The organism is Mucilaginibacter sp. SG564 (assembly GCF_013149275.1).
Taxonomy (GTDB): Bacteria; Bacteroidota; Bacteroidia; order Sphingobacteriales; family Sphingobacteriaceae; genus Mucilaginibacter.
This window is the reverse complement of sequence record NZ_JABGNA010000006.1, coordinates 346,028-403,698: the sequence shown is the minus strand read 5'-3', so window position 1 is coordinate 403,698 and position 57,671 is coordinate 346,028. Positions and strand designations below refer to the sequence as shown.

58 protein-coding genes (1 of these 58 cut by a window edge) are annotated in these 57,671 nt (G+C 43.3%); 27 read left to right on the top strand and 31 right to left on the bottom strand.

Annotation, left to right across the window (positions count from 1 at the left end):
- Positions 1–222 precede the first annotated feature (222 nt).
- From rpsB to FHW89_RS16235, 4 genes are all read right to left on the bottom strand, one after another.
- Positions 223–1,083 (bottom strand): 30S ribosomal protein S2, encoded by an 861-nt coding sequence (gene rpsB, locus FHW89_RS16250; protein ID WP_172336104.1) that lies wholly within the window; start codon positions 1,081–1,083, stop codon positions 223–225.
- 18 nt (positions 1,084–1,101) lie between these two features.
- Entirely contained in the window at positions 1,102–1,488 is a 387-nt protein-coding gene (gene rpsI, locus FHW89_RS16245; RefSeq protein WP_076371737.1) for a 30S ribosomal protein S9, read from the bottom strand.
- Between the two features lie 26 nt (positions 1,489–1,514).
- Entirely contained in the window at positions 1,515–1,952 is a 438-nt protein-coding gene (rplM, locus tag FHW89_RS16240; RefSeq protein ID WP_166092725.1) for a 50S ribosomal protein L13, read from the bottom strand.
- A 328-nt stretch (positions 1,953–2,280) separates the two neighbouring features.
- Entirely contained in the window at positions 2,281–2,595 is a 315-nt protein-coding gene (locus tag FHW89_RS16235) for a hypothetical protein (protein ID WP_172336103.1), read from the bottom strand.
- A 54-nt stretch (positions 2,596–2,649) separates the two neighbouring features.
- On the opposite strand from FHW89_RS16235, the gene FHW89_RS16230 reads away from it, so the two are divergent.
- The 4 genes from FHW89_RS16230 (at position 2,650) to FHW89_RS16215 (ending at position 6,240) form a co-directional block, all read left to right on the top strand.
- On the top strand, positions 2,650–3,507 hold the full coding sequence (locus tag FHW89_RS16230) for a chromate resistance protein ChrB domain-containing protein (protein WP_172336102.1): 858 nt from the start codon (positions 2,650–2,652) through the stop codon (positions 3,505–3,507).
- Between the two features lie 63 nt (positions 3,508–3,570).
- A complete protein-coding gene (locus tag FHW89_RS16225) occupies positions 3,571–4,560 on the top strand; it encodes a DUF1259 domain-containing protein (protein ID WP_172336101.1) in 990 nt (329 codons plus the stop codon).
- Positions 4,560–5,735, top strand: a complete 1,176-nt coding sequence (locus FHW89_RS16220; protein WP_172336100.1) for a chromate transporter — start codon at positions 4,560–4,562, stop codon at positions 5,733–5,735. Before FHW89_RS16225 ends, FHW89_RS16220 begins: the two co-directional genes overlap by 1 nt.
- 1 nt (position 5,736) lies before the next feature.
- On the top strand, positions 5,737–6,240 hold the full coding sequence (locus FHW89_RS16215) for a hypothetical protein (protein WP_172336099.1): 504 nt from the start codon (positions 5,737–5,739) through the stop codon (positions 6,238–6,240).
- A gap of 227 nt (positions 6,241–6,467) precedes the next feature.
- Here the strand turns inward: FHW89_RS16215 and FHW89_RS16210 are convergent, their stop codons facing one another.
- Genes FHW89_RS16210 through FHW89_RS16200 form a run of 3 tightly spaced genes read right to left on the bottom strand, consistent with a single transcriptional unit; the run spans position 6,468 to position 8,954 of the window.
- Positions 6,468–7,241 (bottom strand): ABC transporter permease, encoded by a 774-nt coding sequence (locus FHW89_RS16210; RefSeq protein WP_172336098.1) that lies wholly within the window; start codon positions 7,239–7,241, stop codon positions 6,468–6,470.
- A 1-nt stretch (position 7,242) separates the two neighbouring features.
- On the bottom strand, positions 7,243–8,004 hold the full coding sequence (locus FHW89_RS16205; RefSeq protein ID WP_172336097.1) for an ABC transporter ATP-binding protein: 762 nt from the start codon (positions 8,002–8,004) through the stop codon (positions 7,243–7,245).
- Between the two features lie 11 nt (positions 8,005–8,015).
- Positions 8,016–8,954 (bottom strand): pentapeptide repeat-containing protein, encoded by a 939-nt coding sequence (locus FHW89_RS16200; protein WP_172336096.1) that lies wholly within the window; start codon positions 8,952–8,954, stop codon positions 8,016–8,018.
- Positions 8,955–9,571: 617 nt separating this feature from the next.
- On the opposite strand from FHW89_RS16200, the gene FHW89_RS16195 reads away from it, so the two are divergent.
- On the top strand, positions 9,572–10,858 hold the full coding sequence (locus tag FHW89_RS16195; protein WP_172336095.1) for a BamA/TamA family outer membrane protein: 1,287 nt from the start codon (positions 9,572–9,574) through the stop codon (positions 10,856–10,858).
- 104 nt (positions 10,859–10,962) lie between these two features.
- On the opposite strand, the gene FHW89_RS16190 is transcribed toward FHW89_RS16195, so the two are convergent.
- Entirely contained in the window at positions 10,963–11,373 is a 411-nt protein-coding gene (locus FHW89_RS16190) for a hypothetical protein (RefSeq protein WP_172336094.1), read from the bottom strand.
- Positions 11,374–11,688: 315 nt separating this feature from the next.
- On the opposite strand from FHW89_RS16190, the gene FHW89_RS16185 reads away from it, so the two are divergent.
- Positions 11,689–11,826, top strand: a complete 138-nt coding sequence (locus tag FHW89_RS16185) for a hypothetical protein (protein WP_172336093.1) — start codon at positions 11,689–11,691, stop codon at positions 11,824–11,826.
- A 66-nt stretch (positions 11,827–11,892) separates the two neighbouring features.
- On the opposite strand, the gene FHW89_RS16180 is transcribed toward FHW89_RS16185, so the two are convergent.
- Entirely contained in the window at positions 11,893–13,884 is a 1,992-nt protein-coding gene (locus FHW89_RS16180; RefSeq protein ID WP_172336092.1) for a M56 family metallopeptidase, read from the bottom strand.
- A gap of 2 nt (positions 13,885–13,886) precedes the next feature.
- Positions 13,887–14,258 (bottom strand): BlaI/MecI/CopY family transcriptional regulator, encoded by a 372-nt coding sequence (locus tag FHW89_RS16175; protein ID WP_076371720.1) that lies wholly within the window; start codon positions 14,256–14,258, stop codon positions 13,887–13,889.
- Between the two features lie 256 nt (positions 14,259–14,514).
- Between FHW89_RS16175 and FHW89_RS16170 the strand changes: the two genes are divergently transcribed.
- Positions 14,515–15,918 carry an MBL fold metallo-hydrolase RNA specificity domain-containing protein gene (locus FHW89_RS16170; RefSeq protein ID WP_172336091.1) on the top strand — a complete coding sequence of 468 codons (1,404 nt, stop codon included), beginning with the start codon at positions 14,515–14,517 and terminating at the stop codon, positions 15,916–15,918.
- Between the two features lie 108 nt (positions 15,919–16,026).
- Here FHW89_RS16170 and FHW89_RS16165 read toward each other — a convergent pair whose 3' ends face one another.
- The gene (locus tag FHW89_RS16165) at positions 16,027–17,589 is read right to left on the bottom strand and encodes a M20/M25/M40 family metallo-hydrolase (protein WP_172336090.1); all 1,563 of its coding nucleotides are present in this window, start codon (positions 17,587–17,589) and stop codon (positions 16,027–16,029) included.
- A 378-nt stretch (positions 17,590–17,967) separates the two neighbouring features.
- Here FHW89_RS16165 and FHW89_RS16160 point away from each other — a divergent pair, with 378 nt between their 5' ends.
- Positions 17,968–18,579 (top strand): hypothetical protein, encoded by a 612-nt coding sequence (locus FHW89_RS16160; RefSeq protein ID WP_172336089.1) that lies wholly within the window; start codon positions 17,968–17,970, stop codon positions 18,577–18,579.
- A 23-nt stretch (positions 18,580–18,602) separates the two neighbouring features.
- On the opposite strand, the gene FHW89_RS16155 is transcribed toward FHW89_RS16160, so the two are convergent.
- The 3 genes from FHW89_RS16155 to FHW89_RS16145 all read right to left on the bottom strand — a co-directional run bounded on the left by FHW89_RS16155 (position 18,603) and on the right by FHW89_RS16145 (position 21,852).
- Positions 18,603–19,295: a response regulator transcription factor gene (locus FHW89_RS16155; RefSeq protein ID WP_172336088.1), complete on the bottom strand. Its 693-nt coding sequence runs from the start codon at positions 19,293–19,295 to the stop codon at positions 18,603–18,605.
- A 122-nt stretch (positions 19,296–19,417) separates the two neighbouring features.
- Positions 19,418–21,226 carry a sensor histidine kinase KdpD gene (locus FHW89_RS16150; RefSeq protein ID WP_172336087.1) on the bottom strand — a complete coding sequence of 603 codons (1,809 nt, stop codon included), beginning with the start codon at positions 21,224–21,226 and terminating at the stop codon, positions 19,418–19,420.
- A gap of 257 nt (positions 21,227–21,483) precedes the next feature.
- Positions 21,484–21,852 carry a DUF3127 domain-containing protein gene (locus tag FHW89_RS16145; protein WP_166092703.1) on the bottom strand — a complete coding sequence of 123 codons (369 nt, stop codon included), beginning with the start codon at positions 21,850–21,852 and terminating at the stop codon, positions 21,484–21,486.
- Positions 21,853–21,942: 90 nt separating this feature from the next.
- Here FHW89_RS16145 and FHW89_RS16140 point away from each other — a divergent pair, with 90 nt between their 5' ends.
- The 5 genes from FHW89_RS16140 (at position 21,943) to FHW89_RS16120 (ending at position 26,283) form a co-directional block, all read left to right on the top strand.
- Positions 21,943–23,115: a class I SAM-dependent RNA methyltransferase gene (locus FHW89_RS16140; RefSeq protein ID WP_172336086.1), complete on the top strand. Its 1,173-nt coding sequence runs from the start codon at positions 21,943–21,945 to the stop codon at positions 23,113–23,115.
- Positions 23,116–23,613, top strand: coding sequence for a hypothetical protein (locus FHW89_RS16135; RefSeq protein ID WP_172336085.1), 498 nt, complete (start codon positions 23,116–23,118; stop codon positions 23,611–23,613).
- 218 nt (positions 23,614–23,831) lie between these two features.
- On the top strand, positions 23,832–24,071 hold the full coding sequence (locus FHW89_RS16130) for a helix-turn-helix domain-containing protein (RefSeq protein ID WP_172336084.1): 240 nt from the start codon (positions 23,832–23,834) through the stop codon (positions 24,069–24,071).
- 121 nt (positions 24,072–24,192) lie between these two features.
- A complete protein-coding gene (locus FHW89_RS16125; RefSeq protein ID WP_172336083.1) occupies positions 24,193–24,846 on the top strand; it encodes an HD domain-containing protein in 654 nt (217 codons plus the stop codon).
- A 126-nt stretch (positions 24,847–24,972) separates the two neighbouring features.
- Positions 24,973–26,283, top strand: a complete 1,311-nt coding sequence (locus tag FHW89_RS16120; RefSeq protein ID WP_172336082.1) for a carbohydrate porin — start codon at positions 24,973–24,975, stop codon at positions 26,281–26,283.
- Positions 26,284–26,286: 3 nt separating this feature from the next.
- Here the strand turns inward: FHW89_RS16120 and FHW89_RS16115 are convergent, their stop codons facing one another.
- Positions 26,287–27,171, bottom strand: a complete 885-nt coding sequence (locus tag FHW89_RS16115) for a UbiA family prenyltransferase (RefSeq protein WP_172336081.1) — start codon at positions 27,169–27,171, stop codon at positions 26,287–26,289.
- 154 nt (positions 27,172–27,325) lie between these two features.
- Between FHW89_RS16115 and FHW89_RS16110 the strand changes: the two genes are divergently transcribed.
- From FHW89_RS16110 to FHW89_RS16075, 8 genes are all read left to right on the top strand, one after another.
- Positions 27,326–27,865: a YceI family protein gene (locus FHW89_RS16110; RefSeq protein ID WP_172336080.1), complete on the top strand. Its 540-nt coding sequence runs from the start codon at positions 27,326–27,328 to the stop codon at positions 27,863–27,865.
- 97 nt (positions 27,866–27,962) lie between these two features.
- Positions 27,963–29,072 carry a type III polyketide synthase gene (locus tag FHW89_RS16105; protein ID WP_172336079.1) on the top strand — a complete coding sequence of 370 codons (1,110 nt, stop codon included), beginning with the start codon at positions 27,963–27,965 and terminating at the stop codon, positions 29,070–29,072.
- Positions 29,073–29,075: 3 nt separating this feature from the next.
- Entirely contained in the window at positions 29,076–30,200 is a 1,125-nt protein-coding gene (locus FHW89_RS16100; protein ID WP_172336078.1) for an NAD(P)/FAD-dependent oxidoreductase, read from the top strand.
- A gap of 18 nt (positions 30,201–30,218) precedes the next feature.
- Positions 30,219–30,917, top strand: a complete 699-nt coding sequence (locus FHW89_RS16095) for a methyltransferase domain-containing protein (protein ID WP_172336077.1) — start codon at positions 30,219–30,221, stop codon at positions 30,915–30,917.
- Positions 30,918–30,926: 9 nt separating this feature from the next.
- Positions 30,927–31,991, top strand: coding sequence for a cell wall metabolism sensor histidine kinase WalK (locus FHW89_RS16090; protein WP_172336076.1), 1,065 nt, complete (start codon positions 30,927–30,929; stop codon positions 31,989–31,991).
- 47 nt (positions 31,992–32,038) lie between these two features.
- Positions 32,039–32,689: a DUF47 domain-containing protein gene (locus FHW89_RS16085; protein WP_172336075.1), complete on the top strand. Its 651-nt coding sequence runs from the start codon at positions 32,039–32,041 to the stop codon at positions 32,687–32,689.
- 20 nt (positions 32,690–32,709) lie between these two features.
- Positions 32,710–33,720 (top strand): inorganic phosphate transporter, encoded by a 1,011-nt coding sequence (locus FHW89_RS16080; protein ID WP_172336074.1) that lies wholly within the window; start codon positions 32,710–32,712, stop codon positions 33,718–33,720.
- Between the two features lie 42 nt (positions 33,721–33,762).
- Positions 33,763–34,494, top strand: coding sequence for a DUF4197 domain-containing protein (locus tag FHW89_RS16075; protein ID WP_172336073.1), 732 nt, complete (start codon positions 33,763–33,765; stop codon positions 34,492–34,494).
- Between the two features lie 184 nt (positions 34,495–34,678).
- On the opposite strand, the gene FHW89_RS29165 is transcribed toward FHW89_RS16075, so the two are convergent.
- On the bottom strand, positions 34,679–36,064 hold the full coding sequence (locus tag FHW89_RS29165; RefSeq protein ID WP_172336072.1) for a carboxypeptidase-like regulatory domain-containing protein: 1,386 nt from the start codon (positions 36,062–36,064) through the stop codon (positions 34,679–34,681).
- Entirely contained in the window at positions 36,054–36,626 is a 573-nt protein-coding gene (locus FHW89_RS16065) for an RNA polymerase sigma factor (RefSeq protein ID WP_172336071.1), read from the bottom strand. The genes FHW89_RS29165 and FHW89_RS16065 overlap by 11 nt, the downstream gene beginning before the upstream one ends.
- A gap of 170 nt (positions 36,627–36,796) precedes the next feature.
- Between FHW89_RS16065 and FHW89_RS16060 the strand changes: the two genes are divergently transcribed.
- The 3 genes from FHW89_RS16060 to FHW89_RS16050 all read left to right on the top strand — a co-directional run bounded on the left by FHW89_RS16060 (position 36,797) and on the right by FHW89_RS16050 (position 40,294).
- Complete coding sequence (locus FHW89_RS16060) at positions 36,797–38,737, top strand: VWA domain-containing protein (RefSeq protein ID WP_172336070.1); 1,941 nt, start codon at positions 36,797–36,799, stop codon at positions 38,735–38,737.
- A gap of 152 nt (positions 38,738–38,889) precedes the next feature.
- Positions 38,890–39,450: a helix-turn-helix domain-containing protein gene (locus FHW89_RS16055; RefSeq protein ID WP_371742460.1), complete on the top strand. Its 561-nt coding sequence runs from the start codon at positions 38,890–38,892 to the stop codon at positions 39,448–39,450.
- A gap of 106 nt (positions 39,451–39,556) precedes the next feature.
- Positions 39,557–40,294, top strand: coding sequence for a heavy-metal-associated domain-containing protein (locus FHW89_RS16050; RefSeq protein WP_172336069.1), 738 nt, complete (start codon positions 39,557–39,559; stop codon positions 40,292–40,294).
- Positions 40,295–40,618: 324 nt separating this feature from the next.
- On the opposite strand, the gene FHW89_RS16045 is transcribed toward FHW89_RS16050, so the two are convergent.
- Entirely contained in the window at positions 40,619–41,020 is a 402-nt protein-coding gene (locus FHW89_RS16045; protein ID WP_172336068.1) for an EthD family reductase, read from the bottom strand.
- Positions 41,021–41,341: 321 nt separating this feature from the next.
- On the opposite strand from FHW89_RS16045, the gene FHW89_RS16040 reads away from it, so the two are divergent.
- The gene (locus FHW89_RS16040; protein WP_172336067.1) at positions 41,342–42,232 is read left to right on the top strand and encodes a PfkB family carbohydrate kinase; all 891 of its coding nucleotides are present in this window, start codon (positions 41,342–41,344) and stop codon (positions 42,230–42,232) included.
- 111 nt (positions 42,233–42,343) lie between these two features.
- On the opposite strand, the gene FHW89_RS16035 is transcribed toward FHW89_RS16040, so the two are convergent.
- The 9 genes from FHW89_RS16035 to FHW89_RS28990 all read right to left on the bottom strand — a co-directional run bounded on the left by FHW89_RS16035 (position 42,344) and on the right by FHW89_RS28990 (position 51,435).
- Positions 42,344–43,093, bottom strand: coding sequence for a tetratricopeptide repeat protein (locus FHW89_RS16035; protein ID WP_253952247.1), 750 nt, complete (start codon positions 43,091–43,093; stop codon positions 42,344–42,346).
- 145 nt (positions 43,094–43,238) lie between these two features.
- The gene (locus tag FHW89_RS16030) at positions 43,239–45,068 is read right to left on the bottom strand and encodes a BatD family protein (protein ID WP_172336066.1); all 1,830 of its coding nucleotides are present in this window, start codon (positions 45,066–45,068) and stop codon (positions 43,239–43,241) included.
- Positions 45,069–45,176: 108 nt separating this feature from the next.
- Positions 45,177–45,941 (bottom strand): tetratricopeptide repeat protein, encoded by a 765-nt coding sequence (locus tag FHW89_RS16025; RefSeq protein WP_172336065.1) that lies wholly within the window; start codon positions 45,939–45,941, stop codon positions 45,177–45,179.
- Entirely contained in the window at positions 45,938–46,978 is a 1,041-nt protein-coding gene (locus FHW89_RS16020; RefSeq protein ID WP_172336064.1) for a VWA domain-containing protein, read from the bottom strand. Before FHW89_RS16020 ends, FHW89_RS16025 begins: the two co-directional genes overlap by 4 nt.
- A 118-nt stretch (positions 46,979–47,096) precedes the next feature.
- Positions 47,097–48,098 (bottom strand): VWA domain-containing protein, encoded by a 1,002-nt coding sequence (locus tag FHW89_RS16015; RefSeq protein ID WP_172336063.1) that lies wholly within the window; start codon positions 48,096–48,098, stop codon positions 47,097–47,099.
- Positions 48,095–49,075 (bottom strand): BatD family protein, encoded by a 981-nt coding sequence (locus FHW89_RS16010; RefSeq protein ID WP_216650589.1) that lies wholly within the window; start codon positions 49,073–49,075, stop codon positions 48,095–48,097. The genes FHW89_RS16015 and FHW89_RS16010 overlap by 4 nt, the downstream gene beginning before the upstream one ends.
- On the bottom strand, positions 49,072–49,953 hold the full coding sequence (locus tag FHW89_RS16005) for a DUF58 domain-containing protein (protein ID WP_172336062.1): 882 nt from the start codon (positions 49,951–49,953) through the stop codon (positions 49,072–49,074). Before FHW89_RS16005 ends, FHW89_RS16010 begins: the two co-directional genes overlap by 4 nt.
- Before the next feature lie 157 nt (positions 49,954–50,110).
- On the bottom strand, positions 50,111–51,070 hold the full coding sequence (locus FHW89_RS16000) for an AAA family ATPase (protein WP_371742462.1): 960 nt from the start codon (positions 51,068–51,070) through the stop codon (positions 50,111–50,113).
- Positions 51,071–51,300: 230 nt separating this feature from the next.
- Positions 51,301–51,435, bottom strand: coding sequence for a hypothetical protein (locus FHW89_RS28990; protein WP_256367802.1), 135 nt, complete (start codon positions 51,433–51,435; stop codon positions 51,301–51,303).
- Here FHW89_RS28990 and FHW89_RS15995 point away from each other — a divergent pair.
- Positions 51,434–52,477, top strand: a complete 1,044-nt coding sequence (locus FHW89_RS15995; protein WP_172336060.1) for a hypothetical protein — start codon at positions 51,434–51,436, stop codon at positions 52,475–52,477. The two genes, FHW89_RS28990 and FHW89_RS15995, sit on opposite strands and share 2 nt — an antisense overlap.
- A gap of 154 nt (positions 52,478–52,631) precedes the next feature.
- On the opposite strand, the gene FHW89_RS15990 is transcribed toward FHW89_RS15995, so the two are convergent.
- Complete coding sequence (locus tag FHW89_RS15990; RefSeq protein ID WP_172336059.1) at positions 52,632–53,483, bottom strand: DUF4198 domain-containing protein; 852 nt, start codon at positions 53,481–53,483, stop codon at positions 52,632–52,634.
- 59 nt (positions 53,484–53,542) lie between these two features.
- On the opposite strand from FHW89_RS15990, the gene FHW89_RS15985 reads away from it, so the two are divergent.
- The gene (locus FHW89_RS15985) at positions 53,543–55,522 is read left to right on the top strand and encodes a thiamine pyrophosphate-dependent enzyme (protein ID WP_172336058.1); all 1,980 of its coding nucleotides are present in this window, start codon (positions 53,543–53,545) and stop codon (positions 55,520–55,522) included.
- A 232-nt stretch (positions 55,523–55,754) separates the two neighbouring features.
- On the opposite strand, the gene gldD is transcribed toward FHW89_RS15985, so the two are convergent.
- The 3 genes in view from gldD to FHW89_RS15970 are tightly spaced (each overlapping or abutting the next) and all read right to left on the bottom strand, a layout consistent with a single transcriptional unit that may run on beyond the window.
- Entirely contained in the window at positions 55,755–56,345 is a 591-nt protein-coding gene (gene gldD / locus FHW89_RS15980; protein ID WP_172336057.1) for a gliding motility lipoprotein GldD, read from the bottom strand.
- A complete protein-coding gene (locus FHW89_RS15975; RefSeq protein WP_172336056.1) occupies positions 56,329–57,012 on the bottom strand; it encodes an aspartate/glutamate racemase family protein in 684 nt (227 codons plus the stop codon). Before FHW89_RS15975 ends, gldD begins: the two co-directional genes overlap by 17 nt.
- A protein-coding gene (locus FHW89_RS15970; protein WP_172336055.1) for a shikimate dehydrogenase crosses the window boundary here: on the bottom strand, positions 57,009–57,671 show its 3' portion. The gene runs 138 nt beyond the window's last position; only the last 663 of its 801 coding nucleotides appear in the window; its start codon lies beyond the right edge, outside the window; the stop codon is at positions 57,009–57,011. Before FHW89_RS15970 ends, FHW89_RS15975 begins: the two co-directional genes overlap by 4 nt.

Below are 57,671 nucleotides of genomic sequence, written 5' to 3'. Positions count from 1 at the left end.
TTTTTTGAATTTTAAGTTTTATGTTATCGGTTGTGAGTTTAGGCTCAAAATTAGTTGGCCTGTATAACCTGCAACTATTTTTAATATTAAAACTATGGACTGTAAATTGCAATTACAAGCATAAACTTATAATCCCGCAGCCCATAAAAGTTAAAAGTCGTAAGTATGAAGTCCAAAGTCTAAATACTTCAGACTCGCGACTTCGTACTTACGACTTCAATATTACTCTTCTGTTTCGGCAGCAGGAGCTTCGGTATCGGCATCAGCCACAACGTCTGCTACTTCAGCAGTTTTGCGTGCTCTTTTACCACCTTCAGCTCTGTCAGCTACTTCAGGAGCATCAGCTTTTGATTTAGCAGCTGCTGCTTCTTTTTCTGCTTCGTCTTCTTTTTCGCGTTTGCGCTCATCTAAACCTTCTTCGATAGCTTTGATGATAATGCTGGTGATCAATGAAATTGATTTGGTAGCATCATCATTCGCCGGGATCGGGAAGTCGATGTTTGAAGGATCAGAGTTGGTATCCACCATAGCAAATGTAGGGATGTTCAACTTTAATGCCTCAGAAACCGCGATGTGCTCTTTCTTAACGTCGATCAGGAATAATGCAGCAGGTAAACGGTTCAGATCAGAGATACCACCTAAAAGGGTTTCCAATTTGATACGCTCACGCTGAATCATCAGACGCTCTTTTTTAGAAAGGTTGCTGTAAGTACCGTCTTTAGTCAATTTATCGATGTTTGACATCTTTTTGATCGACTTACGTACGGTTGCAAAGTTAGTTAACATACCACCTAACCAACGCTCGGTGATGTATGGCATGTTTACGCTTTTTGCATAATCGGCAACGATATCTTTCGCTTGTTTCTTTGTAGCTACGAATAATACCTTACGGCCTGATTTTACAATTTGTTTTATAGCTGCAGCAGCTTCTTCAACCTTAGTTAAGGTTTTATTTAAATCGATAATGTGGATACCGTTGCGCTCCATGAAAATGTACTGTGACATTTTCGGATCCCATTTGCGGGTAAGGTGACCAAAGTGTACACCTGCATCCAGTAAATCCTGATATGTTGTTCTTGCCATTTTGTTGTCCTCCTTTGATTAACGTTTACTGAATTGGAATCTCTTACGTGCTTTCTTACGACCTGGTTTTTTACGCTCAACCATACGGTCGTCACGGGTCATAATACCTTTAGCGCGTAGTGAAGGTTTCTTTTCAGGATCAAGTTCAACAATGGCTTTCGCAATAGCTAAACGAACGGCTTCTGCCTGTCCTTTAATACCACCACCTGCAACATTTACTTTAACATCAAATTTTCCGGTTGAACCAGAAACCTCAGTGCTCTGAGTAACGATGTATTGTAATGGCAATGTTGGGAAGTACTCTTTGTAATCTTTACCGTTTACGATGATCGCACCATTTCCTTCTGAAAGGTAGATGCGGGCAACGGCTGTTTTTCTTCTGCCTGAAGTGTTAGTTGTTGGCATTTTTTTTCTCCTTTAAAAATAAAAAGTTAAATGGTTGTTGGGTTTTGTGCTGCATGAGGATGCTCAGAACCTGCATATACATACAGATTACCAAATAATGCTTTACCCAAACGATTTTTAGGTAACATACCACGCACCGCTTTTTCAATTACGCGTGTTGGATGTTTTGCCATTAACTCCTTAGGAGAAATGAAACGCTGACCACCTGGATAACCAGTGTAAGAAACATATTGCTTAGCGCTTAATTTGTTTCCGGTCAACTTTACCTTGTCTGCATTGATAACTATTACATTATCACCGCAGTCTACGTTCGGGGTGAAATCTGGCTTGGTTTTTCCACGAATGATCATTGCGATCTTTGTAGACAAGCGCCCCAAAATCTCGCCTTGTGCGTCAACAACAACCCATTGTTTGTTAACGGTTTTTTTGTTGGCTGAGACAGTTTTGTAACTTAACGTATTCACTTGCTTTAAATTAAATTGTTTAAACGTTTATTATACCCCGCATTTTCGGGACTGCAAAGATACAGCTATTTATGTTATTAACAAATGGTTTTGAGGAAAATATTGCAATGGAAATTAATGTATTGTCTGAACCTTGATCAACTCCGTTGAGGGCTACTCCGTTTTTAGCGGTGGGCGTATGGGGATGACTAACTTTTTCTGAAGATTGTATATTTACTATAGCATATTATTTTCAAGAGATCCTAATCTACAAAAAGAATACAAATAAATCGAAAATCCGAAATCCCAAATGAAAATATTGGCGCTGCCTGCGGCCCGGGCTATCTGCTCATACTGCACAGGCATTAGTCACCGGCCGGCATAGCAAGTTTTTGCTGAAGCGCAGGGCGATGTGCGAACGCAGTGGGGTAAAATAATTGCAGCCCTGGTTCTGCCCGATTTGCAGGGCAAAGGCCTGTAAGCGCAAGGAAGCATTTCTGCTGAAGCCTTTTTGGTTACTTTTGTGGCTACATACGGCGAAGCCTTCTTGAGTACCAAAAAAACAAACCACAACGAAAAACGTGACTGGCCCTCCCGCGGCCAAGAGCGGGTATACGCTTAGTAAAGCCGCCCTGTACAGCATAGAGATTGCTTCGTTCCTCACTTTTGGTAAGACGCTAAATATTCTTGATTACATTTATCGCTAATATTGTAATAAATGAAATGGATCACCCGTGAACGCCCGAAGATCGACCGCATCGCCTGTCCCTGGCTGATCAGGCGCTTTATTGACGCCGAAGCAGAGATCATTTTTGTGCCGTTTGACCAAGTATTGCTAAAGGCCAATGAGTTGGGCGCAACTCCTTTTGACCTCCCTCATGTGGAATACACCCATTACGAAGATCAATGTACTTTCGACTACTTTATTAAAAAGCACCAGCTTAAAGACGCGGCATTAAACAGGATAGCCGCTATTGTTAGGGGCGCGGATACTGACCGCCATGATTTTGCACCGCAATCTGCCGGGCTGGAAGCGATCTTTTCTGGTTTAGCTTACAATATTAAGAACGACCAGGAACTGCTGGAATTGGGGATGACCATTTATGATGGCTTGTACAGCTGGGCCAAACACCTGCACCAACTAAAACATACACAGGCAGGTCCGGTTGAGCAAATGCTGCTCGAAGTATTTAATAAGTATATCAAACAAAGCAAGTCTAAAAAAGCACCTGAATGGGCAAAAGAACTAAAAGAGATGATTCAGGATCAACTGGATACCAATATGACCCTGAGTCTGCAACAGCTATCTGATGAATTGGAGATCAACCCTGCCTACTTGTCCCGTGAGTTCTCCAAATATTTTAATAACCTTTCCTTTGGCGATTATATCCGTAAGCTGCGCATTGACAAAGCCAAAAGCTTAATGGATACCACTCATTATTCACTCACAGAGATTGCGTACCTCACCGGTTTTTCCGATCAGAGCCATTTTACCCGGATATTTAAAAAGCAGACCGGCGAAAACCCTTCCGTTTACAAAAGGAATAGTGGTAAAAGTAAAAAGGATACCAAATAGTCAAATCCATACAATTTAAAGATTTACCAAGTAGGTAGTATTGCATTTTAACCAATACACCTCATGGAAACAAACCAATACACCCGCAGGCAAGCTTTACAGGCCACCGCGGTTTTAGGAACAGCTTTACTATTGCCTGTTAGTTATGTTAATGCAGTTACGCCGCCACCGGGTAAAACCCCGCCTTTAACGGCCGATGAGATAGCAGCTGTTGATGCCGCTTTAGGCAAGAAAGGGAGCTATAAAGATACCGAGCAGGTTTATACCACACCATTGCCACGCAACGACCTCAAGATGAAGATCAAAGGTGAACCGATACCTATTCCCTTTGGTTTCGGCGGCTGGGTATCGTTCAAGAAAACCGCCGACGGCAAATCGGCGATGGTGATGAGCGACACGGTATTGCAAATGGAAGAAGTTAACCCGCTGATTTCTGCTGCCCATGCTAACGGTTTAGAGATAGCCGCTATCCATAACCACTTTTTTTACGAAGAACCACGCATCTTTTATATGCACATCCATGGCATCGGTACAGTAGCCGAGCTAGCGAAAAAGTACGCCGATACGATCAGGGATAGTAAATTATTCCCGGCTAACCAGCCCGCGCCAACTGCACCAGCTACCATTACCGGCAAAGAGAACTTTGACCTGCCGGCATTGGATGCCATTGTCAGGTACACGGGAACCGTAAACGGCCCCACTTACAAGTATACCATTGGCAGGGCCGACCTGAAGATTATGGCGATGGGTGTGGAAATGACCACCAACATCGGGTTGAACAGTTGGGCATCCTTTGCGGGCAGGCAGGATGATGCGCACATCGCGGGGGATATAGCCATGCTGCAAGGCGAAGTGAACAGCGTGATCAAAACACTGCGGGCGCATAACCTCGAAGTGGTAGCCGTGCATAATCACATGCTGGGCGATGATCCCCACATGATCTTCCTGCATTATTATGGCCGTGGTAATGCCACTACACTGGCACAGGGCTTTAGGGCGGCATTAGATGTGCTGGGCAAAAAAGATGGTGATATGGACAACATGAAGATGTAATGAAAGAACAGGCCATTAAACCGGGATATTCCTTATGGGATATTACTATTTATTTCCTGAAGCTGGGTACCTGGGGATTCGGCGGGCCGGTAGCTTTAGTTGGCTATATGCACCGTGATCTGGTAGAAGACAAAGGCTGGCTAACCGAAGAAGAATATAAAGAAGGATTAGCATTAGCGCAATTGGCGCCTGGCCCCTTAGCCGCGCAATTGGGCATTTATATCGGTTTTGTACATCATCGGCTGATCGGTGCCACATTAACCGGGCTGGCTTTTGTATTGCCATCCTTTATTATGGTTGTCTTATTAGGGATGGCTTACCAGTTGTATGGTGGTTTAGCCTGGATGCAGGCAGTTTTCTATGGCGTAGGGGCGGCTGTAATTGGTATTATTACCATGAGTGCCTATAAGCTAACCATTAAGTCCATCAGTAAATTTGAACCTGTGGCGATGAAATCTAAATGGCTGTTATGGTTATTTTATGTGACCGGAATAGCCGTTACGGCCATTACGGAACGCGAGGAGATCCTTTTATTCCTGGCTTGTGGTATTTTATATATGGCTATCAAAGCACCACCACAGTGGCTTAAAAAGCCCTCTGTTCTGCCGGTAGGCATATTGGTCGGTACGGGCTTCTGGAAATACGACGGCAAAAACTTGCAAGAGATCGCCTGGTTCTTCGCTAAAGCGGGGGCATTTGTTTTTGGCAGCGGCCTGGCTATTGTGCCTTTCCTGCATGGTGGCGTGGTCAAAGAGTTTGGCTGGCTGAACGAACACCAGTTTATAGACGCGGTTGCTGTGGCCATGATCACGCCGGGGCCGGTGGTAATTACTGTCGGCTTTATCGGCTATTTGGTGGCCGGGTTTCCAGGCGCCTGTGTGGCCGCTTTAGCTACATTTTTACCCTGCTATTTATTTACAGTTGCCCTTGCACCTTCATTTAAGAAGATTGCGAAGAATACCAGCATCAAAGCTTTTGTAGATGGTATCACGGCTGCCGTGATCGGCGCTTTGGTCGGCTCAGTTATTGTTATCGGCTTGCGTTCTATCATAGATATTCCAACCGCATTGATTGGCTTAGCTGCCGTTTTAGCCCTCATCTATATCAAAAAACTACAGGAACCTTATATCATCGGGCTCGCCGCGATCATCGGCATCCTGATCAAAACACTTTAATATGCCAAAACGCCTTACCACAACCTTATTATTATTGCTTTTTTTTAGAATGGGTTTCGCCCAGCAGCTCAACACTTATCCAAAAGTAACAGGTTATTTTAGTATCCTCAATCCAGTTGGCAGCTGGACAAAAAATGGGTTTTCCAGTAACTTCGGGAATGTTTATACCATAGGTTTTCCCTTTGGCGTCAATATTTTAAAGAGCGATCATTTCGGTGTCAGCTTTGAAGTTGCTCCAGCTATCCGCACGGAAAAGAATATATCAAAGGTGAACACTGTACTATTCCATCCTGGCGCCATGTTCCGTTTTAGGCATGGGTTTACCTTTATCGGACGAATGGCCTTTGAAACCAATGGGCGCTTTGGGATAACGCCCGTATTTAACCAGATTATTAAAAAGGGTAAGGTTGCCAGCTTTTTTATTTCCGTTCCGTTTCCGGTAAGGTTCGGCAATGATCAGCCAACATCAATCGGTACGGGATTACAATTGGGCGTTTCTTTTTAACTTTATTATCCAAGCTCGACACGGCGTTGGTTATTCTCCCTAAATTTTTGTATATCTATATAAATCAGCAGCCCGGTTAGCGTTGAATAAGCTATCCGGGCTGTTTTGTTATGAGTAAAGCTAATCTCAAAGTTGCTATTTCAGGAGAGATAGGTGTGGTTTAGGATGACATGTTAAAAAATTCATTCCCAGGATATTCCTTGTAATCCTACCGGCAAAAATAATCTTCACAACCGTTTTCTATAAACACGCATCGCAAAGAGATAAGCACAAAACATAATTGTAATGCACCATGCCAGGGCTACCCATATCTGGTTGCCTACCGGCTGATTATAAAGCAGTGCGCGGATGGTTTCAACTATTGGTGTCACCGGCTGGTGCTCGGCAAAGGCCTTAACACCCGCTGGCATCGATGTGGTGGGTACAAATGCAGAACTGATTAATGGCAGGAAATGGATAGGATAGGCGATTACTCCTGCACCATCCACCGATTTTGCGGATAGCCCGGCAATCGCCGCGATCCAGGTTAGCGTTAGTGTAAACAGAGCCAGTATTCCGGCTATAGCAAGCCACGATAGAAAACCTGCTGATGAACGAAACCCCATTAAAAGCGCTACGAGAATGATCACCACAAGCGAGATCGCATTGGATACAAGCGAGGTGAGCATGTGCCCCCACAGTGGAGCCGACCGTGCTATCGGCATGGAGTGAAAGCGCTCGAATATGCCCCGTTGCTTATCCAAAAACAGGCGGTAAGATACATAGCCTGCACTGTTTGCAATGGCAACCAGCAGTATGCCGGGCAACAGGTAATTCACATATTTATCCGTACCGGTTTTAATAGCACCACCTAATACGTAAACGAACAAAAGCATCATGGCGATAGGCATAATGGTAACCGTGATGATGGTGTCCAGGCTACGGAAAACATGACGCATAGAGCGGATGAGCATAACGCCCATGTCTATAAAAAAGTAGTTCTTCATCTTAATTGTTTCCATTTTATTTATCCTCCTTTTTATTACCAATGATTTTAAGAAATATGTCTTCCAGTGTCGGCTGTTTTTCAATGTATTCAACCTTTGCCGGTGGAAAAAGCTTTTTCAATTCGGCAAGGGTGCCACTTACAATAATCTCACCCTCGTGAAGAATGGCAATCCGGCTGGCAAGCTGTTCTGCCTCCTCCAAATATTGCGTAGTGAGGAATACCGTTGTACCACTGCCGGCCAGTTCCTTAATAATTTTCCAGACTTCAATACGTCCCTCGGGGTCAAGACCGGTGGTTGGCTCATCCAGGAAAATAATTTGTGGGTTCCCAATTAAACTCATGGCGATATCGAGCCTGCGGCGCATACCGCCAGAATAAGTGGAAGCCCTCCGATCAGCCGCATCACTTAAACCGAAACGTTGCAGCAGATCATCAGTTACCTCGCGCGGCTGGCTTAGATGTCGTAACCGGGCAATCATGACCAGGTTTTCCCGGCCGGTCAAAACTTCATCCACCGCGGCGAATTGCCCTGTCAGGCTGATCGATTGCCGCACGTTGGCGGGCATTGAAGCTACATCAAATCCATTTACGGTAACCTGCCCGCCATCTTTCTTCAGCAGTGTGGTTAGGATCTTAACAATGGTGGTTTTTCCTGCACCGTTGGTGCCAAGCAAGGCAAAAATATTGCCCTTTTCCACCTCAAAATCTACATTTTTCAGGACATGGAGCTGCCTATAGGACTTTTGCAGCCCTTTCACTCGAATTGCATTCTGCATATGATTCTCTTTTAAATAAATGTGACTTTTGACAGATCAGCCCCCAGCCCTTTGAGTGTGGCGTAGGTCAATTTATCCATCATTGCATCGTCGAAACGGATGGTTTTTATTGCACGGTAATATCTGTTGGTGAGTGCGTATGGCGACCGAAACGACACACAATTTAACGTCGCGCCATTAAAACTGACGTCGGTTAACGCGGAATTGTGGAATTTAACACCGGTAAAAACTTGTTTATCAAAACACAACCCGCTTAAATCGGAGTAATTAAAATCTACCCCATCAAAAACACAATTTTCGAATATTGTTTGCCTCAGGTCTGTCTTGGTTAACTTTACATCAATCAATTTAGCATTGCTAAATTTCGCACCGGTTAATGCCGATCTGCTGAATTCTGTTCGCACCAGGATAGCCTTGTTAAAGCGAGCCTCCGTAAGGTCGCTTACAGATAATGTACAAACCGTCAGATTCGCCTCTTCAAAATTGGCTGCACGTATATCGCTACCGCTAAACGAGCTGCCGGTCAAATCAGCTTTTGTAAAGTCAGAACCACGCAGCGCGCTCCCATTAAATTTGCTTTTATGCGCTTTAACACCCGCAAAGTCACTCTTTACTAAATCGCTCCCACTAAAATTTGTCAGCAATTGTAGTTCCCCAGGGTCTGATGGGTCAGCTATCTCTTGTTTTGTTTGATCTACATCACCGTTAGCGGCTACCTTATAAAGTCTTACATCTTCTGGAGGTTGCTGATTTTCTGAAAAATAGTTAAGATCAACGCCCAGGATTTTTGCCAGTTGATTTAGAGTTATAACATCTGGCAGCGACTCTCCGCGTTCCCATTTGCCAACCGCTTGCGCACTTACAAATACATGTGCGGCAAGGCCGGCTTGCGACATGTTGATTTTCTTTCGTGCCACTGCAATTTTGTTACCTATCATTTTTGTGTCCATATACTAATCTTTTGTTTTAGTCTTTCGACATAGCAAAGGTAATCAGCATCTTAGCCAGATTTTGCACAAATCCAGATCATATTAGTTGTAAACCCGCTACTTATGGTTGCTTTTCAGCAACCATAAGTAGTATATAACGCATTCAAATGTTTCGGCTTACAAATTGAACAAAATCACACCGAATACCTTACTTATTGGACATCGAAACAAGTTTGGCATAAGATTGGCCATTCTCCCAAAATTTTCGTATCTTTATATCAATACCGGCCCGGTTAGCGTTCTACAAGCTAACCGGGCTGTTTTGTTAAGATCAAAACAAGGCCCCAAATTAGCCAATGCCAACACAGCTCATTGATAATCAGAAAATTAATACTTTTTAAAGTTTCAAAAACACGCAAAAATCATGTTGGAATTTTGTTAAAAAATGTTAAAATCGATGTTTTTAAAACATTTATTGAGGCAAAACAGGCCGTTTTTGGTCAAAATTTGTTAAAATTCAAGGTTTAAAAAGTTTTAACGGCTACTGTTTCTTAAAATTTAACAATCAATTATCGGGGTAGTATTTAAATCGTAACCAGATAATTCTATATTAGCTCAACTCTAAATAATTAAACTGATTGACCCCGTCTGTTTACCGCTATGCGCTTATGTTATGCCTGCTGCTCCTGAGCGCGAACATCCTGTTGGCGCAAAAGAGTACTGTCACAGTCGATTCACTGGAAAACCAGCGGGATGCCAATGGCATTTTGAGTTCATTCTTCAGTGGTAAGCCCTCCAAAGTAGATACCGGTAAAAAAAAGAAGCCATCCACCTGGTCGGTATTACCATCAGCAGCCTATAATCCCAGCGTGGGTTTTGCTATAGGGGCTATTACATCGGGCGGCAAGTATTTTGGCAACCCCGAAAATACTACCATGTCGGTAATTAACGCGGGGGCATATATCTCTACCAATAAGCTCTCTACGTTTGAGTTCAAGCACAACGCGTTCTCGTCCGAAAACAGGTGGAACCTGCAGGGGGTGATGCAAATTGGTAAAACTATAGCAAAAGATAATGGCCTGGGTACTGGCCGCCGCAGCTTTGGCGAGGGCGATTTTCATATGGGCGGCCAGCATTACGAAAACAATCCCGATGAATACCCCGTGCGGTATACCTATATCAAGATCAATGAGCGCATATACCGCAAACTGGCCAACCATATTTATGCGGGAGCGGGGCTCAGTTTTAACTTTTACAGTCATATTGACGACGACCGAAAAAACATCCCGATAACAGCCACCCATAACTTTCGGTACAGTATTAAAAACGGCTATTCGCCGGACGCTTATGCGGCCAATGGTGTATTGGTAAACTTTCAGTTTAATAACCGCGATCAGCCCAACCGGCCATTCCGGGGTATTTATGCCGATATTATTTTAAAAGAAAATGAAACCTGGCTCGGCAGCGATCGTAAAGCCCTGCAACTTAGGGTTGAATTCAGGAAATACTGGAGCCTGTCTGACAGTAACCCCGAGAAAGTTTTGGCTTTCTGGCATTGGGCCAATTACCTGCTTAGCGGCTCCCTCCCTTACCTTGATCTGCCTGGTACGGGCAGCGATGCTTATGGCCGTATCGGAAGGGCATTTATTATTGGCCGCTTTAAAGGCATGTCTTTTGTGTATAATGAAGCCGAATACCGCTTCCCGATAACCACCAACAAACTCCTAAGCGGTGTTACTTTTGTCAATATCGAATCGGCCAATAATCAGCGTAATATTAAATTGCTCCGATACTGGGAACCAGGAGCAGGGGTAGGGCTACGTTTGCTGTTCAACAAATATACCCGCTCTAACCTCTGTATTGATTATGGCCGGGGCAGCTATGGCTCGAGCGGCTTCTTTTTGGGGCTAAATGAAGTATTTTAATATAAAGGCCCCAAACAGGGCCATCAATTTTACGATACAGATACCTGGTAAAACAAAAGAGGCGCAAAATTTGCGCCTCTTTTGGGGAATATTTTAGCTATTGCTTAGTCTTGGTAAAGTGTAGCCAAACCGCCATCATGATGATGAACCGGTGGAGTTGTAAATCTTGAGCCTTTGGTAAATGCACCAAAAATCACCAGTAAGCCACCCATAATAACCTGTGGCCAAAATGTTATGTGAGCATAATCATATATCCATGGTGAACAAAACAGGAATGAGCCACCAAATACATCCAGGAAAAAATGCATCTGTAAAGGGAATTGTTTGATAAAACCAAACTGGTGGTTGCTAAAAATAGCCATGATCAATTGGAACCATCCTAAGATCATAGGTAACAATAAAGCAGCTCCTATTTTATGACCTCCAAAACCAAATAACCATGGCGAAGTCAATAATACTATAGCGATCACGTAGTTAAAAGTCGCATAAAGTGTTGGTGAAATAAAACTTTTCATTTTAAACGAATTGTATAATTTATCTGTATAAATATATGTGTATCAAAAATCGTGTCAAAGCTAAACAATTATACAGGCATTTGGTACTAAAATGTGCATAATATAAAAAGCTATAATCAATTTAAATAAGCTACCTTTAACTGGTTGCCCTAAAAACGCTCAAAGATATACCGTTTTTAAATTAATGCAATCATTTTCTTCTCTAAACCGGACATCAACTGAATTGATCCGGAAAATACCAACGTGAACAGCACTTAATAACAGATGTAAATATCAGCATCCTGTTATAACTAAACATTAAAAAAATATAAAGCTATGAGCAAAGACAAGCAAGCCGTTAAGGAAAAAAAGAAGCCCGCAGCCGAGGGCAGCAAAAAAGCACCATCGGAATACCAATCTGGTAAAAAGGATGCTGTGAAACCAATAGTTGAGGCAGGTAAAAAGAAAAAGTAACCCACTTAAACACAAAAGCCTTTCATATTCAACTATGAAAGGCTTTTGCTTTTGGTTTAGGCTTTATCAATTATTTTTCGGCTGTTCGGATTTATCTTTCTGCTTTTTTAAAGTGACCAGGATGACTCCGTTTGCACCTCTTTTTCCATAAAGTGATGTGGCAGTTGCATCTTTTAATACAGCTACACTTTCGATGGTGCTAGGAATTATGTACTCCATATCAGATTTATCAACCACTTTGCCATCTAATACATATAAAGGATCAGCCTGCAGGACATTCTTGTCACGAAAAGTAATAACTAAAGGATTGCTAAGTGTTTTATTTGTGCTTTGAGCAATAATATTAACTTCATTTTTATTCTGAATTACTCCTGTTGCTCCCAATTTATCCGACCCCGGCTTGCCCGATTTATCATTGTCTAAGGTAAAACTGATCGGAACAGAATACTGAACCCGTACGGCCCTGCCGTTTTGTATACCCGGTTTCCATTTAGGTGATATGTCCAATACCCGTACCGCTTCTGCATCTATAGCTTCGCTAAGGCCACGGGTAACTTTGATATTTGATAGCGAACCGTCAGCCTCAACAATAAAGGTGGCAATAACCCGACCTTTGATGCCTTTTTCACGATCGGCCTTAGGATATTTGACATTATCCCCCAGGAATTTCCCAAAAGCCTCCAGGCCACCCGGAAATTCGGGTACTTGTTCAACGGAAGTAAACACCTGCCCGGTTTGGTCGCTTTTGGGCTTATCATCAGATACTAAAGCAAAACTGATAGGAACAGAATACTGAACCCTTACCTTTTTGCCTTTTTCAATACCAGGAATCCACTTAGGTGAATTTTTCAGTACCCTAAGCGCCTCGGCATCTATCGTTTTACTAACGCCTCTTGTTACTTTTAATCCGGATAGGGCGCCATCTTTTTCGACCACAAAAGTTATAATAACCCTGCCTTGTACATTGTTTTCACGATCAACTTTAGGATATTTGATGGCCTTACCTAAGTATGCACCAAATTTTTCAAGTCCTCCCGGAAACTCGGGCACTTTTTCAACCGAGGTATATACCTGGTTCTTTTTCCGGACGGTATCTATCTCAATTTCGCGAGCAACATGCGCGCTTTCCTTCTTTTCTAAGGCTTTATCTTCACGCAAAACATCCGCTAAAAGCACAGGCGCGGCCGGCGTGGTAAATAATTGGTGAGCGCTTCTATTGATAACGGAAACCGGTTTGCTATTGTTGATGGTTGCTGATGATAAAATAAGCATCAGTATAAACAAAGGAGCAGAAAGACCGTATTTAATGAGCGATATACGTTGTGATTTATTTTTTTGTAACATGATAATACGCTGTTTTAATAAACTGTGATTAAAAAATGGATTAACCAGCTGATGTGCCGGCGATTCAAATGTTTGGCTCAGCAGTAATAAGGCGTATTCGGCTTTGTTGGTGCCAGCTTGTACAGCCTGCCTGTCGGCAATGTATTCATGAATGTGTTTAATAGCAAAACGGTACATATATACTACCGGATTAAACCAGTTAACAATCATAACCAGTTCAATCAGCATTACATCGGCCGAGTGCCATTGCTGCGCATGAACCTGCTCATGAGCCTCAATGATGGTGTTATTTGAACTCGCTTCATCCAGCCGTACCATACCAAAAAAAGAGTAAGCGGCAGTTGCCTGCGGTTGGTTGATCACCCTTTTTAATTTGATAAGCTGCCAGATGAGCCTTACCGATAAAAACAAAATACCAGCGCCATATAAAACGGCCAGTATCTGACCAATACTAATATGACTGGCGGCAACAGGTTTAAAACTGTAAATGATTACCGGACTGCTGTATATCGTATATTTTACCTGTTGCGTGATGAACAGATTTTGCACCCAATCTGCCTGGATCATTGGTATAAAGAACGATAGTAACGCGGCCGTTACCAGGTAGATGCGGTTAAGCTGAAAAAAGGTCTCTTTCCGCAACAGTAAAACATAAAATACATAAAACAATACCAGGTAAATATTTACCAGTAATAAATATTGCCACCAGCTCATAACTATTGGTCTTTAAGTTTTTCAATCAGTTTCATAATGGCATCAGCCTCCTTCAGGTCTATTTTTTCCTTTTTTACAAAAAAGGATAACATCCGGTTCACCGAGTTATCAAAGTAGCCACTTAATAACTTATCGGCAGCAAAGTTCTGGTACTGATCTTTGCTTACTATGGGATGATACTGATGGCTTTTACCAAATGCCTCGTGCCCTACAAAACCTTTTGTTTCCAATATCCTGATAATGGTAGACACCGTATTATAAGCGGGTTTGGGTTCGGGCAGTTGATCGATCACATCTTTTACATACCCTTTTTCCAATTGCCATAATACCTGCATAATTTGTTCTTCGGCGCGCGTTAATTCTTTAATTTCCATAGTACATTGTGTAAATTTTCTTGATGCATTAACCAACACTGCATCAAATTATCCAATTGGTTAATCTAAGTTAGATACTATAAACGAAAATAACAACTAAAGTTTTAGTTTTTATTTTTCATCAGAGTAAATTGTTTTTTTAAGGTGATGAAGCTATCATGAGTCGTTTTATACATTCCGGTTGCAGAGCTTTAGCTCATGATGGTTTTATCCGCTTTATTGTGCATCTTCGTTAGTAATTTCATACCTATTATAAATGAATATAACTTTTCATGGCGCCGCCCGTAACGTTACCGGTAGCAAGCACCTGATCCGGCTTAAGGACGAAACATCCATTTTATTGGATTGCGGTATGTTCCAGGGTATGGGTGAGCATTCTGAAGACCTTAATGAACATTTTGGATTCAACCCTAAAAAGGTCGATTACCTGATACTCTCACATGCGCATATTGATCATTGTGGGCTGATCCCACGCCTGGTAGCCGAAGGTTTTGATGGCCCCATCTTTTGTACATCGGCAACAATGGATCTGGCCAGGATACTGTTGCTTGATTCGGCTCATATACAAATGCAGGATGTAGCCTATAGTAATAAGCACCGTGCCCGGAAAGGTCAGCCGCTATTAGAGCCGTTGTATACAGATGAGCAGGCGATGGCAGCCCTGCGTTTGTTTAAAATTGTAGAGTATCATGAAGAGTACGAAATAACTCCTCGGGTAAAACTCACCTTTACGGATGCCGGGCATATTTTGGGCAGTGCCGCAGTTCATTTATCTATACTGGAAGATGGCAAGATCACTCATATTACCTTTAGCGGCGATGTTGGCCGTTATGACGATTTGCTGTTGAATGACCCGGAAACATTTGAACAGGCCGATTATATTTTGCTGGAATCTACCTATGGCGACTCGCTTCATAAAGAACAGGGGCCGATTGAAGATGCTTTACTGGATATTATCAGACAAACCTGCGAGATCAAAAAAGGGAAAGTGATCATTCCGGCATTTAGTGTTGGTCGTACCCAGGAATTATTGTATGCCTTAAATGCACTGGAACTACGAGGTGTGTTACCCGATGTAAATTATTATGTAGATAGCCCGCTATCACAAAAAGCAACCGAGGTGCTTATGAACCACCCCGAAGTATATAACAAGGGTGTTAAGGAAGTTCTGAAAGTAGATGCCAATCCTTTTGGGTTTAAGGGCCTACGGTTTGTACAATCGACCGAAGAATCAAAAGCATTGAATAACGACCAGCGCCCCTGTGTTATCATCTCCTCATCGGGCATGGCCGAGGCTGGCCGGGTAAAACACCACATTAAAAACAATATCAATAGCTATAAAAACACTATCTTGATGGTAGGCTACTGCGAACCGAACTCCCTGGGCGGACACTTACTCAATGGCGACCATGAAGTACATATTTACGGTGAATTATATGAGGTAAAAGCCGAGGTAAGGTCGATCAAATCTATGAGCGCCCACGGCGATTATGACGACCTGCTCCATTTTCTGGCTTGCCAGGACGCCGAAAAAGTTAAAAAGATATTTCTGGTACATGGCGAGTATGAAGTGCAGCAGCACTTTAGTACCAAACTAAAAGAGGCGGGATTTAAGAATGTTGAGATCCCTTACCAGCACTTGAAAGTAGAACTGGAATAGTGCAAATAATCCAAATTGTAATTCTGAGCGGAGCGAAGAATCTATCCGCTACCAGATCATGGGGAAGATTAGATTCTTCGCTCCGCTCAGAATGACAAAATTTATATTTTAATTAGCTGGCTGCACTTTCGGCAATACTTTTCTCGGTATCATTTCGGTACGCTCCGAAGTGTTATATACAAAAGACGCAACAATAGTAGCAGCTTGTTTCAGATCGTCTTCGATCAACCTGTCATAAGTATCCTGGTTGCTGTGGTGCGTACGTGAACCATAGTCAATAGCATCCTGGATGAACTGAAATCCGGGAATACCTACGGCATCAAACGAAAGGTGATCCGTTCCACCGGTGTTTCGGATAGTTAGGGTTGTAGCACCAAGGTCTTTAAAAGGCTCAAGCCAGGTTTTAAATATTGGCCCGGCTGCTGAGTCGCCCTGCAGGTAGATGCCCCGTATTTTTCCCGTACCATTGTCCAGGTTATAGTAAGCCGATAATTTGGCCTGTTCTGGTTTCAATTGCATCGTTTTAGGATCGCCAAAGTGGTTCAGTACATATCCGCGTGAACCAAACAAACCTTGTTCTTCCGAGCTCCACAATGCTATGCGTATAGTTCGCTTTGGTTTAAAATTGATGGCTTTTAAAATACGCATAGTTTCCATCATTACCGCGCTGCCTGCCGCGTTATCTGTAGCGCCGGTAGCTGCATGCCATGAATCCAGGTGACCACCTATCATGACCACTTGTTCTTTTAATTTTTTATCGGTACCCGGAATTTCGGCTACCACATCATAACCCTGCAGGTCGTCGGTTAAAAACTGGGTTTTGATATCAGCTTCCAGCTCAACTTTCTGACCTGCCTTTGCCAGGCGTAAAATACGCTGATAATCTTCACTGCTGGTTTCCAGCTCGGGTGATACAGCTTTCGCGGTATCGGCATATGACGCGCCATTGGTGGTAAATACGGTACCATCGGTGCCACGCGCCTGGCTTAGTATCAGCGCGGCTTTCTGGTCATGTATAAATGTTCTTAAAGTAGTCTGGAACGCTCGTAGCTTACGCATAGCGGCAAATTGCGCCGAGTTGGCATCGGGTTGCCTGCGCCCGGCGGCTGGCTGCGCGGTAGCATTGGCCATTTCGGCAAGCTCCTCATCGGTATAACGGGCGGCATCTACTTTAAAGCTGCGTTCAACAAGCGGCTTGGTATCAAATATAACCACCTTGCCCTGTAGCTTACCTTTATATTGATCTAACTCGGCAGCCGAATCGGCTTTTACCACTACCACATCTCCTTTGATCAAACCGCCGGTACCCGGTGTCCAGGCTTTAGGAATGGCGATAATGGCGTGATAGTAAGGCAAAGTAATAGCGGCATAGTTTTTTTGAACTTCCCAGCCTTTACCAAATTTGCCCCAGGCCTCCAGCTTGGCGTTGGCCAGGCCCCACGTTTTCAATTGATTAACAGCCCAATTTTGAGCGCGGCGCAAACCCGGCGAATTAGCCAGACGCGGGCCCGAAACATCTGTGAGATAAAACGCGGTCTCCATTACTTTGGAGTGGTTTAAACCTTCCTCGCGGATCTTCTGAACAATGGCCGGATCAACGGTTTCCTGTGCGAATACAGGTAAGGTAATGCCTGCAGAAATGAGGCATGAAAAAAGTAGTTTTAATTTCATGAATAATAAATTATGTGATCAGTCAATAACAAATCTATTTATTAATCATCAGAAAATGCAGCAATCCGCTCTTAACAAATTTGTTACAAGCAATAGCCAGAGTACAGTTTTCAAAATAATGTCTGGGAAGGCGGGCTATTTTATTAAAAAAGTGGGTTTACATGGTTTACACTTTTCAGGGCTTGCATTTTTATATTTAATTTAAAATCAAATAATTAACTTCAATTTACTGCCAAATATTAGGTTTTTATGTAAACCCACTTTTGGCGTCTGAAACGAGCCTTGAGACGCCCAAAGTTCGGCAATTGGCTACCCCGAACAGATTTGGATATATTTGATCATATTTGAGTTATACCTTAAACTCATACCAAGATTTCCATGAACTTAAAGTTATTCCTGCTGTTAATATTTTCCTCCGTTGGGATTTGCCCTGTTTTTGCTCAATCTAAAACCCCATCATCTGTAACTATTGGCAAAATACCGGAAGCAAGATTTTCATTCACTAAAAACTGGGGCTATAAATGGAATATAATAAAACATAATGACGGGAAATTTGAAAACATAGATGGGAAGCAAATACTACCGGGTGATACTGCCCACCTCTATTATACAGCCAACTGTCAAACAAATGTTCAGGGTGGCTATAGCTTAAATTACTGTAACGCTACAAAAAAGGAAGGAATAATAACGTTGATCTTTACGGGCGGACAACCCGCATATGGCAGCGAGTATAAAGTATCATTGAAGAATAATCAAATATATCTTGATCCCGATATTGTTTATGAAGATGTTATTGAAAATGCTTCCCTAACCTATAAAATCACCAAAAGCAAACTGATCTTCAATCAAAAAAATTATAAAACAGCGAAGGCTCTCAGCGGCTATATTAATATAGAATTTCAGGAGATCGCATCTTTACCCAAAAGAAAACCGGTGATCCTTCAGTACCATTTGCGTGGATACTTTAAGACACCGGTAAAATCCGAATAATTAAACTATGATTTAGCTGCTATTTAATTGATCAGCAGCTTATATCCTCTGCCATGTACGTTGATGATCTCCACACTCGGATCGTCTTTTAAATACTTGCGTATTTTGCTTAAAAACACATCCATACTACGGCCGTTAAAGTAATTATCATCATGCCAGATGTTCAGCAAAGCTTCTTCGCGGGTAAGTACTTCATTTTTACGCATGCACAGCAAGCGAAGGAGTTCACCTTCCTTGGTTGATAATTTTTGGTGGTGATCGCCAATGGTGATCGTTTGCAGGGTAAAATCAAATGTATACTTGCCAATTTTAAATGAGGTTTGCTTTTCTTCCTCCTTCTTCTCCGTATTCTCGGTTCTCTTCAGCATGGCGTTAATACGCAGCAGAAGTTCCTCAATACGGAAGGGTTTGGTAATATAATCATCACCACCCAGGTTAAACGCCTGCATTTTATCCTCAATCATGCCTTTGGCTGTCGCGAAAATAATGGGTACATGCGGGTTTATCTTCCTGATCTCCTTACCCAGTGTAAAGCCATCTTTTTTAGGCATCATCACATCCAATATCAGCAGGTCATATACCTGTTTGGTAAAGGCGCGCAGGCCTTCTTCGCCATCTTTACACAAAACAACATCAAATTTGCCTTTTAACTGCAGATAATCCTGTAGTAACAGACCCAGATTGTTATCATCTTCAACCAGTAGTATTTTTTTCATTTGCTTTTTTTAGTCCGGATTTTGATAAGTCGGAAAATCCGGAAGATTATTTTTTATTTAAAACCCAAGCCTTAGATTCGACATGTTTTTGCTTTTCCGACTTATCGGATTTCTCTACACACTTATACCAACGCAAATTTAAGTTCAAACTCAGAGCCTTTATCCTTTTCAGATTTTACACTGATGGTGCCGTTCAATCTTTTTACAATAGTATTCACATAGCTTAAGCCTAAGCCAAAACCCTTCACATCATGCAAATTTCCGGTAGGGATGCGATAAAACTGCTCAAATATCTTTGTTTGCTGATCACGGCTCATACCTATGCCTTTATCGGCAACCTGGATAAGTACCTGCCCGTTTTTAACCAATGTGGTTATAGTGATATCGGGCGTGTCTGCACTATATTTTATAGCATTGTCAATCAGGTTATACAGCACGTTTGAAAAATGCAGTTCATCAGCTATGATGGTTGTATTTTCATCTGTAAGATCAAGCGAGGTTTTGGCATTACACTTATGCAGTTTAAGGGCCATGCTATCCAATACCACCGTTACCATATCATTCACATCCAGGGGCTTTTTATCCAGCTTAAAATCGTTCTTTTCAATACGCGCTATATTAAGTACCCGTTCAATGTGGCTACCCAGGCGGGCGTTTTCTTCAAAAATAATATTGGCCAAACGAGACACCCTGCTTTTATCTTCAGAGATCTCCGCATCCTTTAAAGCCTCACTGGCTATCATGATGGTGGATACCGGGGTTTTAAATTCGTGGGTCATATTATTGATAAAGTCGATCTTCATTTCCGAAACTTTTTTCTGTTTAAGTATCGAGAAGATGGTGTAACCAAAGCAAAATATCAGTACCACTAATAGTCCGGCGGTAGTACCCATGGTAGCCGTCATGTTGCGCAATATCAATGAATTTTTTTGCGGAAAAGTAAGTCTGATCTTGCCCGGATCGTTGATCACATCTTTACTAAAAATGGGCGTTTGATAAGTGTTGGCGGCAATAAAAACCGGCTTGTTACCATCATTATCTGTAGCACTCGAAAATATGAGCGAATCGTTGCTGGCGGTTAGCACTTCATAGCTAAAAGGCAAAGGGATGCCTTTATTATGCAGTTCAAAGCGCAGCAGTGAATCTATCCAGAAAGGATTTACACGTTTATTTAAGGGCTCGCCTGTTTTTCGGTATTCTTCGGCAAGGTTCTCGATAACAGTAGTTTTACCGCTGTTGATATTTTGCAGCGAATCTGTTTCCAGCATTTTCTTGATCTGGGCAACCTGGCGTTCCTTTTGCTTACGGATCTGTTCACGTTGCCATAAAGGATTGATACGGGGTAACGAGATCAGCTGTTTTCCAAACTGCGGATCGATATATACATATCTCAGGGTATCATATTTATGCAGTTTTCTGGCGCGCACAGCTCCGCTGATGCGGGTACGTACTATTTGAGGGGTAAAACGGCCATGAACCACGCCAAATTCATCTGTATATTCCTCTACCTTTACCTGAAAATCTACCGTACCTTCCTGCTGCAACAGATTGGCCAGTTCATCATCCATTTTGTTGTGCATGATCATCCGCTCCAAACTATCGCGCAAAAGAGCGATCTTTTTTTCGCGCAGGCTCTGTTTTTTTCTTTTAGGCAGATACAGTTTATTGGCATCGCTTTTTACCACCCGTATCCCGGTATTGTCGCTGCTGGCATTGGCAACATTTTTTTGGGCTTTGTTATTTAAAAAGTTAAGCGCATCCTGTTTGCTCACTTTTGACACCACATTGTTAAGCGCCTCATTTACCGAGCGATCAAACAATTCTGATTGCATCTGGTATGATTGCCGCAAAAAGTATAATTGCATGGCCATTACACCCAGCAGTGCAAAACCCATTAACCCAATTATTAAACCGATGCTTCTTTTCTTCATTTGTTAACAAGCAAAATTATTTTAAAATAACCGTACCACAGCCCCTTTTAACAAATTTTAACAATTAGCTGCCGGCAATAACCTTTTGACCTATAACATTTTGGCTATCATTGATTCATAAACAAACCATATTATACAATATACAAAAATGCAATGAGAAGTGCATACTGGCCGATGGGTGTAGCGCAAATAACAAAACAAAAAAGCCCCTTAAAAGGGGCCTTTCAAAATTGACAATATCTTATCGCACAGCGAAATTAGAACGGCAGATCATCATCATCGGCTGATGAAGCGATATCTGGCGATGGTGCAGCGTACTCTGGTGTTGTGGCACTGCCGGCACCTGCCGCCAATGCATTAACACGCCATAATTGTAATGAATTGAAATAGCTTTTTTTACCTGTTTTGTCAGTCCACGGGCGACCTTTCAGGTTAAAGAATACTTCCACATCGTCACCTACTTTAACAGCGTCAAGCAGGGCGCAACGGTCCTGTATAGCTTCAAACTTTAAATATTCAGGATATTGAGGGTTCTCAATATATTCAAGTATTAGTTCGCGTTTTTTAAGTGATTCAGTAACCTGCACTGTTGGCGACACTTCATATACCTTACCTTTAACTTCCATAATAATCTTCTCAAAAAAATTTAAAATGTAAAGTTAATAGATAAGAAATTAAAATAGGGTGTTTTTAATTTATAAATTCGCAAAATAAATATGCAAGTTTTCCACACCGAGAGTAAAATCGTCATTACATGCAATAAAAGGCTGTCGCCTTATCTGCAGCAGGAAGTTGAGTCCCTGGGTTTTACACCAACCCGTGTTTTTCAGACCGGCGTTGAGCTTAAAGGTACCATAACCGATACCATCGCCCTTAATCTTAACCTGCGCTGCGCCAGCCAGGTACTTTATCTGCTCAAAAGCTTTAAAGCCGATGATCCGGCACAGCTTTACAATGAGTTGGTGACCATTGAGTGGGAAAAACTGATTGATTTTGCCGGCTATTTCTCGGTATCATCAAACGTAAATAACGAACACATCCTTACCCCGCTGTTTGCCAACGTAAAAGTTAAGGACGCCATCGCCGACAGGATAAAATCCATCAAAGGCATACGCCCCAACTCGGGCGCCGAAGCCAATAAAACACTGATACACCTGTACTGGCAGGATAGCGACGCCGATATTTTTATTGATACATCGGGCGAAACACTGGCCAAGCATAGCTATCGCAAAATACCGGGCAAAGCGCCTATGCTGGAAGCTTTGGCTGCATCAACCGTAATGGCTACCCGCTGGGACAGGAAAAGCACTTTTATTAACCCCATGTGCGGATCCGGCACACTGGCTATTGAAGCGGCCCTGCTGGCAACCGATAAATGCCCGGGCCTGTTCAGGATGAACTATGGTTTTATGCATATTTTAGGATATGACGAAACCGTATTTTTTACCGAACGCCGTAAATTAAAGGATAAGGCAAAAAAGGAAACCGGTTTTAAGATCATCGCGACAGATCTATCTGCCGATGCGGTGGACATTGCCCAAAAAAACGCGAAAACCGCGGGTGTAGACCATTTGATAGATTTTAGCGTTTGTGATTTTGCAGACACCGAAGTACCCGAGGATGCCGGCATCGTGATGTTTAACCCCGAATACGGCGAGCGCCTGGGTACACATTCCAAACTGGAGGCTACTTATGCACGCATGGGCGATTTCATGAAAAAGAAATGCCTGGGTTACCGGGGTTATATTTTTACGGGCAATCCCGATCTGGCTAAAAAGATCGGTCTTCGCCCATCGCGCAGAATTGAATTTTACAATGGCAAACTGGATTGCCGCTTACTGGAATATGAGCTGTATGAAGGCAGCAAAAGAGAACCAAAAGAAGTATAAATGAAAAAGATCATATTATTATCGGCTGCTATTTTACTATCAGCTTATTGCCACGCACAAACCGAACTGGCATTTCCGTTTCAGGGCGGAGGTGCCGTAATGACCCGTTTTTTCAGAGACAGCCTGAAAGTAACACCAGAGATCATCAGCAAGAAAGCAACCGGCACTGCCGTATTTAAATTTACAGCTGATGAAAAGGGCACCATCAAAAAAATAATTGTTTATTATGCCGATGATTACGTGCTCACCCTGCCTATTATTGAGGCACTTAAAAAATCAAACCATAAATGGGTGATTCCTGATCGTGAAAAATTGCACGATTTTATTATCCCCTTCTCTATCAGTTTTAATCCGCCGGCTATGGCCAGTAACGCTACTATCAAGGAAGCTTATAGGTTTTACAGTCAGCGTAAACCCATTATATCCTACAACCAGGTGCCTTTGGAGTATGCCACCCTGTTACCAACGGTTGTTGTAAGCTACGATTTACCAGAATAATAAGTATAGAATAATATATAATAACAAAAAAAGCCCGTGATTATTGAGTTGATCATGGGCTTTTTTCTTGTTATTATATAAAATATTTTTTTCGTCTTTTGTTTAAGTATCAAGACAATACACATTCATCAGTTAAAAAAATTCAATTAAAAATAAAAAATAAAAATCCATACGCGTATTAGTTTCGTTAGTTATTAGATAACCAATCTATTACGTGAATGAAAGAGATGCTGAATTTCAAAATAAAGGCTATTGCAGCCAATATCAGGCATACCAGAGAAAGCCTGAACTATACGCAGGAATATCTTGCGGCAAAATTGAGTATATCGCAAAACGCTTATAGCAAAATTGAACTGGGCTATACTAAAATAACGGTGGAGCGCCTTTTTCAAATAGCCGCTATATTGGGCTCAGATGTTCATGAACTGATCGAGACCGAAAAAGTAGTAGCCGCTTGAGAAGCTGAAAGCCGAGGGCAGAAAGCCTAAAGCTTAATGAAGCAACACACGGTTATAAACTATTAAGTTAAAGCTTTTAGCTTTCTACCCTCGGCTTTAAGCTTTTTAGTATTTTTGGCCGATGGAACACAGTGAACTGATCAACTCGACCGTAGACTTTGTACGCGAAACACTCAAAAATGCCGAAGGCGGCCATGACTGGTGGCACATACAACGCGTTTGGACTAATGCCAAACTAATAGCGCAAACCGAACATGCCGATCTGCTCACGGTTGAACTGGCAGCCTTATTACATGATATTGCCGATAGTAAATTCCATAATGGCGATGAAGAGATAGGTCCGCGTACGGCTGGCAATTACTTACAAAGCATGCATGTGGATGCAGCTGTGATTGAGCATGTACAGCAAATCATTCGGCACATGTCGTTCAAATCAAGTTTTGATAAACCAACATTTCACTCATCTGAACTGGCCATTGTACAAGATGCCGACCGTCTTGACGCCATTGGCGCCATTGGCATTGCCCGGGCTTTTACCTACGGTGGCTTTAAAGGCAGGGAACTGTACAATCCCGAGATCAAACCTAACCTGAACATGAGCAAAGAGGAGTATAAAAACACCACAGCTCCCACCATCAACCATTTTTATGAAAAGCTGCTATTGCTGAAAGATAAGATGAACACCGCCACCGGTAAAAAACTGGCGCAACAACGCCATGATTTCATGGAAGCCTATTTAAATCAATTTTATAATGAATGCGGAATGATAAACTAAATAAAGTTTAGTTTATTTGCGCAAAATTTGAGGTTGATGAAACCATCATGAGCTAAAGGCTCATAAACCGGAGTGGGTAAAACGACTCATGGATAGCTTCATCATCTTAAAAAACGATTTACGCTGATGAAAAAAACGATACTGCTAACTGCTCTCCTGCTGAAAATTACCTTATTTGCATTTGCACAGGATACCCTGAAACAACAGCGTTTTAATCTCCATTTCCAGCAAACTATCATTACCCAATACAAGCCATCATTTGGCGCCGACTATACCGGGGCCAACAGTTTGCTTACCAAATCAGAAACACAAAGCTCCATCACCACCACCCTTTTTGGCGCGGCCCGCTTATGGAAAGGGGCGCAGGCTTTTTTTAATCCGGAACTATCCGGCGGATCGGGCCTGAGCAAAACCCTGGGTGCAGCGGGTTTTCCTAACGGCGAAACTTTTAGGGTAGGCGCTACAGAGCCTAAAATATATATCGCCCGTTTGTATTTTACCCAGAATTTTGAGTGGGGCAAAGAAAAAGACACGCTAACCGATGATAACAACCAATTGGCCGGACTGAAAAGCAAACGCTATTTTTCCGTTACCGTTGGTAAATTTGGCATGGCCGATTTTTATGACGGCAACGAATTTAGCCATGACCCACGTTCACAATTCATGAATTGGGCTTTAATGGATAACGGCGCCTGGGATTATCCGGCTAATACACGGGGTTATGTTTTGGGTAGTCATTTTGAACTTGGACAACCCAACTGGACACTGCGTTTTGCCTTCACTATGTCGACAACTTCGGCTAATGGCGCTATCTGGGATGCTAAAATAGGCAAAGCCAATACCCAAACACTGGAATATGAGCATCGTCATACTATAAATGGCAACAAAGGCACCGTACGGATATTAGGCTTCCGGAACAATGGCAAAATGGGTATTTATAGCGAAGCGCTAGCCAAAAACCCGGTAAACCCGGTAGTGGACACCAACCTTACCTACGGCAAGCATAAATATGGCTTTGGCATCAGTGCCGACCAATACCTGAGTAAAGACTTTGGCGTGTTTGCCAAAGTAAGCTATAACGATGGTAAAACCGAAACCTGGTATTTTACCGAGATCGACCGTTCATTAAGTTTTGGGGGCGTACTCAAAGGTACTTCCTGGAAACGTAGTGATGATGAGTTGGCTTTAGCTTTTGTAGCAAACGGACTTTCGGCCCCACACCGCGATTACCTGGCTGCCGGAGGATACGGTTTTATCATTGGCGATGGCAAACTGAACTATGGCCACGAGATGATAGCAGAATTATACTATAAGCTAAATGCCTATCAAAAGAAAGTCTGGCTTACGCCCGATTACCAGTTTATCCTAAATCCGGCCTACAATAAAGACCGTGGCCCGGTAAACGTACTATCGTTAAGGGTTCACGTAGAGTTTTAATATCTATCCAAATATCGCCAGCCCCCCAAAATAAAGCAGCATGCAGGCCGAGCTCAAAAAATTCATGCGCATGGCGTTTTTATAATCCGCGTTTTTGGTTGATTGGCCAACTTTGTAAAACCAGTAGTTAAAAAATAAAAATATAGGTAGGGCGCATAGCAGAAAGAAGTAAAAATTCAGCATCATGCCTTGCATCCGCCAGTAATAAAAGGATAGCGCTATCCCCAGGGCAAACAATACTCCCGAAAAAATAAACGAACCTTTATAGCCCAGCAAAAGGCTGATCGTCCGATCGCCGCGACGGCTATCTTCGGCATGCTGATAGATCTGGGTAAGTGGGTATGATGCCCCGATAAGGCAGGAGCATATGGCCCCGGCAACCGTAAAACCCATATCCCAATGCCTGAACAGGCTTAATCCGCTTAAAGCCGAATAAGTGGTGTAATAAATAAACGCTCCCTGGAAAAAGAAAACCGTTAAAAAACTGATGATCGGATATTTTTTCAACCGTGTAGCCGAGTGGCTGTACAATTTCGACATAATGCCGTAAAGCAATACTGCGAAAGCAAATTCCCAGCTGATCAGAAAACCCAGTAAAAAGGCAACTACCTCCAGCAATATCGAAAAATAATACAGGCTGATATCTACCTCAGGCGGTTTGGCCAGCAGGGCAATACTTTCTTCATCGCGGTCAAAATAACTGTTATAGCCGTTACTGGCCGGGAAGGCCAGTAAATGCCAGATAAAAAAAACTAAAACTCCTGATCCGACATGAACGTCATGTGCCTGGCTAAACGCAAACAGGTACACCGGGAGCAAAAAAACAGAAAACACAAAACGCAGATGCGCCCATGCCGAGCGGGTAGGTATTAACTGTTTCAGGTTCATTTATCAGGCCGTTATGTTAAATATTATTTAAACCATGAAGGCAACCCTTCATAACCTCATTAACGTAATAATAGTAAACATGGTTGCCTTGCAATTACGAATGTAAAAATTGGTGCCTTATAAAATGTTATGTTTGAAAGTACGTTCGTAATTCATGATGAAAAAAATTTGTATCGCAGCCATTTTAGCTTTTTTAGTGACAAACAGCTTTGCACAGGTAAAAACAACGATCACCAAATCGGCCATTAGCTTTAAGATTAAAAATATGGGTATCAGTTGTTCGGGTGTTTTTAGCGGCCTGCAGGCTGATGTAGCGTTTAAACCTGCCGACCTTACCGGCAGCAGCATCACAGCTACTGTTGAAACAGCCACAATTAATACCGATAACGATATGCGTGATACTCACCTCAAAAGCGCTGATTATTTTGATATAGCCACTTATCCAAAGATCACGCTAAAGTCGGTATCATTTAAACATAAAAGCGGAGACAACTATACCGGTAGTTTTAACGTAACTATAAAAGACAAGACAAAATTGATAGAGGTGCCTTTTACTTATACTGAAAAAGGTAATGCCGCGGTATTTAACGGTAACTTTAAAATAAACCGCAGGGATTTTGGCTTAGGCAGTAGCAGTATGGTGCTGGCAGATGAGGCCACGGTTACGGTAAATGTGGAAAGTAGTATCAAGTAGCTAGTATCAAGTATCATGACCGAAGCTGTTTTTCAAGTAGAATTATCAAAAATCTTGATACTTGATACTAATTACTAAATACTAAAAAAATATATAGATGGATAGTTGCATCAGTGCCATTGGGATAGCAAATCCCAATAATCGAATAGCTCAGAATGACATTTACCATTTTATGGTGAATGCTTTTGGCTTGGACGCAACCAACGCCGCCCGGTTGAAAAGTATTTATGATCATTCCGGCATTGATCATCGCTACTCGGTGATCCCTGATTTTGGCGCGGGCGATCCGTCCCAATACACTTTCTTTCAACAATCGGCAGATCTGGAACCTTTCCCTGGTACTAAAGAACGGTTGAACCTTTACGAGAAAGAAGCTATCGCCATTGCAGTTAAGGCTGTACAGAATTGCCTTGCCGGTTTTGATGAGGACATTCTACCACAGATCACTCACCTCATCACCGTTAGCTGTACGGGCATGCATGCGCCGGGTATTGACATTGAGCTGGTGGAAAAACTACCCCTTAACCGCGATACCGAGCGAACATGCATCAATTTTATGGGATGCTATGGCGCCATCAACGCGCTCAAAGTATCCGACTATATTTGCCGGGCTAATCCCGAAGCCAAAGTACTCATAGTAAGTATTGAGCTGTGCACCCTCCACTTTCAAAAAGTTAATACGCTTGATAACTGGGTGGCTAACTCCCTGTTCAGCGATGGCGCAGCGGCTGTTCTAGTGGAGAATACTGCCAATCGCTCGGGTAAAGGAACTTATTTTTCTTTAAAGAATTTTTATACCGAATTTGTGACCGAGGCCCGCGACGATATGGGCTGGCACGTGGGCGATACCGGTTTCGAGATGATACTCACGTCCAAAGTATCCAAGCAGATCAAAAAACATATTGGTGCCCTGATGGAACGCTTTCTGCATAAAGTAAAAATGGGAGCAGAGCAGATCACCGCTTATGCCGTGCACCCGGGTGGCCGTAAGATATTGGAAGCCGTCGAAATTGCATTGGAACTTCCCGAAGAAAGCAATGCCTTTGCTTACCAAACCCTGCAGGAGTATGGCAATATGTCATCAGCCACCATATTATTTGTGCTGCAAAAAATGCTTGCTGCGCAAAATTTGAAGGAACAAAAGATCATGAGCTTTGCTTTTGGACCTGGTTTAACTGTAGAGGGTATGATACTCGAAATGCATTAAACCATGAGCGATGTAATCATAGTAGGTGGCGGTTTGGCTGGTTTATTCAATGCCATTTTACTCAATCGGGCTGGTCTTAAAGTTACCGTGATCGAAAAAAAAACGTATCCCACACACCGGGTATGCGGCGAATATATCTCCAACGAAGTAATCCCCTTTCTGAGCGCTTTAGATATCGACCTGGAACCACTACAAGTGGCCCGCATCAATCGTTTGGAAGTAACCGCGGTATCCGGCACCAAACTTTCACAAAAATTAGATCTGGGTGGTTTTGGCCTAAGCCGTTACACTTTTGATAACCTGTTGTACCACAAGGCCATGACCGAAGGTGTAAAACTGATGCCCGGCACGCGGGTTGAAGATATCCGTTTTTTTAATGAACGCTTTGAGGTAGTTACACCCGGCAATATCCTGACCGCCCCATTGGTGATCGGTTCTTTTGGTAAACGATCCAATCTTGATCAAAAACTAAAACGTCCTTTTTTTTATAAACGCAGTCCGTACCTGGCCGTGAAGTTTCACGTGCGGATGGATTTTCCGGATGACCTTATCCAGCTCAACAATTATAAGGATGGCTATTGCGGCGTAAGTAAAACCGATGGCGACCGTTACTGCATGTGTTATATGGCCCACCGGGATGATCTTCGTAAACACGGCACATTGGAAGGTCTTGAGCAGAACGTGATCCGCAAAAACCCCTACCTGGATGATATTTTTAGTAATGCTGAGTTTTTGCTGGACAAGCCCGAGGTGATCAATGAGATATCCTTCGAAAAAAAGGCCCCGGTTGAAGATCATATCCTGATGAGCGGTGATACTGCCGGGATGATCGCCCCGCTTTGCGGCAACGGCATGACCATGGCTATCCATTCGGCCAAGATCCTGTCCGAAAAGATCATCGCCCATTATCAACCCACAAAATTTACTGCCGATAAACGCGCGGCGCTCGAAGCTGATTATACCCATAGCTGGAACAAAGAATTTGCCCGGCGCCTTTGGGTTGGCCGGCAATTACAGCGCTTGTTTGGCAATAATAACACTACCGCGCTTACTTTAAATATACTGAAGGGTCTGCCAGCGGTATCAAGGTTTTTGATCAGTCAAACCCATGGCAAACCTTTCGCCTAAGGCAAACGTATTCACTATATGCCCAATCTAACCATACGCTCCACCGATGCCGAAATAATGGACGATTTTGATCTGCCCGCCAGTGAGATCGATCCTGTTTTAGCGGGCCTGGGGCAGGTAAACTCTCTCCTGGGTGGGCATAAAAACATCATAAAAGCATTAAAGAATTTCCCCATTCATACCGGCTATTCCGTCAGCGACTGGGGTTGTGGTGGCGGCGATGCTTTAATTGCCATTGCCAAATGGGGCGCTAAAAACAATTTAAAATTAAATTTAACCGGTATCGATGCCGCGCCAACCGCAGTTAACTTTGCCCGCCGGGAATCAGTCGCGTTTTCAAATATTGATTATGTGCAGGCCGATGTCATCACGGATACAGACCTCATTCCAACCTGTGATATCGTTATCAGCAGCCTGTTTACGCACCATTTTGATGATGAACGATGGGTAAGACTTATTAAAAACATGCAGGCATCAGCCCGCAAAGGCATCATCATTACCGATCTTCACCGGCATTGGGTCTTGTACTATGCCATCATCGTGATAACCCATGTTTTTACCCGGAGCAAAATGGCCCGTAACGATGGGCCGCTTTCTGTAAAACGCGCCTTCAAAAAAGCCGAATTGGTTAACTTATTGAAAAATGCAGGAATTGATAACTATAATTTAACATGGCATTGGCCATTCCGCTGGCAGTTAATCATCTACAAATCGTAACTTTACGATATGAATTTGCGTGTACTGGTTTTAATAACCGCCCTGGGCGTGGCAATTACGCTATCTGCCGTTAACTTTTATTTTCAGCACAAGTGGTACGATGTTATGGTAACCTTCCTGGCTACCCTTATTACCAGCTATGTGGTTTTCTATTACCTCATCGAAAAATACATCTATTCGCGCATCAAACTCATCTACAAACTCATCCACAACTTAAAGCTGGGTCGCGATTTGCGTGATGCCCTTGGCGAGCATGTAAGCGCCAACCCTATTAACGATGTAGAATCGGAAGTAAAAGAATGGGCTAAACAAAAAAAGATCGAGATTGACGAACTGCGCAAGCAGGAAAAATTCCGCCGTGATTTTCTTTCCAATATATCGCACGAGTTCAAAACACCGCTTTTTGCCATACAAGGTTATATCGAGGCTCTGCAGGATGATGATTTTGAAGACCGTGAAATGGCCCGTCAGTTCCTGGAAAAAGCTTCAAAAAATGTGGATCGCCTGAGCTACCTGATCAAGGATCTGGATGAGATCTCCAAACTGGAATCGGGCGAGATACCCATCAATTACAGCAAATTCAAGATCAATGATCTCATCAAAGAGGTTTTTGAATCACTGGAGATCAAAGGCAAGCAATACCATATTAAATTAATATTTAAACAAAAATACGATGAAGGCATCCTGGTATACGCCGACCGCGAAAAAATACGCCAGGTACTGGTTAATCTGATAGACAATTCATTTAAGTATGGCAAAGAAGAAGGCAATACCTCGGTAAGCCTTTTTGTACTGCATGACCAAGTGCTGGTTGAGGTAACCGATGATGGTATAGGCATTGAAGAAAAGTTCCTGCCGCGCTTATTTGAGCGTTTTTACCGTACTGATAGCAGCCGTTCAAGGCAGATTGGCGGCTCAGGTTTAGGACTGGCTATTGTAAAACACATTATCGAAGCACACCAGCAAACCATCAATGTACGCAGTACCGAAGGCCTCGGTTCGACCTTTGGCTTTACCCTGCAAATTGCCAAACAAGCCTTACATTTACCCAATATACCCGTGTTGAAAAGTTAACATTAACTTAACATAGCAAACGTACCTTTATCCCAATTTAAAGCATTATGTCACTTAACAGCATATTCCAATACTTTGTACCCAAGGACAAGAAGATATTTTTTCCCTTATTTGAGCAGGCGGCAAGCAATGTAGTTACCATGGCTACCGTATTGGTTGAGGCTGTTAACTCTAACAATGCGGCCACACAGGAAGATCTTTATAAACAGATAGATAAGCTGGAAAACAAAGGCGATGAGCTTACCCACCAGATATACCTGGAACTGGGTAAAAACTTTATCACCCCATTTGATCGCGAAGATATACACGCGCTGGCTACAGCCATTGATGATGTGGCCGATTATATCCACGGAGCAGCCAACCGCATGAGTCTTTACAAGATCGATGACTTTAATGAGCATATCCGCAAACTATCCGACCTGATATTACAGGCCAGCATCGACCTTGAAAAAGCCGTGAAAGAACTGAAAGACCTCAGGAACGTACGTAACATAGCCGATTCCTGCATCAGGATAAATAGTGTGGAAAACCAGGCCGACTACGTGTTTGACCGTGCCGTGGCCGATTTGTTCCTGTATGAAAAAGACGCTATCCGCCTCATCAAATACAAAGAAATACTGGCCGCACTTGAAACCGCTACAGATATGTGCGAAGACGCTGCCAACGTTATGGAATCAATTTTAGTTAAAAACGCTTAAGCATACTTAATCATCACTAAATGGTTACCTCCCTACTTGTTGTTGTTGTTGTTCTTGCCCTTCTGTTTGACTATACCAATGGTTTTCATGACGCTGCAAACTCCATCGCCACTATCGTATCTACCAAAGTACTGACGCCTTTCCAAGCGGTGCTGATGGCTGCGGTATTTAATTTCGCGGCTTACTTTTTTATCAAAGATCATAAGGTAGCCAATACCGTTTCAAAAATTGTTTTGGAACAGTTTGTGACCATTCATGTAATACTTGCAGGCTTAATTGCCGCTATATCCTGGAATCTGATCACCTGGTGGTTCGGTATACCGTCTAGCTCATCGCATACGCTTATAGGCGGCTTTGCAGGCGCGGGTATGGCCAATGCCATTTATATGCACGTTAACCCGTTAAATGCGGTTGAAATGCATTACGTTTTAACTATTATAGCCTACATTGTACTGGCCCCTTTTATTGGTTTGGCCATTGCTTATGTGATCACTATTTTAATATTACACATCTGTAAAAGAGCCAGGCCTGCTGCTGCAGAGCGTTGGTTTAAAAGATTACAGCTGGTATCTGCCGCCGCGCTAAGTTTTGCACATGGTGGTAATGATGCTCAAAAAGTAATGGGTATTTTATACGTAACCCTGATCACCTCCGGTGTGATCAAATCCGGAGCGCCGATGCCCGAGTGGATCCCGCTGGCCTGCTATACCGCTATTGCCGCCGGAACCATGTCTGGTGGCTGGAAAATTGTAAAAACCATGGGTTCCAAAATCACCAAGGTAACTCCCTTAGAAGGCGTAAGCGCCGAAACTGCCGGTGCAGTTACCCTGTTTATCACAGAAAGATTTGGTATCCCAGTTTCAACTACGCATACTATCACAGGTTCTATCATAGGTGTTGGTTTAACAAAACGGGTTTCGGCCGTACGCTGGGGGGTTACTATCAACCTGGTTTGGGCCTGGATCATTACCATCCCTATATCAGCGCTTATTGCCGGTGGGGTATTTGCACTGATACACCTGATAGGATAATCTTTTTCACGCCTGCATTTTTTTACTAAATTTAAATCAATTATGAGAGCAAAGTTTTTAGTAATTACAGGGATGCTGGCGTTTATAACAGTGGCCAGCGTTGATACCCTGAATCAAACAGCACAGGCGGCCGTACAACCCGTACAAACCACGCCAAGTAATTCCGAAATCAATAGCGGCCTTAAGCAGGCACTTGAAGTAGCTACAGGTAAAAGCTCAGATCAGCTATCGGCGGTTAACGGCTTTTTTGGCAATGCCGCGGTTAAAATACTTTTCCCGCCGGAAGCTCAAAAAGCCGAAAAAACCTTACGCAGCCTGGGTATGGGTAAATTGTGTGACAATGTGATATTATCACTCAACCGTGCTGCCGAAGATGCCGCTAAACAAGCTAAACCCATTTTTGTAGATGCCATTAAAAAAATGACACTGCAGGATGTAACCAATATTTTATTGGGTAACCAGGATGCTGCAACACAGTATTTCCAACGCACCACCACCCCACAGTTAACGGCCAAGTTTAAACCGGTGATACAAACCAGCCTGGACAAGGTAAATGCCACCAAGTACTATGCCGATGCTGCCAAGGCCTACAACAAAGTTCCTTTTGTAAAAAAAATGAACCCGGATATCAGCGATTATACTACCCAAAAAGCTATCTCGGGATTGTTTATTGAAATAGCTAAGGAAGAGCTGAATATTCGCTCTAACTTAGGTGCTCGCACCACGCCTCTATTACAAAAGATATTTTCTTTTGCTGATAAGAATAAGAAGTAAAAAAGAGATTTCAATAAACAAAAGAGCGATGGGAAAACTTGTTGCTCTTTTTTGTTTTATAGCTATGCGAGGCCTATTTCAAAGATTTGTCATCCTGAGCAACGAAGGATCTATTCATGAACTATACCATTGGAAAATAGATGCTTCACTATCGTTCAGCATGACAATTTAAATTAACCAAAGACTATTTCTGAAATTTCACCTTCACCGATACTGTTTCGGGCTTATGATTATTATTTCCAACCCAGGAAGGGCCGTTTTTGATTAGGTCTATAGCTTTCTGATCGGCTACCGCGTTCAGACTTTTTTTGATCTTAAAATCGCTTAATGATCCATCAACACCAACAGTAAAACTCACATTTACGTTGCCAATGGTACCATCAGGTAAAACCGCATTACTTTGCAGGTATTTTTTAAAATTGCTCGAGCCATTTTGAGGGTGGGCGCTTTCGGGTAGAGGCTCATCATCAGCATCTGTTTTATGGCCACGGGAAACAACAACCTCGTTGAGCGAGTTTGAAGCATCGTTGAGCTCAACCTTTAAACTATCACCCACTTTGGCGCTTACCTGTTTACGCTCAAAACCTATAGATGCGATATCCAGGGTTTCATTACTTGCAGGCGAGGCTGATAAGGCAAATTTGCCATTAACATCTGTAACCGTTGATTTGTTGGTTCCTTTAATACGTATAGCAGCGCCAATCACTGGCGAACCATCGCCTTTTGAAAGAATGATACCTGTTATCCTACTGGCTTCCGCCTGTGATTTAGGATCTGCAGGAATCACTGTTAAGCCATCCACTTTTCCGGGCAAGACAGACGATCCATAGGTTTTGGCCTTCTTTGATCTTCTTAAGGCTATAGCATTATCCAGGCTATCTTTTTTAGTTTGCGAAGTATAACCCATTACAACCGTTTCGCTTAGTTGCTGTGTATTATCTGTTTTATTGGCCGGCGATTTAAACTGTAATGGCGCCGCAGCCGGTACTTGTTTAGCTAAATTATCTGCTGAAGATACCGAGCCAGCAACAGCCTGTTTATCAGTTGCTGATATCTCCTGCTGATAAATGGCATTATCAGTTGGTTTGGCAACAGGCTGTTTGATTGATTTTAATACCGGTGCAGGTTTTATGTTTTGAGCCACCCGCGTCTCAACAGGTTTGGCAGGCGGTGTAGATGATACTACCGTATCTTTAGATGCTATTGATTGTTTTTTGTCGGTTTGTGGGGTAACCACTACATCGGCAACTCTTTCTTTTTGAGGTGTGGGCTCTGAATTTCTCATCCACAATCCACCAATGGTTAATACCACTAAAACCGACGCAGCTATCGCCCATACCTTCCAGGGGATCACCCGGCCTCTTTTTTCGGCTGTACGTTCCTGCAGGCGATCTGCCAGTTCGTTCAGGTTTCCCTGCTGATCTTTCCCTACAGCTTCGTAACCTTCCAGGGCATCCATCAAAAACGGATCGTCAAGCGCTTCCTGCTCCAGCTGGTGCATAGCGGTAGCATTAAGCTCCCCGTTAAAGTACTTCCTGATCTGCGATATGTCGGCCTTTTTATTGCTCACTGCTTCTCTCCAGGCAAATTTTTAAATTTCGTTTGCCATTTTGTATATAACTTTTCACCTCATTTAAACTAAACCCGGTTATATCAGCCACCTCTTTGTAGCACTTCTCTTTTAAGTAAAACAGATCGATGCTTTGCTGCTGCGCGCCGGTTAGTTTTTCAATACAACGTTCCAACGCTTTATAGGCTTCTTCACGGTTATTATCATCAGGATGCAAAAGCGGGGTAAATTCCATAACCTCATCCAAAGCAACTACTTCTAATTTTTTACCGCTCCTTAACTGCATCAAGCAATAATTGCGCCCCAATACATACAACCAGCTTCTGAATATGGCTATATCATGCTGTTTTACCTTAATAACCAATTCCTCAAAAATGCCCATAACGGCATCTTTAGCCAGCTCTTCGTCTTTCAGATATTTTAAGCAAACACCGTAAACAAGGGGCATATACCTTTCATACAATTGTCCCAAAACAGCAATATCACCGCTATTACGGTAAACAGATAGCAGTTCGGCATCAGTTGATGAACTTAATTTATTTGGTTTGATAAAATTGGTCATTAAACAGCGCCAAAATAAATTTTTTAAATCGTTTATGGAAATTAAGCTGCTGTAACATCCTTATTAAAATGAAAGCAAATACGCAGATTTCAGATGTGCAAATATGCAGATGAGGTTCTGTAGCTATAAAAATCACTAATTCACTAAATCAGTAAATCAATAATTATCAAATGAAACAGCTACTATTCATTTTAATACTCGCAGGCTTAACCGGATTTAAGCCAGCCTCCGCACGCCACATCAGCGGAACGGTTTATGACGATAAAAACCAGGCTCTGCCCGGCGCACAGGTAATCGTAACAGGCGGTCATCAAGGTACGCAGACCGATATCAAAGGGCATTATACTATTGATCTACCCGAAGGCAAAAGCAAACTTACTTTCAGTTTTGTAGGCTTTGAGTCGCAAACTATAAAGATCGGCAAAAGCAATACGCTGGACGTTCATCTGAAAGCATCAAGCCAAGCTTTAAACGAAGTGGTAGTTGTAGGTTATGGCGTGCAGCACAAAAGCAGTGTAACCGGGTCTGTAGCCACGATCATTGCGCCGCAAGCCGATAAAAAGTACTCGGCCCCGGTAGCCGGGCTTGCTGTTAGCAAGACCACAAGGCACTCCAACAAGGCTTTTCAAATTATGAATGCACCGGTAGCACCCGCTCCTGCTGCTGACAATGAAAGCTATAAAGGCATCAATGAAAATGGTTTCAAAACCGTTGAAAGCGAGCCTCTATCTACTTTTTCCGTTGATGTTGACGCGGCCTCCTACAGCAACGTAAGGCGTTTTATCAACAACGGGCAACTGCCTCCTGCTGATGCGGTTCGGGTTGAAGAAATGATCAATTATTTTCATTATAACCTGGCTGGGCCAACCAATAACGAGCCGGTTGCAATCCATACCGAACTTTCTGCCGCACCATGGAATAGCAATCACCGCTTGTTACGTATCGGTTTAAAAGCAAAAACCATCGCTAATGATAAACTGCCCGCCTCCAACCTGGTATTTTTGATAGATGTATCGGGATCGATGTATGAACCCAACAAATTGCCATTGGTACAATCGTCCTTAAAAATGCTGGTTAACCAATTACGTCCGCAAGACAGAGTGGCCATTGTAGTATACGCCGGCGCAGCAGGGGTGGTATTACCGGCTACATCGGGCGACAAAAAGACCACCATTAACAACGCTATTGATAACCTTCAGGCAGGCGGCTCAACAGCTGGTGGCGCTGGCATTAAACTGGCCTACAAAATTGCCATGGAAAACTTCATGAAAGGTGGTAATAACCGCGTAATGCTGGCTACCGACGGTGATTTTAACGTAGGCGCATCCAGCGATGACGATATGGAAAAACTGATTGAGAAAGAACGCGAAAGCGGTATATCCTTATCCGTTTTGGGCTTTGGCATGGGTAACTATAAAGACAGTAAAATGGAAACCCTGGCCGATAAAGGCAATGGCAACTATGCTTATATCGATAATATTACCGAGGCCCGCAAAACCCTCATCAGCGAATTTGGTGGTACCCTGTTTACCATTGCCAAGGACGTAAAACTACAGGTAGAATTTAATCCTGCCAAAGTACAGGCTTACCGTTTACTGGGTTACGAAAACCGCGCCCTGAACAAGGAGGATTTTAACAACGATAAAAAAAATGCAGGCGATATGGGATCTGGCCATACCGTAACCGCTTTTTATGAGTTAGTGCCTGCCGGTGTTAAAGATGATTACTCGGGCAGTGTTGATCCGCTTAAATATCAAAAACCAAAGTCCGTAGCTTATACTAGTTCATCTGATGAAATGCTGACCATCAAGTTCCGGTACAAACAGCCAACCTCATCCGTTAGTAAAATGAGCCATGTGGAAGTTTATGATAAACCTGTAGCCTTAAATTCCACCTCAACTGATTTTAGGTTCGCGGCCGCTGTAGCTGAGTTTGGGATGTTGCTGCGCGATTCGCAATTCAAACAGCATGCCACCTATGATCAGGCTATTAAAATGGCCCGTGCAGCTAAAGGCGACGACAGTGAAGGCTATCGGGCCGAGTTCATTAAACTGGCCGAAAGCGCCAAACTGCTGAGCCCAAACAACAAGGTTTTAGCAGCGGAAGAGTAGATTGCAAATGTGCAAATATGCAGATGTGCGGATTGTAAATGTGGTAATAATGGATTTGAGGTCATAATTCGTCTTTCAAATCCGAAATCGGGGCATTTGCACATCTGAAATCTGCATATTTGCACATCTACATATTTGCACATCTGAATTCTGTGAAACTGTACATCAAAAACATGGTATGTAACCGCTGCAAAACGGCGGTGCAAACCGAACTCGAAAAAGCCGGTCTGGAACCATTAAGCATAGAACTTGGCGAAGTATCACTGAAGCAAAACCCGGAAGCACAACAAATCAAGGAGCTGGAAAAATCCCTTACATCGCTGGGTTTTGAACTGATCGACAACCAGAAAAGTCGACTGATAGAACAGATAAAAACGGAGATCATTAAACTGGTGCATTATACCGATACTACCAAAACACTAAAGCTCTCGGCAATATTGGCTGATCATCTGCATCATGATTACAGCTACCTGAGCAACCTGTTTTCGTCTGTAGAGGGTACCACCATCGAAAAATATTACATTGCCCAAAAAATTGAAAGGGTAAAAGAACTATTGATCTATAACGAGCTGAGCCTGTCTGAGATCTCCTACCAATTAGGTTACAGCAGCGTGGCGCACCTTTCGGCCCAGTTTAAACAGGTAACCGGGCTAACGCCATCGCAATTTAAGGGGCTGCAAAGTCATCACCGCAAAAATATCGATGATGTATAAGCGGACTCTTCTACGATAAAAATCTTATAACATCCATCCATAATTCTGTAAGGCCAACCAGCCGTGCTGTGGGTAAATTTGTGTTATCAATTTAATCACACAAATCATGACACATACTTATCAAATAACCGGCATGACCTGCGGCGGTTGTCAAAATAAAGTACAAACCCTGCTATCCCAACTGAAAGATGTGCAAAAGGTAGATATTTCTCTTGCAGAAGGTACCGCGGATATCACCATGGCTCAACATATTCCAACTGCTGCTTTACAGGATGCCCTGAAAGATTACCCCAAATACCAGCTCAGTGAAGTACAAAATACTCATCAAGCCATGCCTATGGATATGGACGGGGAAAACCACAGCTGGCTGGCCACCTACAAACCCATTCTGCTCATTTTCGCCTATATTTTAACCATCGCTATTATAGCCGGGTATATGGAGCACGGCTTTATGACCATGACGGCCATGCGCGTGTTTATGAGCGGCTTTTTCCTCACTTTTTCCTTTTTTAAACTACTTAACCTGCAGGGATTTGCCGATAGTTACTCCATGTATGATATTGTAGCCAAACGCTTTAGGGCATGGGGTTATATTTATGCTTTTGTGGAGCTGGGACTGGGTTTAGCCTTCGCCCTGGATATTCTGCCTTTGGCGGTGAATGTAGTCACTTTTGTGGTGATGACCATGAGTTTGATCGGCGTGCTGCAAAGTGTACTAAACAAACGCAAAATTCAGTGTGCCTGCCTCGGAGCAGTTTTTAATCTGCCCATGAGCACCGTTACAATCGTGGAAGATGCCCTGATGATCGTGATGAGTGGGGTAACGTTGGTGACCCTCCTTTAAGAAACCTGCAGGTTACCCAAAAAACTTTTTAAACCTTAAATTTTAACACTTTTTTTGCCCAAAACAGGATAAAAATGGCTCAAAAACACTCGAAAATTCGCTCCAAACCATCGATTTTAACACTTTTTAACAAATTTTTGACGGGTTTTGAAAGGTTTAAAAAGTCTTAAAATATTGACTATCAAAAAACCACACCCCAAACGATTGGTTTTTGGGCTCTATTCTCACTTAACAAAACAGCCCGGCTTTCCTCTTTTGACGGAAAACCGGGCTGTTTATACATACAAATATACGCAATATTTTGCGGAATTATCTGCTTGAATATTATTGAACCACTTCGCTGATCTGGATAAGTGGCGTAACATTGGTGTACTTAGGAAAATCGGCTCTGATCTCGTCCAGATGCTTTGCAAGGGCAGTTTCATAATCAGAAAGCTTATCAAAATACAGGTAACCAATGGCCAGGAACGGAACCGGAGTGCCAGGTGTTCCGCTTGATATCCCTTTATCAATAGCGTAAATTTTCAGGTTAAAGAATTTTGCCATCAGCGGCATATGGTTCTTGGTGTAGTAGTCCATGTCAAACGTTTTTCCTTCGCCGTTGGGGTAAAGGACCGTTACTTTGATCATGCCTTTTTTTACTTTGGGTGCATCTGTAGTTTGAGCTTGCAGGCAACTTACAGAAAGACCCAAAAACAGGAGCAATAGAATTGTTTTTGCTTTCATTTTATGGTTTTTAAGGTTAATTTTAAATATATTGAAAAAAGTGAGGATCAGCCTAATTTTCAGCAGCATTCAATACAATTGATCTGCAAAATACCGGTTTTTAGGTATACGCACAGACGCCCGGAAACATTACACCTTAAGGGCTGATCAGCTTTTATTTATGAATCAACTGGGTAAAAATCTATTTTAAAACTACCCACTATATGTCATTTTTTTGCATGTAACCAGCATTATACATTTAAAAACCATCTTATTATCTAACTTTGCGGTTTGCTCCGGGTATAAAATAACAGGGGCTTTGGTTAATAAAAGGGGAATTTCATGTACGATATTTGTTGCATAGGGCATATTACTTTGGATAAAGTGGTGACACCACAGGCGGTTAAACACATGGCCGGCGGTACATCTTTTTACTTTTCGAGCGCCATCCGTAATATGGATGTGAGCTATACGCTGGTAACTTCGCTTGCCGAAAATGAAATGCCAACCGTTGACGCTTTACGCGCCAAAGGGACCGAAGTACATGCATCAACCTGCGCCCATACCGTATATTTCGAGAATATTTACTCCGGCAATCAGGACCACCGCACCCAGCGCGTGTTGCAGAAAGCCGATCCTTTTACTGTTGAACAACTGCAGGGGATCGACGCGCAAATATTTCACCTCGGTCCGCTTTTGGCTGATGATATCCCCGTTAGCCTCATCAAAGAACTGAGCAGCCGCGGCAGGGTATCATTAGATGCTCAAGGCTATTTACGTAAGGTAGAAGACAAAAACGTGATCCCGGTTGATTGGCCTGCCAAAAAAGAAGCCCTGCAATACATCGATATTTTAAAAGTTAACGAGCATGAGCTGGAAGCCCTCACCGGCCTTACAGATATTAAAAAAGGCGCGTTGGTACTGGCCGACTGGGGCGTGAAGGAAGTAGTGATCACCCTGGGCAGCATGGGTTCGGTAATTTATGCCGGCGGTTTGTTTTACAGTGTACCCGCCTACATCCCCACAGCGGTTGTTGACGCCACCGGCTGCGGCGATACCTATATGGCCGGATACTTATATCAACGCATCAAAGGAGCTGCATTCCAGGAAGCCGGCGAATTCGCGGCAGCCATGGCCAGCTTTAAAATAGAATCATCGGGACCATTTACCGGCACTAAAGAGGATGTACTGAATTTGTTGGAAGTGGGCGAGAAAAACATTTGCTGTTTATAGTTGATGGTCGATAGACCATGGACCATAGTCGATGGTCTATAACTAATAAATCATGGTCGAGTTGCAATAAAACCATGGTCTATGGTCCATCGACTATGGACCGCCATCTCCTTATATCTCCCTGATATCTGTAGCGCTTATCCAGCCTTCGTTGCCGTTGGATAGCCTGATCTTTACCCAATCGTTACTATGCTCCAGGATATCTACCTTGGTGCCATCGTGTAGTACAAACAGATCTTTCGACTTCAGGGTAGGTTCACTTTTGATGGTTACCGAACCGCTGAAAACAATAGCCTCGTGATGACTGTCGAAATAATCAGCCTGCCTACCGGCCACAAAAATGCAAGCCAGTCCTAAAAACACCAACGCTATAGCCGAGTAAAAGGATACTTTCTTAACCGTAACTGATAAAGTGAAACGGTAAAGGATCAACAGGCCCGAACCAGCCAATATCAATAGCACGCTCAGTACAGCCAGTGTACCGAGGGAGCAGGCCAGGATAAAGCCATGCCACCATTTGGTAATAAAAAACTCAGGTGCTTCTTCCAACTTATCAGTAGTTTTCAAATTGGCCAGCTGAAGGTTGATATGGATATCTTCATCGCCCGGCGAAAGTTTGTGCGCCTTTTCATAATACAGCAGTGCCGATGGTATATCGCCGTTTTTGTAATAGGCATTACCCAAATTAAAGTAAACCGCTACCGAGCGATACCCCCCATCAACCAGTTTCTGGTAGGAGGCTATGGCCGCCGGGTATTGCGCTTTGGCATATTCGGCATTACCTTTTTTAAATAGCGCAGATGTAGCATCATCGCCGAAAGCCAACAGGGGCGATATGATAAGCAATAACAAATAAATCATGCGTAATAAAGTGCGTGAAACCGGTTTCGTGTTGCCAGACACATTTGCACATCCGCACATTTGCACATCCGCACATCTATACATCCTTAATAATTTATGAATTAGTGATTCATTTGCACATCCGCACATCTGCATATCTGCACATCTATAGTTTATCTTCAATGTCATTGATCATGCTTTTAGCTTTGTCAAATACCTGCTGTTCTGATACACTCGATACCGGGGCGTAACGTGCCATATCGCATAAGTCGAGCGTATCCAGCAGCTCGTTGATCAGTCCTTCATCCAGCGATCGTGCTTTCAGCTCCGAAGCTATTTTTTCGCGATTCAGATCAGCAGCAGCAATATTCAGCTTGTCGCTTAAATACCCATATAAGCCCCTGAACACACTTTCATAAAAAGCTTTGGAGTTTTTGGCCGTTAACTGCGCCTGCGCGCTGGCCAGGTGTTTGGCTGCAATTCTTCCTGCTTTACGTTTTTTCACCTCTACAACATCGCTGTTATGCCTTTCGTACCACTTACCATATATCAAGGCACCCACAAACAACAGCGGACCAAAAGCAAGTAAGCTGTAGTACAAATCTGAGTCATAAAAACCTTCGCCGTTTTTGGTGATATCACCGCTGGTTTTTATATAGCGGATATCCTTGTTCAGCAATTTTACATCCTGCTTATCGCTACCCGAAAAGGCGGTCACATTGTTTTCCAATGTCCCTTTGTTCACCTTTATTTTGAAGCCCTGGGTTGGCAGCGATACATATTTGCCGGTAGCTGGGTTAAAGTATGCAAACTTAACCGGGTCGATGCTAAAATTGCCCTCGTGCCGCGGTATCAGCAAATAATTGTAGATACGGGTGCCCGTTTCGCCGCTCTCCTTTTCGGCAATGGTATCCTCGGTTTTGGGATCATACTTTTCAAAATCTGCGGGGAATACGGGGCTCAATGGCTTTAATAGTTTCAGGTTCCCTGTACCCGAAATTTTAATGCTGTAATTGAGTGGGTCATTAGCCTTGAGCTCCTTTTTATCCAGTGATGTACTGATGGAGAATTTGCCCACCGCCCCGGCAAAGCCATCGGGTTTTCCCGGCGGTAACGGTTTTACATGAATAACTGTAGGTTCGCTTTTGATCTTGTATTTAACATCATTATAGGCGCCAAACATCTGACCGAACATGTCGTCGTCGCTTGCCTTGGCGGCCTCCCGTATCACAAACAGCATGGATATGGGGTCAATATTGATGTTACCGGTATGTTCGGGGAACAGGATATTTTTTTTCATCTCGGCCACATTGAACTTTACGCCTTTGTAAGTTTCCACATGCCAATTTGGGTTCTGACTCGGATTTTTAATTTCCTGGCTGAAAAAGCCATTCAGATCGGGAAGTTTATCAGGTTCGCTGCCTACAATAGCTACCCTGGTGTACAATTTGTAAGTTAAGGTGATCTGCTCGCCCAGGTATACGTTGCTTTTATCAACCTCGGCCCTGATAAATAACGACTTAGCAATATCGGTGCCTGGCCTTTTCATGGTAACCCTACTGTCGGGCGCACTTTGCGATTGGGCAGCTGCGGCGGCAGCATTATTATTTTGTTGAGATGAAGAGCCTTTTACAACTTTTATCTTTAGTGGCTTAGTACTTAATTGCTTTCCGCCCGAAAAAATAGTTGCCGGGCCAATAGTATAAGTCCCTTCTTTTACCCCGATCAGTACGTAGCTAATAGCCATGCTTGAAGATGAGTTACCATTGATAACCTCCATACTGGTAGACACATTTGGCCCCGATACTACCAAAAAACCAGTAAACGAAGGCGGTGTAAAACGGTCGCCGTTATTATTAACCGTAAAAGTTACTTCAAACTGCTCCGTTGTGCCCACTTCCGTTTTACTTGCCGATGCAGTAAAATGAATATCGGCAGCAAAAAGCATGCTTGTACTCAGCAGTAGTAATAACAATATGAAGTATTTTCTTTTCATTCTTTCTTTTATCTGATCCAGGTGGCGGGGAGCGTGATTCCGGTGTAAGAGCCAGATTAACCCATCTTACATCCAACCCCGTTCTGGCAACTCGCTCTCACTCCTCAATTACCATTCCTTTTCTATGTGCACTTTGGCACCTTTTTGTTTTTTATTTTTTAGCTTATCCTGCGTTTGCTTTTCGTCGTTGTTCAGCGCTTCCAGCATCCGCTCGGCATCTTCTTTGGATACGTTATTTGGATCGGGTTTCTGACCGCCGTTGTTTTTGTTCGGATCGTTTTTATCCTGTCCGTCTTTGTTATCTTTATTATCCTTGTTCTTATCGTCGTTCTTTTTATCCTGATCCTTCTTATCCTTGTCCTTCTTATCCTTGTCCTTATTGTCTTTGTTATCTTTATTCTTGTCTTTGTTGTTCTTGTTGTTTTTATTCTTATCCTTATTTTGTTTTTGTTTCAGCTTCTCCAGCGCATAGGCCAGGTTATAGCGTGTTTCCTCATCCTGTGGATTGTTGAGCAATGATTTTTTATACGCCGTAACACTTTCTTCCAGTTTGTTTGACTCCAGCATGGAGTTGCCAAGGTTATGATAGGCTTTGGCAAGCACTTCTTTGTTTTTGCTTGATGCGGCTATCTTGGCAAACTGTTGCCCGGCATCGGCATATTTCTTTTGCTTATACAAGGCATCGCCCAGGTTAAAGTTACCGGCCACAGTTTTACCCTGTTTGCCGATGGATACCCGGTAGTTGCTTTCGGCATCCTTATAATTTTGCTGCTGATACAATTGATTCCCCTGCCTGATATACTTTTTTTCCTGCTGGGCAAAAAGTACCGAAGCCTGCAGCACTAATACAACTATGATGATATATTGCTTCATGACTTTTTAACCTCAAATAATTTTAACCCGCTTAACCGCATGTTTTTACGGTTTGATATAAAAAACTCCACCACCAATAAAGCCAGGGCTATAGCCAGGAAAAACTGAAAGCGGTCTTCATAATCTTTGAACGATTTATTATCATATTCCTTACGCTGTACCTTGGCCACCTGATCCATCACGATGCTTAAACCGCTGTTTGAGTTATTGGCTCTTACATAGATGCCGCCGCCTGCAACGGCAATGTCCTTACCCATTTGTTCATTCAGTTTGGTGATCACCTTATTGCCGGTTTCATCGGTACGGAATGTGCTATGCGGATCATTCGGATCAAGGGGAATAGGAGCGCCTTCTGCCGAGCCCACACCGATAACATTCATCATTACGCCCTTACTTTTAGCTGCTGCCGCGGCCTCCATGGCATTATCTTCATGGTTTTCGGCATCGGTTATCAGGATCATGGCTTTACCAGTTCCGTTTTTAAAGTCGAGTGACCTTACACCCAGGTCAATAGCCGCACCTATGGCCGTGCCTTGTGTAGGTACCATACTGGTGTTTACGGTATTTAAAAACAGTTTGGCTGCCGAGTAATCGGTAGTCATGGGTAATTGTACATAGGCCTGGCCCGCAAAAACAATCAACCCTATACGATCGTCATGCATCCTGTCGATCAGTTGTGAAATGGCACGTTTGGCGTTTTCCAGGCGGTTTGGCGCAAGGTCCTGCGCCAGCATACTGTTAGATACGTCGAGCAGTATCATCAGATCGGCGCCTTTGCGTTTTACTTCTTCGGTTTTTGAACCCAGCTGCGGATCGGCCGCGGCGATGATCAGCATGGCATAGGCCACCACAAAAAAGATGAACTTAAGCCATGGCCTTGATAACGAAACCTGCGGCATCATGAGGCGTACCACATTTTTATCGCCCAATGAGGCAATGGCCTTCCTTTTCCAGCGGCTTACCAAAATAAACAGCAGAATCAATACCGGAATAACCAGCAATCCCCATAAAATATCTGTATGTGCAAAACGTAGCATCTTTTTTTATTATTTGGTATCAAGTAGTTAGTATCAAGTATCAAGACTTTCTTCCTTTTAGGAATATCAAGAAAACGAGGCATCTTGATACTTGATACTAACTACTTGATACTGAAACTTATGTCAACGCCCCCTTAAATAGGGTATTTTTTAATAAAAACTCGAGCGCCAATAGTCCAAGCGCGATGATGGCCCAGGGCAAAAACATTTCTGTTTTGCGGCGGTACTGGGTTACATCAATCTTGGCTTTCTCCAGCTTATCTATTTGTGTGTATATCTGTCTCAGTGTTTCGTTATTGGTGGCCCTAAAATACTTGCCACCGGTAATAGTAGCTATCTTTGACAGCGTGCCCTCGTCAATATCAACTTTCATACGCTGATATTGGATGCCCATTGGTGTAGGCACAGGGTAAGGCGCATAGCCATTGGTACCCAAACCTACGGTATAAACCCTTACTCCAAACTGTTTGGCTATCTCGGCAGCGGTAATAGGAGGAATGGACCCTGAATTGTTTGAACCATCGGTCAATAAAATAACTACTTTACTTTTGGCGGTGCTGGTTCTTAAACGGTTTACGGCTGTGGCCAGGCCCATGCCTATGGCCGTTCCATCCTCTATCATCCCGTTCTTGATGTCAGCGAATACGTTGATCAGTACATCATGATCAATTGTCAAAGGACACTGCGTAAAACTTTCACCGCTAAAGATCACCAGACCAATACGGTCGTCGGGACGGTTCCGGATAAAGTCAATAGCGATATTTTTACCGGCTTCCAGGCGGTTGGGCTTAAAATCTTCGGCCAGCATACTGCCTGATATATCCGAGGCGATCATAATGTCGATACCCTCGGTGGTACTGTCTTGCCAGCTTAATGACGATTGCGGCCTTGCCAGCGCCACAACTATGGCCGCAATGGCTAATGACCTCAGTACGATACCCACATGCCTGAAACGGGCCATGTTGCTTTTTTTAATGGCGAAACTTTTCAGCGTAGGTACGCCCAATGTACCCTGCAGCTGGCGCTGTTTCCAAACGTACCAGGCCACCATTAACGGGATGGTTAAAAACAACCAGAAAAATCCTGGGTGGGCAAATTCTATTCCTTTAAACCAGCTCATTTGTTATCCTCTTGCTTTACAATGGGTGGCTGAATGGCTTGCTGCGTTCTGTTCACAAAGGCTACGGCGTTATCCATGCTTTGTTCGTTATCCTGCGGCGTTGGTTTCTCCTTCGCAAATTTCACCAAATCGGCCAGTATCAGTACCTGGCGCAGCGCGTTGCGGTTCTCGTCGGTAATATCCATATACCGCAAACTGGTAAATATCTCATCAGAAGTTTGCTCATGTGCTTTGATCACATAGCGATTTTCCAGGTAATCACGCATAATATCGGTAAGCTCGGTATGATACTGCTTGGTTTGCTCCTGCTGCCATAGCTTGCGGTTACGCAGTTCGGTTAGCTTTTGAAGCGCTATAACGTGGATAGGTACAATAGGTTTGGGCTCTTCAACCACCACCTCTTTTTTATTCTTCCTCCTCAGGTAAATGATCAGGAAGATCACCCCACCGATGATGATAGCTGCTTCTATACCGATCACCAGCGCCAGGTGGTCAGCCAGCCAGTCTAAAAAAGTATACTGAACAACCAGCGGCTGCTTAATGTCATAAGCGGCTTTTGTGGTATCCACCGCCACGGTGGCCACTATCAGTTTCAATGGCTGGGTTTTAAGTTCGCCACCCGCGGTACGGAACGCGTACGAAGGGATCACATACTCACCGCTATCAAATGAAGTAATGATATAATGATGCCCTATAGTTTCGATACCGGCATTATTTTTATCTACTACGGTATCGGCTTTACCGCTTACTATTAAAACTTTACTGGCGATGCTGTCTGCCAGTGTCGGAAACTCAACTTGAGCGCCATCCTTCACCGGCATGCGGGCAGTAAGGTGCAGTTGTATTTGCTCGCCTATTTTAATAACCTTACGGTCAATCCTGGCGTCAACTTCTACATTTTGGGCACTGCTTTGGTAAACAAACCCGGTAAGCAGTATAGTTAACAATAGCAGGTGTTTTATAAAGCACTTTATCATCTTTTGCCTTCCCGCTTTTTAAATAATGTCATCAGTGGTTTAACGTATGATTCATGGGTACCTATGCTGGTAAAATCAACACCAGAGCGGTTAAAGGTTTCCTTTAACTGTGCATTTCGCCTTAGCCCTTCGGCTTTAAAAGCTGTGCGCACGGCTTCATCGGAGGTATTGATCCAAAGCAGCTCGCCGGTTTCTTCATCCTGCATCGGGATGAGGCCCAGGTTCGGGAACACTTCTTCATGTTTATCATACAGGCGCAGGGCAATCAGGTCGTGCTTTTTATTGGCGATCTTCAATTCGTCCTCAAAAGCCGGACTAATAAAATCGGAAATAATAAAGGCGGTACATTTTTTCTTGATAGCCCGGGTAAAGAATTTTAGCGCTTCGGCAACATTGGTTCCTTTGCTTTCGGGCTTAAAGTCGATCAGTTCACGAATGATCATCAGGATATGACTGCGGCCTTTTTTGGGCGGGATAAACTTCTCGATCTTATCGCTAAAAAACAATACCCCCACCTTATCATTATTCTGTATAGCCGAAAACGCCAGCACCGCGCAAAGCTCGGTAGCTATATCCTGCTTTTGTTGATTTTGCGTTCCAAAGTTTTCGGAGCCGCTCACATCAACCAGCAACATAAAGGTAAGCTCGCGTTCTTCGTCAAACACCTTTACGTAAGGGTGGTTAAAACGGGCGGTAACGTTCCAGTCTATGGTACGGATCTCGTCGCCCAGCTGGTATTCGCGCACCTCGCTAAAAGCCATACCACGGCCCTTAAAAGCCGAATGATACTCGCCCGAGAATAAGTGGTTACTTAAACCCCGGGTCTTGATCTCGATCTTCCTTACTTTTTTCAGCAGTTCTTTGGTATCCTTAGCCATAGCGTTTGGGGGGAGAAGGAATCAAGATATCAAGAGTCAGGAATCAAGACAAAATCTTAAACTCCCGCCGCAATTCATTTACTGCTTCTTATTTCTTGATTCCTGACTTTTAATATCTTGATTCTTTTATCCTGGTTCTTATCTCTTGATTCTTTTCTTACGGTACTTCTACCACATTCAATATCCCTGTAATAATATTTTCTGAGGTGATGTTCTCTGCTTCGGCCTCGTAGCTTAAACCGATACGGTGACGCAGTACATCATGACAAATAGCACGCACATCCTCAGGGATCACGTAACCTCTGTGTTTAATGAACGCGTAAGCTTTTGCGGCCAGCGCCAGGTTGATACTGGCCCTTGGCGACGCGCCAAAAGTGATCAGGTTTTTATAATGCGCCAGTTTAAATTGCTCAGGGAAACGGGTAGCGAAAACAATATCCACAATGTATTGCTCTATTTTTTCGTCCATGTACACTTCCCTTACAATTTTGCGGGCACGCACAATTTCCTCGGGTTTGATAACGGCCGTTGGTTTTGGCATGCCGCCTGGTAATATATTGGCGCGGATAATTCTTTTTTCATCCTCCTTCTCGGGGTAGCCGATCACTACTTTAAGCATAAAACGGTCAACCTGGGCTTCGGGCAGCGGGTAGGTACCTTCCTGTTCAATCGGGTTCTGGGTAGCCAGTACCAGGAAGGGGTTTGGCAGCGGGAAGGTATTATCGCCAATAGTTACCTGGCGTTCCTGCATCGCTTCCAGCAGCGCGCTTTGTACTTTGGCAGGTGCACGGTTAATCTCATCGGCCAGGATAAAGTTAGAGAACAGCGGACCTTTACGCACGATGAACTCTTCTTTTTTCTGGTTGTATATCATCGTTCCCAGCAAATCGGCAGGTAACAGATCGGGCGTAAACTGGATGCGGCTGTAATCGGCCTGAATAGCTTTTGACAGCGTGTTGATGGCCAGCGTTTTCGCCAGTCCCGGAACACCTTCCAAAAGGATATGCCCGTCGGCCAGCAAACCGATCAGCAATCGCTCCACCATATATTTTTGTCCAACGATCACCTTATCCAATTCCATTCTCAGGATATCGATAAAAGCGCTTTCTTTTTGTATCATTTCATTCAGCGCCCTGATATCGGTTGAATATGATACGCTACCCGTAACAGCGCCTGATGAAACGTTTTCGGTATTACTTTTTAATTCTTCCATGCTTCTTTTTTGTTCGGTAGGCAAACTTACTCACACTAACATTTTTTCGCCAAAAAAAATGCCCTCTTAAATGTTAAAATTTGTTAAATTTTTGTCGATTGCCGTAAATATATAAGTTTTCCTGAGCCTAAAGCTCAAAGCAGAAAGCCTAAAGCTATTATTATATAAAAAGAAGCTTTAGGCTTTGCGCCTTGGGCTTTTAGCATCGCCTTTGCATTTTTAAAACTAAACGATTTGGCTACCTTTAAACATCCATTTAAAATATTCATGTATAAAAAATATCTATACCTCACGTTGTTCATCAGCATAGTATTTTTACCAGCCATTGCTCACAGCCAAAGCACATATAAAAACATCCCTCTTCCGCTAAATATCAACAGTGTAAACGAAGAATTTTCGGGCATGACGCTATATGCCGGACGGGTTTACCTGGAACCGCAATATGGCAGTCATAAAGAAACAAAACTCGACGGCGACTTTTTCATTTACAGTCTACTGGCTGATAGCATTGGCCGGGTGATTAACGGTAAAGATACTTCCTTAACCGCTTACCGGACCGTCCGCGTTAAAAACCTCAATCAACTGCCCGATTCGGTAAAAACTTACTACGAAGGTTTTGAAGCGATAAGCATCGTTAACAACACCGCCTATTTATCTATCGAAACCAATGATACTTACGATTATTGCTTTCTGCTCAAAGGCAAACTGGATACCCTGCAAAATACCATCACTATTGATCCCCTGCATTTCGCTACTCTTAAAAGACCATTACGCGTTAATAACGCGGGCTTTGAAAGTGTAACCTGGCTGCCTAAGGAGAAAAAACTGCTGGCTTATTACGAATATAACGGCATGCCTGGTGGCGGCAAAGGCTATCTCATTGATACCTCCTTTAACAAAAAGCCACTGCTCATCAAAGTACCGTTCCTTTATTTCAGGATAACGGATATCACCGCTACCCAGGACGACAAGATCTACGGTATCAATTACTTCTGGAATGGCGACTATGATGCTTACCTCAATAACGACCAACTTAAAAACCAGGAAGAAAATATAAAAACAAGCATTCCGGATCTGGGAGATAATATCAGCCAAAACCCGGATTACCTGAAAAAGAAAAGCACCAGCTATGGCCGCATTATGATGCTCAACAACCGGAAAGATAAAAACTGGAAACAGGTGACATCTGCATTCCCGGCACCAAAAAATAACTGGGAAGGTATAACCCTTTACCGGGATGGTGCGCTGATCATTACAGATGCTAACCGCAGCAGCAAGCAGTTAACAACGTTTGGATATGTGAAATTTTAGGTAGCGTCAGTGATTTAAGCCGAACTTGTCATCCTGAGCGCAGTGAAGGATCTAATCTTCAATATGCATGTCTGCGAATAGATTCTTCGCTTCGCTCAGAATGACAAACTATATTTTTTAATCATCTACATATTTGCACATCCGTACATATACCTCAATGCTTATCCCCAAAGCCAAACTCTTTATAGGTATTCGGCAAGCTATCCGCATTTCTGAAGGCGAAGGTGAAAGTGGCGCCCCAGCTTTCAAAGTCGGCATTTTTATCGGTCGAGGCTTCCACATGTACCGAGCTGATCATGTATATACCTTCGCGGCTCAGTTTAAAATAAACCTGTCCCTGGGCATCGGAGCTCAGTTTTTGCGGGAACACATTACCGTTTACTGTCCGGGTGTATACAATAACCACGGCATCTTTTAAGGGTTGGCCTTTAAATAATATTTTAGCGGTTACATCATCGCCATAGCTGGCTTTATATGGGTTTTGCTGTATCACTATTTCATAGGTCTCGCCCAGTGGTTTATCAAAATCTTTTCCATTAGGCTTATCAACGGAAATCAGCGTTTTCAGATACCGGTTTGTTTTTTCGACAAAGTACTGCTGGTTGCTGTTCTTGGCATCCTCGGCTATTTTATCCAGACCTTCGTTGTCCAGATATTTCAGAAATTTATTCCTTTCAGATTCTACGCTTTCGCTTTTCACCATCTCGATGAGGGCGATCCCGCTGTTCTCTAATTTGTAATTCAATATATTGGATGCTGTATCTTTGGGTGCCTGGGTCAGATCGGTTTTTTTTGATCCCTCATACAACATGAATTTGGTGAGCTTGGCATCCTTATACCGGTATTCCGCGTCTTTTTGAAACTCATTACCGCTTAACAGGTGCAAGTTCAGCTTGTCGCCTTTTTTCATATAGAAAACTTCGGGCAATAAAAAATAATCCTGTGAGCTGGCGGCAAACCCAATGATCAATAATAATGCGAGGAGTAAAAATCCGTTTCGTTTCATAGTTATCTGATAGGATTACCAAACATACAAAGTTTTAAAAACTTCAGTAGTTTTACATTATGATTTTTGACCGTAAAAGCCTGAATAACGAAAATTTAATTTTTTTTTACAAAAAACTGTTGCTGCCGCGCCTCATCGAAGAGAAGATGCTGATCCTTTTACGTCAGGGTCGTATCGGCAAATGGTTTTCGGGAATAGGACAGGAAGCTATTGCTGTGGGCAGTACCCTGGCCATGCAAAACGACGAATATATTTTGCCCATGCACCGCAACCTGGGCGTTTTTACCACACGCGATATACCACTCTCCAGATTGATGGCGCAGTGGCAGGGCAAGCCTTCGGGTTTTACCAAGGGGCGTGATCGCTCTTTCCATTTCGGTACGCAGGAATATAAGATCATCGGGATGATATCGCACCTGGGGCCGCAACTGGCCCTGGCTGATGGTATTGCCCTGGCCGATGTTTTAGCCGAACGGAAAAGATCGACCCTGGTATTTACAGGCGAAGGCGCAACCAGTGAAGGTGATTTTCATGAAGCGCTGAACATCGCATCCGTTTGGAAACTGCCGGTTATATTTTTGATTGAGAATAACGGATATGGTCTGTCGACCCCGGTAAATGAGCAATACAACTGTTTAAAACTGGTGGATAAGGCTGTAGGCTATGGCATAGAAGGCCGCCGCATAGATGGCAACAATATATTGGAAGTTTACCATACCATTAAAGAGATCAACGAAAGCATCCGTGAAAACCCGCGCCCGGTACTACTGGAATGTATGACCTTCCGGATGCGGGGACATGAGGAAGCATCGGGAACCAAATATGTTCCGCAAAATTTATTTGAATGGTGGGCAGGTAAAGACCCGGTAGCTAATTTCGAAAAATATTTACTGGACGAAGGCGTGATCCGCCCGGAATGGATCCCGGTATTTAAAAAAGAGATCACCACCCTTATCGAAACCGAGTTTGAAAAGGTTTACAATGAGGTAGACATTATACCAGATATAGCAACCGAAGTGCGTGACATGTATCAGCCTTACCAGTTCCCGGTAAGCCAACCTGCTGCTATCCCCGCAACGCATAAACGTTATATTGATGCCATAAGTGATGGCCTGCGCCAGGCCATGCGCAAACACCCCAACCTGGTGATTATGGGGCAGGACATTGCCGAGTACGGCGGCGCATTTAAAATAACCCAGGGCTTTGTGGAAGAGTTTGGCAAACCCCGCGTGCGCAACACGCCTATTTGCGAATCGGGCATTGTAGGCGCAGGTATGGGCCTGGCCCTGAACGGCTACAAGGCTATTGTTGAAATGCAGTTTGCCGATTTTGTAACCTGCGGCTTTAACCAGATCATTAACAACCTGGCCAAAACACACTACCGCTGGGCACAGGCCGTTGATGTGGTAGTGCGGATGCCAACAGGGGCAGGTACTGGCGCCGGACCTTTCCACTCGCAAAGTAACGAGGCCTGGTTTACCAAAACCCCCGGACTTAAAGTGGTTTACCCCGCTTTTCCGGCAGATGCTAAAGGTTTACTATTGGCCGCTATTGACGATCCAAACCCGGTTATTTATTTTGAACATAAATACCTGTACCGCAGCATCAGCGGCGATGTGCCCGACAATGATGTGCTGATTGAAATAGGCAAAGCCAATATAGTAAAGCAAGGCACACAAGTCAGCATCATCACCTTTGGACTGGGTGTACACTGGGCTTTGGAATATGCCGAAAAACATCCGGAACTATCCCTTGAGATCATCGATCTGCGCAGCCTGCTGCCCTGGGATCATGAAGCGGTAGAAGAAAGTGTAAAGAAAACCGGCCGTGCCCTGGTATTGCACGAAGACACGCTCACCAGTGGTTTCGGCGCCGAGATAGCTGCCCACATAGCCGAGCATTGCTTTAGATACCTGGATGCACCTGTAATGCGCTGTGGCAGCCTGGATACCGCTATCCCCATGAACAAAGCTCTGGAAGACCAGTTTTTGGCGAAAGCCAGGCTGGATGAAACGGTGGAGAAATTGCTTGCTTATTAATCAACCGGGATGTCATGCGGAGCTCCGTCGAAGCATGGTGGGCGGGCCTCTGCGCACGTCCTTCGACAAGCTCAGGATGACAGGCCTTCTTTTTTCCAAAATGATTTGTCATGCTGAACGAAGTGGAGCATCTGTTGTGCAACATGCATACCGAAGAAGATCCTTCGCTCCGCTCAGGATGACAACTTTAAATTTTTGTCTTACCTCTTGATTCTTATCTCTTGCATCTATCCTACTTCCATTTAAAACTCTTGATCATCACAGCAATATCCTGTTTGATAAAATTAAGCACGGGTTGAATAGAATCCAGGCGGGGTTCGGAGTTGAAGTAGAGGGCGCCGCGCAGGTAATTTTTGGTGCTATCGGTCAGGAAGAATTGTGCCGATGATGCCGCGTTACCATCAATGGTGTAATAGATGCCGTAAACCTTACGGTCGGCATATCCAATTACGCCTTCGTCAATAGAGGTAGCCTTTACCGTATGTTTAAAGGCGAAGGTGCGGGCATCTTCTACCAGCTCATTAAATACTTTTTTTGATGTTACCGGTTGATAGCTTAAATGCAGCGTAGCATGAAATTGCGGAAACTGCATATTTACCCAGCATGGTTTGGCCCCTTTGGTCCTGTCGGGTTCAATAACCGCGTATTTGGGATAGCTGAAAGAATAAGGGCAGCCCGCGCTATAATCCTGGTATTCTTTTTTAGGAAAAGCGATGCGGTAATATCCCCTTGGTTTTGGCGAATAATCATGATTACCGCCACATGCTGCAAAGAACAACAGCGTGCTAAGTAACAAGCTTACATATTTATATTGAGATTGCATATTCAACAGCCGCTTGCGAATGAATAATTGTTGTGTCAAAAACAGGTATTAAAAAGTCTGTTTGGCCAATTAATAACGGGATTTCGGTGCATCCTAAAATGATACATTCTGCTCCCTCTTGAATTAAATCATTAACAACAGAAATAAATTTTTCTTTTGATGTCGATTTTATTATTCCTCTGCCAAGTTCTTCTTTTACAACATACTGAATTAAATCTCTTGTTTCTTGCTTTTCAGGAATCAAAACCTCCAATCCATGTTCTTCCAGTTTTTTCCTGTAAAAGTCCATTTCCATTGTAAACTTTGTGCCTAATAGTCCTACTTTTTTAAATCCTTGTTTATTTACTGCTTTTGCAGTTTCAACGCCTATATGAATGATGGGCAACTGGATTGTCTCCTGAAGTTTGTCTGCAAACAGATGGGCGGTATTAGCACATAAAACAATACTGTCGACTCCGCTTTTTTTTAAAGACTCGCAAGCATTAAGTAGTAATTCAAAACTACCAACCCAACTTTTGGCTTGTATGTCGCCAAAGTTTAAGGAGTAAATAACACATTCAGCAAAATTCAGTCCGCCTAATTTCTTATTAACCCCTTCGTTTATATAGCGGTAATAATCTAAAGTTGATGTCCAGCTTATGCCGCCAACTAATCCAATTTTTTTCATACCCGGTTATCTTTAGCGTTCCAGATCTCCCATGATCTTTCGGCTTGTAATACCAGCATCTCATAACCGTTTTTGGTTGCGGCGCCTTGTTCCCGGCCTTTTCTTAAAAACAAAGTTTCTTCAGGGTTGTAGATCAGATCGTACAGCAAATGCTCATCCGTTATGCCCTCGTAAGGTATCGGCGGACATTCATCAATTTTGGGCGAAGTACCTATGGGCGTAGTATTGATAATGATCTTATGCCGTTTGATATCGTGCGGTTTCAGATCGCTGAACAAAATATGATCGGGATGCGGTTTGCGGGTAACCGTTTTAAAGGCAATGCCCATGTTTTCCAGTACACATTTTACCGCTTTTGCCGCGCCACCATCACCCAACACCAGAGCCTCTGCTTCAAAATCCTTAATGAGCGGACGAATAGACATCTCGAAACCGTACAGGTCGGTATTATATCCTTCCAGCCTGAAATCATGCCCTCCGATGCCAACTTCGCCGGTAAAGGCTGCCTGCAGTGGGCTTTCGGCAATTACGCAGATACAGTTAACCGCCCCGGCTTTGCGGGCATCATGCTCAATCCAATCCAGGAAGGGCAACACAGCAACTTTATGGGGAATGGTGATATTAAGGCCGCAGATGTCGGGGTGTTCATCCAGCAGATC

Excerpts from the sequence above, each read along its gene's own strand:
- FHW89_RS16065 (WP_172336071.1), bottom strand. The coding sequence starts at position 36,626 with ATGACCAATTTTATCAAACCAAATAAATTAAGTTCATCAACTGATGCC.
- FHW89_RS16075 (WP_172336073.1), top strand. The coding sequence starts at position 33,763 with ATGAGAGCAAAGTTTTTAGTAATTACAGGGATGCTGGCGTTTATAACA.
- FHW89_RS16050 (WP_172336069.1), top strand. The coding sequence starts at position 39,557 with ATGACACATACTTATCAAATAACCGGCATGACCTGCGGCGGTTGTCAA.
- FHW89_RS16150 (WP_172336087.1), bottom strand. The coding sequence starts at position 21,226 with ATGAAGAAAAGAAGCATCGGTTTAATAATTGGGTTAATGGGTTTTGCA.
- FHW89_RS16085 (WP_172336075.1), top strand. The coding sequence starts at position 32,039 with ATGTCACTTAACAGCATATTCCAATACTTTGTACCCAAGGACAAGAAG.
- FHW89_RS16210 (WP_172336098.1), bottom strand. The coding sequence starts at position 7,241 with ATGGAAACAATTAAGATGAAGAACTACTTTTTTATAGACATGGGCGTT.
- FHW89_RS16160 (WP_172336089.1), top strand. The coding sequence starts at position 17,968 with ATGAACTTAAAGTTATTCCTGCTGTTAATATTTTCCTCCGTTGGGATT.
- FHW89_RS16025 (WP_172336065.1), bottom strand. The coding sequence starts at position 45,941 with ATGAAGCAATATATCATCATAGTTGTATTAGTGCTGCAGGCTTCGGTA.
- FHW89_RS16080 (WP_172336074.1), top strand. The coding sequence starts at position 32,710 with ATGGTTACCTCCCTACTTGTTGTTGTTGTTGTTCTTGCCCTTCTGTTT.
- FHW89_RS16125 (WP_172336083.1), top strand. The coding sequence starts at position 24,193 with ATGGAACACAGTGAACTGATCAACTCGACCGTAGACTTTGTACGCGAA.
- FHW89_RS16215 (WP_172336099.1), top strand. The coding sequence starts at position 5,737 with ATGCCAAAACGCCTTACCACAACCTTATTATTATTGCTTTTTTTTAGA.
- FHW89_RS16120 (WP_172336082.1), top strand. The coding sequence starts at position 24,973 with ATGAAAAAAACGATACTGCTAACTGCTCTCCTGCTGAAAATTACCTTA.
- FHW89_RS16095 (WP_172336077.1), top strand. The coding sequence starts at position 30,219 with ATGCCCAATCTAACCATACGCTCCACCGATGCCGAAATAATGGACGAT.
- FHW89_RS16040 (WP_172336067.1), top strand. The coding sequence starts at position 41,342 with ATGTACGATATTTGTTGCATAGGGCATATTACTTTGGATAAAGTGGTG.
- FHW89_RS16105 (WP_172336079.1), top strand. The coding sequence starts at position 27,963 with ATGGATAGTTGCATCAGTGCCATTGGGATAGCAAATCCCAATAATCGA.
- FHW89_RS16175 (WP_076371720.1), bottom strand. The coding sequence starts at position 14,258 with ATGGAAATTAAAGAATTAACGCGCGCCGAAGAACAAATTATGCAGGTA.
- FHW89_RS16100 (WP_172336078.1), top strand. The coding sequence starts at position 29,076 with ATGAGCGATGTAATCATAGTAGGTGGCGGTTTGGCTGGTTTATTCAAT.
- FHW89_RS16060 (WP_172336070.1), top strand. The coding sequence starts at position 36,797 with ATGAAACAGCTACTATTCATTTTAATACTCGCAGGCTTAACCGGATTT.
- FHW89_RS16135 (WP_172336085.1), top strand. The coding sequence starts at position 23,116 with ATGAAAAAGATCATATTATTATCGGCTGCTATTTTACTATCAGCTTAT.
- FHW89_RS16005 (WP_172336062.1), bottom strand. The coding sequence starts at position 49,953 with ATGGCTAAGGATACCAAAGAACTGCTGAAAAAAGTAAGGAAGATCGAG.
- FHW89_RS16110 (WP_172336080.1), top strand. The coding sequence starts at position 27,326 with ATGATGAAAAAAATTTGTATCGCAGCCATTTTAGCTTTTTTAGTGACA.
- FHW89_RS16140 (WP_172336086.1), top strand. The coding sequence starts at position 21,943 with ATGCAAGTTTTCCACACCGAGAGTAAAATCGTCATTACATGCAATAAA.
- FHW89_RS16045 (WP_172336068.1), bottom strand. The coding sequence starts at position 41,020 with ATGAAAGCAAAAACAATTCTATTGCTCCTGTTTTTGGGTCTTTCTGTA.
- FHW89_RS15985 (WP_172336058.1), top strand. The coding sequence starts at position 53,543 with ATGATTTTTGACCGTAAAAGCCTGAATAACGAAAATTTAATTTTTTTT.
- FHW89_RS16015 (WP_172336063.1), bottom strand. The coding sequence starts at position 48,098 with ATGAGCTGGTTTAAAGGAATAGAATTTGCCCACCCAGGATTTTTCTGG.
- FHW89_RS16220 (WP_172336100.1), top strand. The coding sequence starts at position 4,560 with ATGAAAGAACAGGCCATTAAACCGGGATATTCCTTATGGGATATTACT.
- FHW89_RS15990 (WP_172336059.1), bottom strand. The coding sequence starts at position 53,483 with ATGAAACGAAACGGATTTTTACTCCTCGCATTATTATTGATCATTGGG.
- FHW89_RS16190 (WP_172336094.1), bottom strand. The coding sequence starts at position 11,373 with ATGAAAAGTTTTATTTCACCAACACTTTATGCGACTTTTAACTACGTG.
- FHW89_RS16020 (WP_172336064.1), bottom strand. The coding sequence starts at position 46,978 with ATGCTACGTTTTGCACATACAGATATTTTATGGGGATTGCTGGTTATT.
- FHW89_RS16035 (WP_253952247.1), bottom strand. The coding sequence starts at position 43,093 with ATGATTTATTTGTTATTGCTTATCATATCGCCCCTGTTGGCTTTCGGC.
- FHW89_RS16030 (WP_172336066.1), bottom strand. The coding sequence starts at position 45,068 with ATGAAAAGAAAATACTTCATATTGTTATTACTACTGCTGAGTACAAGC.
- gldD (WP_172336057.1), bottom strand. The coding sequence starts at position 56,345 with ATGCAATCTCAATATAAATATGTAAGCTTGTTACTTAGCACGCTGTTG.
- FHW89_RS16225 (WP_172336101.1), top strand. The coding sequence starts at position 3,571 with ATGGAAACAAACCAATACACCCGCAGGCAAGCTTTACAGGCCACCGCG.
- rpsI (WP_076371737.1), bottom strand. The coding sequence starts at position 1,488 with ATGCCAACAACTAACACTTCAGGCAGAAGAAAAACAGCCGTTGCCCGC.
- FHW89_RS15995 (WP_172336060.1), top strand. The coding sequence starts at position 51,434 with ATGTATAAAAAATATCTATACCTCACGTTGTTCATCAGCATAGTATTT.
- FHW89_RS16230 (WP_172336102.1), top strand. The coding sequence starts at position 2,650 with ATGAAATGGATCACCCGTGAACGCCCGAAGATCGACCGCATCGCCTGT.
- FHW89_RS28990 (WP_256367802.1), bottom strand. The coding sequence starts at position 51,435 with ATGAATATTTTAAATGGATGTTTAAAGGTAGCCAAATCGTTTAGTTTT.
- FHW89_RS15975 (WP_172336056.1), bottom strand. The coding sequence starts at position 57,012 with ATGAAAAAAATTGGATTAGTTGGCGGCATAAGCTGGACATCAACTTTA.
- FHW89_RS16090 (WP_172336076.1), top strand. The coding sequence starts at position 30,927 with ATGAATTTGCGTGTACTGGTTTTAATAACCGCCCTGGGCGTGGCAATT.
- FHW89_RS16165 (WP_172336090.1), bottom strand. The coding sequence starts at position 17,589 with ATGAAATTAAAACTACTTTTTTCATGCCTCATTTCTGCAGGCATTACC.
- FHW89_RS16130 (WP_172336084.1), top strand. The coding sequence starts at position 23,832 with ATGAAAGAGATGCTGAATTTCAAAATAAAGGCTATTGCAGCCAATATC.
- FHW89_RS16200 (WP_172336096.1), bottom strand. The coding sequence starts at position 8,954 with ATGGACACAAAAATGATAGGTAACAAAATTGCAGTGGCACGAAAGAAA.
- FHW89_RS16145 (WP_166092703.1), bottom strand. The coding sequence starts at position 21,852 with ATGGAAGTTAAAGGTAAGGTATATGAAGTGTCGCCAACAGTGCAGGTT.
- FHW89_RS16170 (WP_172336091.1), top strand. The coding sequence starts at position 14,515 with ATGAATATAACTTTTCATGGCGCCGCCCGTAACGTTACCGGTAGCAAG.
- FHW89_RS16205 (WP_172336097.1), bottom strand. The coding sequence starts at position 8,004 with ATGCAGAATGCAATTCGAGTGAAAGGGCTGCAAAAGTCCTATAGGCAG.
- FHW89_RS16010 (WP_216650589.1), bottom strand. The coding sequence starts at position 49,075 with ATGATAAAGTGCTTTATAAAACACCTGCTATTGTTAACTATACTGCTT.
- FHW89_RS16115 (WP_172336081.1), bottom strand. The coding sequence starts at position 27,171 with ATGAACCTGAAACAGTTAATACCTACCCGCTCGGCATGGGCGCATCTG.
- rpsB (WP_172336104.1), bottom strand. The coding sequence starts at position 1,083 with ATGGCAAGAACAACATATCAGGATTTACTGGATGCAGGTGTACACTTT.
- FHW89_RS16155 (WP_172336088.1), bottom strand. The coding sequence starts at position 19,295 with ATGAAAAAAATACTACTGGTTGAAGATGATAACAATCTGGGTCTGTTA.
- FHW89_RS16185 (WP_172336093.1), top strand. The coding sequence starts at position 11,689 with ATGAGCAAAGACAAGCAAGCCGTTAAGGAAAAAAAGAAGCCCGCAGCC.
- FHW89_RS16180 (WP_172336092.1), bottom strand. The coding sequence starts at position 13,884 with ATGAGCTGGTGGCAATATTTATTACTGGTAAATATTTACCTGGTATTG.